Source organism: Paenibacillus sp. FSL W7-1279 (assembly GCF_037969845.1).
GTDB lineage: Bacteria > Bacillota > Bacilli > Paenibacillales > Paenibacillaceae > Paenibacillus_AQ.
Map to the genome: position 1 here is coordinate 5189329 of NZ_CP150215.1, position 56733 is coordinate 5246061.

At 47.7% G+C, this 56733-nt stretch carries 68 protein-coding genes (2 of these 68 cut by a window edge); 10 read left to right on the forward strand and 58 right to left on the reverse strand.

Annotated features, from left to right (window positions below):
• The 12 genes from MKY82_RS23370 to MKY82_RS23425 all read right to left on the reverse strand — a co-directional run.
• Window positions 1–48: the 5' end (the start) of a GCN5 family acetyltransferase gene (locus MKY82_RS23370; RefSeq protein ID WP_339294468.1), read on the reverse strand. Its footprint begins 429 nt before the window's first position; only the first 48 of its 477 coding nucleotides appear in the window; the start codon lies at window positions 46–48; its stop codon lies beyond the left edge, outside the window.
• A 161-nt stretch (window positions 49–209) separates the two neighbouring features.
• Window positions 210–476: a hypothetical protein gene (locus tag MKY82_RS23375; protein ID WP_216530045.1), complete on the reverse strand. Its 267-nt coding sequence runs from the start codon at window positions 474–476 to the stop codon at window positions 210–212.
• Between the two features lie 22 nt (window positions 477–498).
• Window positions 499–1185, reverse strand: a complete 687-nt coding sequence (locus tag MKY82_RS23380; protein WP_339294469.1) for a class I SAM-dependent methyltransferase — start codon at window positions 1183–1185, stop codon at window positions 499–501.
• Window positions 1186–1218: 33 nt separating this feature from the next.
• Complete coding sequence (locus MKY82_RS23385) at window positions 1219–1731, reverse strand: hypothetical protein (protein WP_339294470.1); 513 nt, start codon at window positions 1729–1731, stop codon at window positions 1219–1221.
• A 17-nt stretch (window positions 1732–1748) separates the two neighbouring features.
• Window positions 1749–2630 carry an alpha/beta hydrolase gene (locus MKY82_RS23390; protein WP_339294471.1) on the reverse strand — a complete coding sequence of 294 codons (882 nt, stop codon included), beginning with the start codon at window positions 2628–2630 and terminating at the stop codon, window positions 1749–1751.
• Between the two features lie 38 nt (window positions 2631–2668).
• Complete coding sequence (locus MKY82_RS23395; RefSeq protein WP_339294472.1) at window positions 2669–3355, reverse strand: HAD family hydrolase; 687 nt, start codon at window positions 3353–3355, stop codon at window positions 2669–2671.
• 17 nt (window positions 3356–3372) lie between these two features.
• Window positions 3373–3840 carry an NUDIX domain-containing protein gene (locus tag MKY82_RS23400; protein WP_216530049.1) on the reverse strand — a complete coding sequence of 156 codons (468 nt, stop codon included), beginning with the start codon at window positions 3838–3840 and terminating at the stop codon, window positions 3373–3375.
• A gap of 136 nt (window positions 3841–3976) precedes the next feature.
• On the reverse strand, window positions 3977–4516 hold the full coding sequence (locus MKY82_RS23405) for a YfiT family bacillithiol transferase (RefSeq protein WP_339218610.1): 540 nt from the start codon (window positions 4514–4516) through the stop codon (window positions 3977–3979).
• 84 nt (window positions 4517–4600) lie between these two features.
• On the reverse strand, window positions 4601–5089 hold the full coding sequence (locus MKY82_RS23410; RefSeq protein ID WP_339224552.1) for an NUDIX hydrolase: 489 nt from the start codon (window positions 5087–5089) through the stop codon (window positions 4601–4603).
• 148 nt (window positions 5090–5237) lie between these two features.
• Complete coding sequence (locus MKY82_RS23415; protein ID WP_339294473.1) at window positions 5238–5873, reverse strand: VOC family protein; 636 nt, start codon at window positions 5871–5873, stop codon at window positions 5238–5240.
• Entirely contained in the window at window positions 5773–6531 is a 759-nt protein-coding gene (locus MKY82_RS23420) for a helix-turn-helix domain-containing protein (RefSeq protein WP_339294474.1), read from the reverse strand. The genes MKY82_RS23415 and MKY82_RS23420 overlap by 101 nt, the downstream gene beginning before the upstream one ends.
• Before the next feature lie 146 nt (window positions 6532–6677).
• Window positions 6678–7082, reverse strand: a complete 405-nt coding sequence (locus MKY82_RS23425; protein ID WP_339218616.1) for a hypothetical protein — start codon at window positions 7080–7082, stop codon at window positions 6678–6680.
• A 174-nt stretch (window positions 7083–7256) separates the two neighbouring features.
• Here MKY82_RS23425 and MKY82_RS23430 point away from each other — a divergent pair, with 174 nt between their 5' ends.
• On the forward strand, window positions 7257–8741 hold the full coding sequence (locus MKY82_RS23430) for an endonuclease/exonuclease/phosphatase family protein (protein WP_339294475.1): 1485 nt from the start codon (window positions 7257–7259) through the stop codon (window positions 8739–8741).
• Between the two features lie 52 nt (window positions 8742–8793).
• On the opposite strand, the gene MKY82_RS23435 is transcribed toward MKY82_RS23430, so the two are convergent.
• The gene (locus tag MKY82_RS23435; RefSeq protein WP_194543744.1) at window positions 8794–9267 is read right to left on the reverse strand and encodes a DinB family protein; all 474 of its coding nucleotides are present in this window, start codon (window positions 9265–9267) and stop codon (window positions 8794–8796) included.
• Window positions 9268–9307: 40 nt separating this feature from the next.
• Complete coding sequence (locus tag MKY82_RS23440) at window positions 9308–9985, reverse strand: methyltransferase domain-containing protein (RefSeq protein WP_339294476.1); 678 nt, start codon at window positions 9983–9985, stop codon at window positions 9308–9310.
• A gap of 364 nt (window positions 9986–10349) precedes the next feature.
• Here MKY82_RS23440 and MKY82_RS23445 point away from each other — a divergent pair, with 364 nt between their 5' ends.
• The gene (locus MKY82_RS23445; protein ID WP_339294477.1) at window positions 10350–11558 is read left to right on the forward strand and encodes an S-layer homology domain-containing protein; all 1209 of its coding nucleotides are present in this window, start codon (window positions 10350–10352) and stop codon (window positions 11556–11558) included.
• Between the two features lie 73 nt (window positions 11559–11631).
• Here MKY82_RS23445 and MKY82_RS23450 read toward each other — a convergent pair whose 3' ends face one another.
• The 4 genes from MKY82_RS23450 to MKY82_RS23465 form a co-directional block, all read right to left on the reverse strand.
• Window positions 11632–12087: an NUDIX domain-containing protein gene (locus tag MKY82_RS23450; protein WP_220684446.1), complete on the reverse strand. Its 456-nt coding sequence runs from the start codon at window positions 12085–12087 to the stop codon at window positions 11632–11634.
• Window positions 12088–12126: 39 nt separating this feature from the next.
• Entirely contained in the window at window positions 12127–12570 is a 444-nt protein-coding gene (locus tag MKY82_RS23455; RefSeq protein WP_220684445.1) for a GNAT family N-acetyltransferase, read from the reverse strand.
• A gap of 39 nt (window positions 12571–12609) precedes the next feature.
• Window positions 12610–13035 (reverse strand): GNAT family N-acetyltransferase, encoded by a 426-nt coding sequence (locus MKY82_RS23460; RefSeq protein ID WP_339294478.1) that lies wholly within the window; start codon window positions 13033–13035, stop codon window positions 12610–12612.
• Between the two features lie 174 nt (window positions 13036–13209).
• Window positions 13210–13593, reverse strand: a complete 384-nt coding sequence (locus MKY82_RS23465) for a nuclear transport factor 2 family protein (protein WP_194543750.1) — start codon at window positions 13591–13593, stop codon at window positions 13210–13212.
• 129 nt (window positions 13594–13722) lie between these two features.
• Between MKY82_RS23465 and MKY82_RS23470 the strand changes: the two genes are divergently transcribed.
• Window positions 13723–13983: a hypothetical protein gene (locus MKY82_RS23470; protein ID WP_194543751.1), complete on the forward strand. Its 261-nt coding sequence runs from the start codon at window positions 13723–13725 to the stop codon at window positions 13981–13983.
• A gap of 157 nt (window positions 13984–14140) precedes the next feature.
• Here the strand turns inward: MKY82_RS23470 and MKY82_RS23475 are convergent, their stop codons facing one another.
• The 5 genes from MKY82_RS23475 to MKY82_RS23495 form a co-directional block, all read right to left on the reverse strand.
• A complete protein-coding gene (locus MKY82_RS23475) occupies window positions 14141–14563 on the reverse strand; it encodes an STAS/SEC14 domain-containing protein (RefSeq protein WP_339296709.1) in 423 nt (140 codons plus the stop codon).
• A 198-nt stretch (window positions 14564–14761) separates the two neighbouring features.
• On the reverse strand, window positions 14762–15451 hold the full coding sequence (locus tag MKY82_RS23480) for a hypothetical protein (RefSeq protein ID WP_339294479.1): 690 nt from the start codon (window positions 15449–15451) through the stop codon (window positions 14762–14764).
• 69 nt (window positions 15452–15520) lie between these two features.
• The gene (locus tag MKY82_RS23485; protein WP_339218633.1) at window positions 15521–16729 is read right to left on the reverse strand and encodes a WD40 repeat domain-containing protein; all 1209 of its coding nucleotides are present in this window, start codon (window positions 16727–16729) and stop codon (window positions 15521–15523) included.
• 180 nt (window positions 16730–16909) lie between these two features.
• Window positions 16910–18445, reverse strand: coding sequence for a HAMP domain-containing sensor histidine kinase (locus MKY82_RS23490; protein WP_339294480.1), 1536 nt, complete (start codon window positions 18443–18445; stop codon window positions 16910–16912).
• Entirely contained in the window at window positions 18442–19137 is a 696-nt protein-coding gene (locus tag MKY82_RS23495) for a response regulator transcription factor (RefSeq protein ID WP_339296710.1), read from the reverse strand. The genes MKY82_RS23490 and MKY82_RS23495 overlap by 4 nt, the downstream gene beginning before the upstream one ends.
• A 175-nt stretch (window positions 19138–19312) precedes the next feature.
• Between MKY82_RS23495 and MKY82_RS23500 the strand changes: the two genes are divergently transcribed.
• Genes MKY82_RS23500 through MKY82_RS23520 form a run of 5 tightly spaced genes read left to right on the forward strand, consistent with a single transcriptional unit; the run spans window position 19313 to window position 23439 of the window.
• Window positions 19313–20257 (forward strand): ABC transporter ATP-binding protein, encoded by a 945-nt coding sequence (locus MKY82_RS23500; protein WP_339294481.1) that lies wholly within the window; start codon window positions 19313–19315, stop codon window positions 20255–20257.
• 1 nt (window position 20258) lies between these two features.
• A complete protein-coding gene (locus MKY82_RS23505; RefSeq protein WP_339294482.1) occupies window positions 20259–20993 on the forward strand; it encodes an ABC transporter permease in 735 nt (244 codons plus the stop codon).
• Window positions 20990–21676, forward strand: coding sequence for an ABC transporter permease (locus tag MKY82_RS23510; RefSeq protein ID WP_339294483.1), 687 nt, complete (start codon window positions 20990–20992; stop codon window positions 21674–21676). The genes MKY82_RS23505 and MKY82_RS23510 overlap by 4 nt, the downstream gene beginning before the upstream one ends.
• A 51-nt stretch (window positions 21677–21727) precedes the next feature.
• The gene (locus MKY82_RS23515) at window positions 21728–22834 is read left to right on the forward strand and encodes a histidine kinase (RefSeq protein ID WP_339294484.1); all 1107 of its coding nucleotides are present in this window, start codon (window positions 21728–21730) and stop codon (window positions 22832–22834) included.
• Window positions 22831–23439, forward strand: a complete 609-nt coding sequence (locus tag MKY82_RS23520) for a response regulator transcription factor (protein ID WP_071219863.1) — start codon at window positions 22831–22833, stop codon at window positions 23437–23439. Before MKY82_RS23515 ends, MKY82_RS23520 begins: the two co-directional genes overlap by 4 nt.
• Window positions 23440–23502: 63 nt before the next feature.
• On the opposite strand, the gene MKY82_RS23525 is transcribed toward MKY82_RS23520, so the two are convergent.
• The 5 genes from MKY82_RS23525 to MKY82_RS23545 all read right to left on the reverse strand — a co-directional run bounded on the left by MKY82_RS23525 (window position 23503) and on the right by MKY82_RS23545 (window position 26814).
• Window positions 23503–23988, reverse strand: a complete 486-nt coding sequence (locus MKY82_RS23525) for a histidine phosphatase family protein (RefSeq protein WP_339294485.1) — start codon at window positions 23986–23988, stop codon at window positions 23503–23505.
• Window positions 23989–24063: 75 nt separating this feature from the next.
• On the reverse strand, window positions 24064–24945 hold the full coding sequence (locus tag MKY82_RS23530; RefSeq protein ID WP_339296711.1) for a class I SAM-dependent methyltransferase: 882 nt from the start codon (window positions 24943–24945) through the stop codon (window positions 24064–24066).
• A gap of 5 nt (window positions 24946–24950) precedes the next feature.
• The gene (locus tag MKY82_RS23535; protein ID WP_339294486.1) at window positions 24951–25502 is read right to left on the reverse strand and encodes a GrpB family protein; all 552 of its coding nucleotides are present in this window, start codon (window positions 25500–25502) and stop codon (window positions 24951–24953) included.
• 43 nt (window positions 25503–25545) lie between these two features.
• Window positions 25546–26025 (reverse strand): NUDIX hydrolase, encoded by a 480-nt coding sequence (locus tag MKY82_RS23540; RefSeq protein WP_194543761.1) that lies wholly within the window; start codon window positions 26023–26025, stop codon window positions 25546–25548.
• A 48-nt stretch (window positions 26026–26073) separates the two neighbouring features.
• A complete protein-coding gene (locus MKY82_RS23545) occupies window positions 26074–26814 on the reverse strand; it encodes an SDR family NAD(P)-dependent oxidoreductase (protein ID WP_339294487.1) in 741 nt (246 codons plus the stop codon).
• Between the two features lie 141 nt (window positions 26815–26955).
• On the opposite strand from MKY82_RS23545, the gene MKY82_RS23550 reads away from it, so the two are divergent.
• Window positions 26956–27459 carry a VOC family protein gene (locus MKY82_RS23550; RefSeq protein WP_220684435.1) on the forward strand — a complete coding sequence of 168 codons (504 nt, stop codon included), beginning with the start codon at window positions 26956–26958 and terminating at the stop codon, window positions 27457–27459.
• 33 nt (window positions 27460–27492) lie between these two features.
• Here the strand turns inward: MKY82_RS23550 and MKY82_RS23555 are convergent, their stop codons facing one another.
• The 19 genes from MKY82_RS23555 to MKY82_RS23645 form a co-directional block, all read right to left on the reverse strand.
• On the reverse strand, window positions 27493–27960 hold the full coding sequence (locus MKY82_RS23555; RefSeq protein ID WP_339294488.1) for a GNAT family N-acetyltransferase: 468 nt from the start codon (window positions 27958–27960) through the stop codon (window positions 27493–27495).
• A gap of 75 nt (window positions 27961–28035) precedes the next feature.
• Entirely contained in the window at window positions 28036–28848 is an 813-nt protein-coding gene (locus MKY82_RS23560; protein WP_339294489.1) for a class I SAM-dependent methyltransferase, read from the reverse strand.
• A 63-nt stretch (window positions 28849–28911) separates the two neighbouring features.
• Complete coding sequence (locus MKY82_RS23565) at window positions 28912–29310, reverse strand: DUF1801 domain-containing protein (protein WP_339294490.1); 399 nt, start codon at window positions 29308–29310, stop codon at window positions 28912–28914.
• Between the two features lie 242 nt (window positions 29311–29552).
• The gene (locus MKY82_RS23570; RefSeq protein ID WP_339294491.1) at window positions 29553–29921 is read right to left on the reverse strand and encodes a hypothetical protein; all 369 of its coding nucleotides are present in this window, start codon (window positions 29919–29921) and stop codon (window positions 29553–29555) included.
• A 30-nt stretch (window positions 29922–29951) separates the two neighbouring features.
• On the reverse strand, window positions 29952–30620 hold the full coding sequence (locus MKY82_RS23575; protein WP_339294492.1) for an ATP-binding cassette domain-containing protein: 669 nt from the start codon (window positions 30618–30620) through the stop codon (window positions 29952–29954).
• 14 nt (window positions 30621–30634) lie between these two features.
• Complete coding sequence (locus MKY82_RS23580; RefSeq protein ID WP_339294493.1) at window positions 30635–32020, reverse strand: FtsX-like permease family protein; 1386 nt, start codon at window positions 32018–32020, stop codon at window positions 30635–30637.
• A gap of 86 nt (window positions 32021–32106) precedes the next feature.
• A complete protein-coding gene (locus tag MKY82_RS23585; RefSeq protein ID WP_339294494.1) occupies window positions 32107–33195 on the reverse strand; it encodes a HAMP domain-containing sensor histidine kinase in 1089 nt (362 codons plus the stop codon).
• A 5-nt stretch (window positions 33196–33200) separates the two neighbouring features.
• Window positions 33201–33869, reverse strand: a complete 669-nt coding sequence (locus MKY82_RS23590; RefSeq protein WP_220684428.1) for a response regulator transcription factor — start codon at window positions 33867–33869, stop codon at window positions 33201–33203.
• A 218-nt stretch (window positions 33870–34087) separates the two neighbouring features.
• Complete coding sequence (locus tag MKY82_RS23595) at window positions 34088–34633, reverse strand: 8-oxo-dGTP diphosphatase (RefSeq protein ID WP_220684427.1); 546 nt, start codon at window positions 34631–34633, stop codon at window positions 34088–34090.
• Window positions 34630–35148: an 8-oxo-dGTP diphosphatase gene (locus tag MKY82_RS23600; protein WP_220684426.1), complete on the reverse strand. Its 519-nt coding sequence runs from the start codon at window positions 35146–35148 to the stop codon at window positions 34630–34632. The genes MKY82_RS23595 and MKY82_RS23600 overlap by 4 nt, the downstream gene beginning before the upstream one ends.
• 71 nt (window positions 35149–35219) lie before the next feature.
• Complete coding sequence (locus tag MKY82_RS23605) at window positions 35220–35795, reverse strand: hypothetical protein (protein ID WP_220684425.1); 576 nt, start codon at window positions 35793–35795, stop codon at window positions 35220–35222.
• 97 nt (window positions 35796–35892) lie between these two features.
• Window positions 35893–36045 carry a hypothetical protein gene (locus tag MKY82_RS23610; RefSeq protein ID WP_194543774.1) on the reverse strand — a complete coding sequence of 51 codons (153 nt, stop codon included), beginning with the start codon at window positions 36043–36045 and terminating at the stop codon, window positions 35893–35895.
• Window positions 36046–36226: 181 nt separating this feature from the next.
• Entirely contained in the window at window positions 36227–36685 is a 459-nt protein-coding gene (locus MKY82_RS23615) for a DUF4830 domain-containing protein (RefSeq protein ID WP_339218662.1), read from the reverse strand.
• A gap of 105 nt (window positions 36686–36790) precedes the next feature.
• Window positions 36791–37903: a Gfo/Idh/MocA family oxidoreductase gene (locus MKY82_RS23620; RefSeq protein WP_339294495.1), complete on the reverse strand. Its 1113-nt coding sequence runs from the start codon at window positions 37901–37903 to the stop codon at window positions 36791–36793.
• A gap of 114 nt (window positions 37904–38017) precedes the next feature.
• Window positions 38018–38908 (reverse strand): serine hydrolase domain-containing protein, encoded by an 891-nt coding sequence (locus tag MKY82_RS23625; protein WP_339294496.1) that lies wholly within the window; start codon window positions 38906–38908, stop codon window positions 38018–38020.
• Window positions 38909–38984: 76 nt separating this feature from the next.
• Window positions 38985–39785, reverse strand: a complete 801-nt coding sequence (locus MKY82_RS23630; RefSeq protein ID WP_339294497.1) for a class I SAM-dependent methyltransferase — start codon at window positions 39783–39785, stop codon at window positions 38985–38987.
• A 171-nt stretch (window positions 39786–39956) separates the two neighbouring features.
• On the reverse strand, window positions 39957–40619 hold the full coding sequence (locus MKY82_RS23635; RefSeq protein ID WP_339294498.1) for a 3'-5' exonuclease: 663 nt from the start codon (window positions 40617–40619) through the stop codon (window positions 39957–39959).
• A 70-nt stretch (window positions 40620–40689) separates the two neighbouring features.
• The gene (murI, locus tag MKY82_RS23640) at window positions 40690–41466 is read right to left on the reverse strand and encodes a glutamate racemase (protein ID WP_339294499.1); all 777 of its coding nucleotides are present in this window, start codon (window positions 41464–41466) and stop codon (window positions 40690–40692) included.
• 244 nt (window positions 41467–41710) lie between these two features.
• Entirely contained in the window at window positions 41711–43261 is a 1551-nt protein-coding gene (locus tag MKY82_RS23645; protein ID WP_220684419.1) for a tetratricopeptide repeat protein, read from the reverse strand.
• Between the two features lie 243 nt (window positions 43262–43504).
• On the opposite strand from MKY82_RS23645, the gene MKY82_RS23650 reads away from it, so the two are divergent.
• Window positions 43505–44311 (forward strand): lipase family protein, encoded by an 807-nt coding sequence (locus MKY82_RS23650; protein ID WP_194543780.1) that lies wholly within the window; start codon window positions 43505–43507, stop codon window positions 44309–44311.
• Between the two features lie 83 nt (window positions 44312–44394).
• Here the strand turns inward: MKY82_RS23650 and MKY82_RS23655 are convergent, their stop codons facing one another.
• From MKY82_RS23655 to MKY82_RS23705, 11 genes are all read right to left on the reverse strand, one after another.
• Window positions 44395–45231, reverse strand: a complete 837-nt coding sequence (locus MKY82_RS23655) for a PIG-L deacetylase family protein (RefSeq protein ID WP_339294500.1) — start codon at window positions 45229–45231, stop codon at window positions 44395–44397.
• A gap of 48 nt (window positions 45232–45279) precedes the next feature.
• Window positions 45280–45702, reverse strand: coding sequence for a VOC family protein (locus tag MKY82_RS23660; RefSeq protein ID WP_339294501.1), 423 nt, complete (start codon window positions 45700–45702; stop codon window positions 45280–45282).
• A gap of 296 nt (window positions 45703–45998) precedes the next feature.
• On the reverse strand, window positions 45999–46670 hold the full coding sequence (locus MKY82_RS23665) for an HAD family hydrolase (protein WP_339294502.1): 672 nt from the start codon (window positions 46668–46670) through the stop codon (window positions 45999–46001).
• 129 nt (window positions 46671–46799) lie between these two features.
• Window positions 46800–47567 carry a class I SAM-dependent methyltransferase gene (locus tag MKY82_RS23670; RefSeq protein WP_339294503.1) on the reverse strand — a complete coding sequence of 256 codons (768 nt, stop codon included), beginning with the start codon at window positions 47565–47567 and terminating at the stop codon, window positions 46800–46802.
• Window positions 47568–47884: 317 nt separating this feature from the next.
• Entirely contained in the window at window positions 47885–48361 is a 477-nt protein-coding gene (locus MKY82_RS23675; RefSeq protein WP_339294504.1) for a DinB family protein, read from the reverse strand.
• 152 nt (window positions 48362–48513) lie between these two features.
• Window positions 48514–49395, reverse strand: coding sequence for a carbohydrate ABC transporter permease (locus MKY82_RS23680; RefSeq protein WP_194543786.1), 882 nt, complete (start codon window positions 49393–49395; stop codon window positions 48514–48516).
• Window positions 49396–49412: 17 nt separating this feature from the next.
• Window positions 49413–50312, reverse strand: a complete 900-nt coding sequence (locus MKY82_RS23685) for an ABC transporter permease subunit (RefSeq protein ID WP_194543787.1) — start codon at window positions 50310–50312, stop codon at window positions 49413–49415.
• Between the two features lie 113 nt (window positions 50313–50425).
• Window positions 50426–52060 (reverse strand): extracellular solute-binding protein, encoded by a 1635-nt coding sequence (locus MKY82_RS23690; RefSeq protein ID WP_339294505.1) that lies wholly within the window; start codon window positions 52058–52060, stop codon window positions 50426–50428.
• A gap of 145 nt (window positions 52061–52205) precedes the next feature.
• On the reverse strand, window positions 52206–53897 hold the full coding sequence (locus MKY82_RS23695) for a response regulator (protein ID WP_339294506.1): 1692 nt from the start codon (window positions 53895–53897) through the stop codon (window positions 52206–52208).
• Complete coding sequence (locus MKY82_RS23700) at window positions 53863–55710, reverse strand: sensor histidine kinase (RefSeq protein ID WP_339294507.1); 1848 nt, start codon at window positions 55708–55710, stop codon at window positions 53863–53865. Before MKY82_RS23700 ends, MKY82_RS23695 begins: the two co-directional genes overlap by 35 nt.
• Window positions 55711–55839: 129 nt before the next feature.
• Window positions 55840–56733: the final stretch of a glycoside hydrolase family 3 N-terminal domain-containing protein gene (locus MKY82_RS23705; protein ID WP_339294508.1), read on the reverse strand. Its footprint extends 1398 nt past the window's final position; only the last 894 of its 2292 coding nucleotides appear in the window; its start codon lies beyond the right edge, outside the window — the gene reads right to left on this strand; its stop codon occupies window positions 55840–55842.

Below are 56733 nucleotides of genomic sequence, written 5' to 3' on the forward strand. Positions count from 1 at the left end.
ACATCGCTGCATTTCTTGATCAAATGACTTTGTAATTATCGTTGGCATTCTCTATTCTCCTTATATCCATTAGCAAACATCTTCAAATCAAAAAAGCAGGGCTTCACATACGTTCCCTGCTTCTCCAGTTGAATGTGTATGGGTTATTGTCCTTCGCAATTCTACCACAGATTCAGCGGTACGTAACCGTTCAACCCCTGATAGCTAATTCATTGAAAGATCACGTCGACCACCTTGGTCAATACCACGCACTCTATGACAAAGATCCCTAAACAACAAAAATAGAATACGGACAGCTTCAGCTCTCCAAATTGATCCTTCCAAAAACGTCTGCGGAACAAGGAGATGATATCCGGCGTCAACGAATACTTTACCGACTGCTTCAGATCATCCACATCATCAAAAATCCTTCTGAAAATCCACTTGTATATCGGAATGTTAAGAATAAACAAGACCACATACATTAGAAGTTCCACGAGGCCACATCACCGTCCTAGCCTAAACATGCTTCCACCAGATCCCCGCGCATTCCGGCACGGTTGACCATTGGTTCGCCTGAATCTTGTCCGTCAGCTCTTCTCCGAAAAAGAATCCCGTGTGATGCAGCGCCTCTTCCACTGTTTCAAAAACATAATCCGTTCGCATCCACTGATGGTTAAATCCATATTGATGCTCCAACTGTTCGTAATAACCCGTTAAAAAATCGGGAGGATTCGGTGTCTCCGTTCCGGTTCCCATCGTTTCCAGAATCACAATCGTCCCGCCTGGTCTCAAATCTCGCTGCAGCTCTGTCATGACAAGTTCAAGATTCTCACGCCAATCGTCATGACTCGAATCGGCCAGATAACTAATGCTCCAGCCCGATACGATCAGATCCACACTCGATGAATCAATCGGCAGGCTGCGATGATCAGCGACTACGGTCGTCCAATTACGAGAATTATAGGCTTCAGACAATTTATTATCCAAAATATCCAGCATCGGCTGCGCTATGTCAGTACATATCAAAGATCTGGCGTCTCCAGCTAGCAGCATAGATAATCGCCCTGATCCTGCCCCCAAATCAAGTACATCCAGCCCCTCGAATGGCTTTTTTTCATAAATAACCCCCGCTAAATCAGGCTGCTTGCTAATCATGGCCTCATAAGCTTCGGCCTGCTTATCGTATATCCCGTTCGTTGACATACCATGCTCCTCCTATCCACCTAGATTACTGATTTAATTCTCCGCAGAGGTTCCTTGACTTCTGTTTATGAATCCTTTAATCAACTTGTACAAAAAGCACAGCAGAAGCGAAAAGGCCATCATCATGAAGTACGTGTTTACATTAAAGAATTGATTATTCATATGTATCGATAAAATACCGGACGTAATGGATTCGATATGTGTCCAATCGACTTTACCATATTCCGATTCGAATGCCTCCGCTTGAATTTGTCTATAGACTTCGAGTCTTCGGAGCTGATATACATAACCCGCTATAATATAGCCAGCCAGGGTAAAGATCAACAAACTTAACGAGATGAGGGACATCTTTACATCCTTGAAGACACGAATCCATTGATTCACCAGAACTAGAAAAAGTATGCTCAGAGGGATGAACAGCAGGATGGCAGGATTGCCATTACCCGAACTGGTGCCGAGTTTAGGTGTCATCGCATTCCCGAATAGAACCACGAGCAGACAGAGAAGCGCACTTATAAACAGCCAGGTGAATCGTTTTATCTTCAATGTTTATCCCCCTCCCCTCAAGCTTCCCTGCAAAAGCCTATTATCTCTTCATGAACGAGCTCAGGCATCTCATGATTGATCGCATGGCCCGCGCCCGGAACGAGGCGGAACCGCATCCCATTCGCCTCCAGTCTGGCAACCGCCTTCGGATAGCAACTAAGCAGATCCTGCTCACCTATAACGAACAAGGTCTTGCTGCGTATAGTCTGAATGTCGGCAGACGAATGGATTGTAATGGCGTGTTTCATCATGGAGCGATTGTTAAAGTACTTCAGCAAGTAGACCCAGTGCTGCATAAGCTCCGGATGGTTCTCGAATGCATCTGCATTCGTACCGCACAGCTTGCGAAGCAGTTTACGCACACTCCGTTCTGAAGGAAACAGTGCTTCAGGCAGAAAAGCCCGCATCATTTTGCTCATCAGCTCAGATTGACTTCCGGCAATGCCGCCAGCCAAGCATACAATTTTTCTTACCCGATCCGGTCTGACAATGGCGTAATGATAGGCCAGATAAGCTCCATAGGATACGCCGGCAATATAGGTTGCGTCAACATTCATCGCCTCAAGGATCTCGTCCAACCATTTTGCCTGATTGAAGTCATGCGCATACCGGTCATTCGGCTCGCTTTTTCCCGAACCTCCGATATTATCCACGGCGATGATATGAAAGTTCCGGGATAACTCCGTCACATTATATATCCACATCATGGCGACGTTATCTCCCGTTCCATGCAATAACAGCAGCGGGGGAAGATCCGATGAACCTGCCGTTATTACGTGAGTCATCCCGTACGAGGTGGATATATTGTGCTGCTCGTAAGGTACCGTCCATCCTGCCATCAGGCGGTCATAGGATTCATAGACGAGCTTTTGTCCATTATCGCTTTTAAATCGCTTCAATTACTGCACCTCCAAGACACTGGACTTTACCCTTATTGCTAATTCTCATGGTATTCGGTATAAATATGAATCAATTCTTCCAGCTTATGTATCGTCCGATATGGCTTTATTTCTTCAGAGTAGTTCCAATTTCCATCTCGCGTAAACCATATGGGTTTGATTCCGCATTGCGCTGCTCCGATGATATCGTTATGCGGGTGGTCGCCGACGAACCACGTCTCTGTTGGCCGTACGTTTAGCAAATCTAAAGCCTTCCTATAGATCCTGGGATCCGGTTTTTTGACGCCAGCCTCTTCGGAAATCACGATGGAATCGAAGTACTCGCGTATACCCAATTGACGGATCTTCCCCTCTTGAACTTGGACGGTTCCATTCGAAATGATGCCAAGCCTCAGCCTCTTAGACTTCAAATGACGCAGTACGGGTAACAGCTGATCCATCGGCTGGATACAAAGCGGGATGGCTTCCCTGAAAAATGTCAGGTATTCATCGGCCGTAGGCGGATTCTCCCAGGGAAGATGCTCGACCAGCATCTTATACACTTCACGCTTATCCCGGTAGCCGTTCTGATCGGCTTCCTTAAATCGCTTGGCTATCCTTAACTGAGCATCTTCATCGGAGTCTGGGAAATACCTGGCAATCAATCGCTCAATAAACGAGTCAATCGCCGACCTTCTGTCCGTTAGTGTCTCATCCAAATCAAAGATTATCGCTTTTAACGTCATAGGGGACCTGCTTTCTATCAGAAATGTGCCCGCTCTCCATTCGCTTTGATGAAAATATGTTCCGGATATTTTAAAGCCGTGGGTGGCAGCTGATCCTCCGGAAAGAATACGAGTTCAGCAAACTCGTCATTCTCAAGATCCAACTCTCCCGAAATGATGCGGCACTCAAACACAATCGTGAGGTACTCCACTTGATGTCCGTTGCTGTACGTATATCGGCGTTCTTTTCCACCATATACTCCAATGATTCGTTCAGGTACGATATCCAGCCCAGTTTCTTCCTTCGCTTCACGAACCATCGCCTCTGCCGGGGATTCTCCCAGCTCGATGGCACCGGCTACAAGTCCCCATACATCTTCGCGATGCTTTCTTCCAAATAAAACAAAATCCTGATCATTACGGATAATGCCCGCAACGGACGGCATGAATATTAACTGGTCTCCGATCTTTTCTCTTAGATCCTTATAGTAATCTGACATTCCCATGGTTTGATAGCTCCTTTGGATTCCTAATAAAATGATAGCCGCCCCAATGGCCGCGCGGACTTCTCATGAGAACCTCTTGATTCTGATTGAACACAATGCCTCCATAAGCATACTTGGACCTCCAGCTCAATTGGGCTCACTCCTTATGTAACTTCGCGTTTTCACGGTTCAATATGGATGTAATCTGCGCGATATGATGCTGGTTGTGCCACACAAATCGCTGCAGTGCGATATCCAGGGTAATGCTGCCGAGTACTTGAGTTCTCATGGTTCTTTTGAAATCCTCGGGCCGTAAGTCCTTAAGCAGTATAAGAAAACGAAAATGAAGTGTTTCCAGAAGCGTAAGCGAGTTCTCAATGGGAACCTCCGTGTAATCACTCAGTTCAGCCCATAAATCCTCTCGGTACGAGTTTGCCACCGGCTCCTCCTCGGTCAATGCACGTTTAAATCGCAGATATGCGTTCATGTCGTTATCAGCCAGATGGTGCACGATTTGCTGAATGCTCCACCCCTCTTCACGATAAGGCATATGCAGCTGGGAAAGGGGACATTTCATTATGATTTGCCGGAGCGTCGGTACGATTGAAGGTATCTGTTGTATAAACCTCTGCCTCTCCTCCAATGTCGGCTCCACCTTTGGCTCAAAGGAACCCAGGGGAAAACGGATGCTGGCCACTTCCTTACCTCCTCGATACATCATCGTATCCTTCACATACGAAAGAACTGTGTTCCACAGCAAAAAATAATACGAAATTATCCGCTAAGCATTATGAATATGCGATGACCCCGAAGTTAGAAGCAAAGAAGGATGAAACAATTCAAGCGAGTGCTGCACGCCATTATTGAGATTCTCAACGATCTGTCTCATGACTTCGACATCCCTGATCTTCATGCTGTGATCAGCTAAGATGTCAGGCAGTGTGACCCACCGGGCATCCTTAATCTCGCCTGCTCCCAAATGAAGCGAGCCTCCCACCACTTTTCCGGTAAAATGAAACATGATCACAGGGTGATTCAAGCTGATTATGAATGGATACACGCCTGTAGTGCCTGTCAAATGCACATCATATCCTGTCTCTTCCTTCACTTCTCTTATAGCCGCCTCGAACATAACTTCCCCAGGCTCGATGCGCCCTCCCGGGAAGTTCCAGGTATCCCGTACCGAAGGTTTATTTTCTTGGATGATAAGCACTTGATCCCCTTGAACAAGGGTCACGCTGACCACGAGCACAATTCCCTTTTCCGTCATATCCACATTCCTTTGCGTATGGTCTTAAATAAACAAAACCCACCTTTGGCGTTAACCATGAGGAGGGTTCTTGGATGAAATATCAACTGCTTAACATCATTCTACCGTTAACGGACATAACGCGCAATCGCGCGACGTTGTTACAACTTCAACTCAAATGACTCCCCTTTTCGCGCATAATGATCCAAGCTTGTCCATAAGGATCCATAAAATCCAGAAACCATGCAAAGCCTTCGTCCCGAATTTGCTCAATTCTCGCACCAGCGGCAGATAAAGTAGAGCTCAGTTCTACGATATCCCGATTGGTTTTGAATATAAATGATGCCTCTTGTCCAGACTCCAGCTCCCTTGCTTTCACGCATTCCAATATCAAATTCGGGCTGTTGTACAACGTTAACATATAGAAGCCTTCTTCCTGCATCAATATGTTGAATCCTAAATTTCGGGTATACCAGTCAGCCGCTGCATCAATGGTATCTTTTGTAAAGACCATACGGATGTCGTCCAATCCCTCAAGAACCGGAATGGGCTCCTCCGCAGGCTCCACATGCGGCATTGGGGCTGGCTTATAACCACCTTCAAGATAGAGGGCTTCGATCTCACGGTCCTGCATGGCACGATTATAGATTCGCAGGTCGTCGATACGCCCTTGGAAAAAGAAATACGGTTCATCGGTTGATTTTCTACCTACAATACATCGGTTCTTTATTATAGGGTGTAAAACTGCCTGTACGCTCAGCAACGAGACGGCCATTGACAACCATTCGGTAACGGGATTTCTCATAGGTTATAACCACATGATACCAGTGCTCCTTCACGATCTTGGTGTTCATCGATAGATCCGGTTCTCTAAGGAAACCATGGAACGTAATATACTCATCCTTCGTGCTAAGCTGCATCGCCCGGTTCTGGTGATGGCCATCTTGCGAGACAATCGCGCTATGCCATCCACGGAGGATCTTGTGTGCATCATAATAACACCATACGGATACTGAAAAAGCATCATTCACAAGAATGGGCGGTTGATCGATCCGGACATAATGACTTCCGCCATCCAACACTAAAGCCCCGCCCTTCCGGCCAAAGCGGTCTTCGCCATAATTCCCGCCTTCTAGTCGCCCATGATGTCCCTCCCCGCTGGTATCTCTCACATTGCCGTCGAACAAATACTCAAGCACGAGTCCTTTTCGTAAATCGATGTTATGGACTGTCCTGCCAAAAAGCTCATCGATCGTGACCCCGAATACATCTGCCAGTATCGGAATCAGTATAATATCCGGGCAAGATTGTCCATTCTCCCATTTACTTACGGCTTGATAGCTGACACCGAGTCTGTTAGCCAATAGCTCCTGTGTGATGCCGAGCTGTTTTCGAAGCCTGCCAATATTGTTACCAATCACGCCGTTTGCCTGATTCATCAATCCAGACACCACGCTTTCCATGAGATGCCTCTACTATACACAACAACCTCACGAAAAAACATAACGCGGAAGTAGAGTAAGCTAACATGCACTCAACCTCTGGTTGAGTGCATGCTTTGTCCATCTTCACGTGAGATTAAGGGTCTTAGATCGTAACAATCGCATGATCAATATATCCTTCTTTCCCGCGTAGCCCCCTCAAGCCACGAGATAAGCCCTATTTGGCTAACGTAGATTTCGTTTTGCACCACAATATAAGGAAACGGCACCCCCTCGGAATCACCCTGCGCTCTTAGCGCATTCTCGGATGAGATGATCCTCTTCACCTGAGACTCGGTGAGGTTCAAGAATTCGGCCGTTTGTTCAAGAGTCATTAATGGGCTTTCCGTTTGCATCGAATAGGCTTCATCCGTTACAGCTGGCACAGACTTTACACCCTCAGTCCTCTGAAGTATAAAACTTGCCGTTCGATGGATATCCCGATAATCAAAGAGCAGATCAATGCGCTCTAATTCAATGGCTTCAAACCATATCACTTCGATTCCTAAATGGTATATTCCGGATACACTCATCCATTTCCTCCACGATTACCCAAAAGGAAAGCAAAAACCTAAAATATTGTAAATACGCAGCCAACTAAAAATAAGATATGATATGGGCAAATCAGGAAGGGAGGACAGAATACATCTACTTAACGTCCACTTTAGAAGGAATCAATTCTTGCACATGACAAAGGAGGAACTTTAATGAGAATCCCCAAAATCACCAGCCTGTTCATGATGCTAACATTTCTGACGACGGCGTCGCTCTCCCCTTCCGGCGAGTTGGGGAGTACCGCGGAAGCAGCGCCTGGGCCTTTGCGTGTTATGAGCTTCAACCTGCGTTATGCCGCCAATGACAGTCAACCTTGGGAGAAACGCCGCCCAGTCACCAAGAATCTCATCCTGGAGCATAAACCGGACGTCATCGGAACGCAGGAAGGGCTTCACCGGCAAATCCTCGATCTGGAGAATGATCTGCCGGGATATGGTCGGATTGGAGTCGGACGTGAAGGCGGGAGCTTAGGGGAGTATATGGCGATCTTTTATAATACGGAACGACTGAAGCCATTGGAACAGTCTCACTTCTGGCTGTCCGATACGCCCCAGACGATCAGCTCCGCCAGCTGGGGGAACCAGATTCCGCGGATGGCAACCTGGGTTCGCTTCCAGGATCTTCAGAACGGCAAAACCTTTTATATGGTCAACACGCATCTGGATCACCAATCCGAGGTTTCCCGGCAGAAGAGCGCCGAACTCATTGTCGACAAAATGAAGGCTTTTGCCTCGGATATCCCCGTTGTCGTAACCGGCGATTTCAATACCCGGCCGGGAAGCGATACGTATTCGATTTTTACAAGCTACGGGATGTCGGATGGACATGTCACCGCCAAGAAACGCACCAACGATGACCTGGGAACCTTTCATAATTACAAGGACCCTACGGGCGGCGGCAGCGGAAACCGGATCGACTGGATTCTGCACAGCCAGGGCTGGAATGTCCTGCACAGCGAGATTATTAATTACAATGAAATCGGCCAATACCCTAGCGATCATTATCCCGTCATGATGGAAGGTACCCTGCAAAGATCCGATAAAACCACCGAAGAAACGGTACCTAAGCTGCCCTTGACCACCGCCCTGCACATCACCGAGGTGGTCGCTAACTCGAACGAGCAAGGTAATTACAATTATGTGGAGATTTACAACCCCACGGATCGGGAAATCGACCTGGAAGGATATCAAATCTACTACTATTACGACCCTGCTCTTCCATTCGACAAATCCAAGTCCAACCGCTGGACCATTACGAAGGATCGCTACAGCACGGACACCATCATCCGTCCTAATGAAACCAAGGTGATCTGGATCAAGAAGCAGCCTTGCTGTTACGACCTGAGCATGGAGCAGTTCCTTGCCAACTATAATGCTGATGGCGAAGATTTCTCACCGTCTCAACTGCTGGCCGTCTTCACGCCGGGCAACAATCAGGGCCTGAACGGAACCTCCACCAGCGGACGTTCTTTGGGCATTTCAGCGCCATCCGGCACGCATCTTATCGGCGTACAGTTCAATAACGGGCAGCTGGATGCCGGGGTTAATGAATCGATCACGTATCGGGAGCCCGAGCAGCTGACGAGTATTATGCAGAAAAAAGAGACCAACCAGGTCCCTTCTCCAGGTCAACCGTAAAATAAAAGTCCCCCTTGATCGCTGGATACCCCAGCTAAGGGGGACTTGCTTATTAGATCGATGTAGCTTTATATTGAACCGCCAAACACTGCTTCGCGATATAAAAAATTTGACCCATATGCTCCGAATAATGCGTGGCGCATTGATGCAGTATGTCGAGATTGCTTCGTTCTTTACCGCGTACCTGTTGAACCTGTTCAAAGTCCGCACTCGACATGGATTTTACCGTATCGATCAGGAACTGAAACCGATTCTTTACAATCTGAATCAGATCATCCCGGCTGACAAAAACCTGCGTCAGCTCTTCCTCCCGGTTTCGCGTGATGTCTTTGTGCAGAATCCCTTTCATGACCCGCTCTTGAATGTTGCCTTCGATGTGCCTGATCAACGTCGAAATGCTCAGACTGGAATGGTTGGGCCGCCAATTGACTTGCTCATCGTTTAACTGCACCAGCACTTTTAAGGTACGGCTGCGGATGTTTTCAAATTTGTCCTCCAGCCACTTCCGGTTGAACTCATGATCCATAACGCAACACTCCTTTTTCGGTATGATAAACGACTTGACGTCACTTCTTCATGGCTTTCCAGATGTATTTGTGTTCACGGACTCCAAGCTGCCCGTCGATCTGATTCTCCCGTATCTTGGCCTCGAGTTCACCCTTCATTTCCGGCAAAGTGAAATCGGGATTACCCGGCACATCCGACAGAAACAATGCAAATTCGCGGGCATTCGGGAAGTAAGTAATCGCTTCATTATACTCCTCAATCTCGACATTCATGTAGCCATTCTCCGACAATCGCCTTCGTACGGCAGTCACATCATTATGTATGCCGATAATGGTGCCGCCTGAAGCTAATATCCTGGGATGTTCGAGGATCGAGGTGGGACCTCTGCGGTCATAGATGAGATCAAACTGGGCGTGTTGAAAGGGCAACTCGGTCTTCGTTGTGGCAAACACAAATTCCACATTACCGATTCCGCTGCTTTCGAGTAAGGATTGGGAGATTCGGATCATCTCCGCGGAGTTGTCAAAACCAATGATGTTCTTAGCATGTCTGGACATCCGGAGCGTGAACTCGCCATGCCCGCAGCCTGCATCCAGAACCGATTGAAACTGCGGCAGCATCTCCACTAACCGCTCCTCAAACACCTCTTCCGCCGACCTGCCGACGACGGTACACACCGCTCTTCCTTTGTAGCCGCCATTCCTTCGCGCGATCATATCATACCAGTCTATTCCCATACATACCTCCTCCGTCATAGGCTGCATTGCATTCACTATCCAAGATAGCAGAAATCTGTTATTACATGGCCTTGAAAGAAGCCAATAGGCACCAATTTAACCGCTATATATCTAATGACTTAAAATATTACCATTTTGTTCCGTAATGTCAACGGTTACATTAAAAAAATTCCGTCAAAATCATACCTTTCATGGTCGATATTCCGATATTCTTCTCCTCATCCGATACGTTCAAACCAGAAGTGTGCGCAGGCCAACTCCTTATTACTATGTATATATTCATAAAAACATTGCTCCTGTCATAATTTGTCGTCTACAATGGAGGAATATTAATCCAATACATAGATACATACAGGAGGATTTCATGTTTCTAAAAAGGTGGCGTCGATTATTATCTTTTACCCTCATTCTATCGTTGTGCATGACATCCATGGCAAGCGCGGCGGAAACCAGTCAAAACAAATATGCCTGGGCCAATGGATCCGTTGATTTCCTGAGATCCCATGGAGTCTTTGAGAATATGGAGTATCGGACAAAAACTTTAGGCAGGATGGTAACCAAGTCCGATCTCACGCTCATGGTTCATCGGCTGTTTACCGATTTACGGGTCGAAAGCGATAAGAACATCAAGATACCCGGGGTCCCAAATGGACATCCCTCCTACCAGATGTTTAAAGATGTATACGGCAGCATACCGTCGGCGCCGAGCGGATTAATTGCAGCCGCCGACAAAATCAATTATCATGATGAAACCTTCAAATTTATACCGGAGAAAGTGTTAACACGCTGGGACTTATTGATTACGCTGAATGCGCGGTTCGATGATATTGGATATTCTGTGGAGGTGTTGGAAAGTGAGGAGATTGCCAGGCTGCGGGAGATCAAAGATCTTCCCAAAAGGTATTTCAGTTCCTACAACCAATACGAAAAATGGAAGTACGCCTATCAACCATTGGCACCCGAAATCGGATTGATGCAAGACAAAAAATGGGGGCCTTCCTTAGCCTCCGATCTCGATTACGTTAAAGCTTATGCGCTGCTCGGCTTTGCCGAGGCCGGCATCATGAAACCTGACGCGAAAGGGTATTTTCGTCCGAATCAAAAGGTAACGTTAGCCGAAACCGCGGTCATCCTGCATCGCATATACGATTATTATGATGGCAGCGACTATGTCCGGGAACCACCGGCAGATGATCTCATCCCGAATGGCACTAGAAACTTTATCTATGCGGGATCTCCGTCTGGACACGGAGAAAGTCCGGTTGCTGACTTTGCTTTAGTAAATCCCGATTCCGTACCGGAATTCTATCTGGCCGTGAAGGCTTCAGAGAAAATCGACTTGCAGATCAACATGAACGGGGAGCCATCCTTTTATACTTACGAACAATTAAGCAACCCTAAGCAGCCTGTTCGAATTGCTTTGAATGGCGCATCCTATGCGGAGTTCATTCCCATTATCCGAAGCAAGGGTCAGAAAGCCACCGATGACAATAATAACATTAAGGTTATGTATTATTATTCTGATACATTCCAGGACTTTACCCAATTATTGGGGTATGAAGCCGATCTCTAGATAGGCTACTAAACGGGAGTGCAGAACTGTCACAAACAGTAGGCACTCCCTTTTTATCGTATGCTAGACAGATTCATGTTCTTAAAATGTTTGCCTTCCCGCTTTGCAGATCCTCAAATACCGGTCTTTGCACAGAGCTAATATCCTCTAGATCAATCTCATGCAATGCCTTGAATTCCAACTGCAACGACTCGTTGTTCACATCGTGATAAAGGATTCGGCCTTGCTCCTCCGTCTTCCCTTCCAATTCCACCGTCGCGTTAAAAATAAACATGACAAACACGACCTCGTTTCCGTCCGGGTATCGATACTGCATTCTGGGTCCGCTATAAACACCATAGAGTTCATGATCGCGGACGACCAGCCCCGTTTCTTCGAGCACTTCCCGTCTCATCGTCTCTTCCACGGATTCTCCGGCTTCCATACCGCCACCGGGAAGTCCCCAATTGCCGTAATCCGAGCGTCTCTGAAGCAATATTCGCCCATGATGATCCCGGATGATGGCGCCGCCAGTCACTACGATTTTCATATCAGCATCATCCTCTCCGCACACTTGTAGGCTGAGGGTTTACAGCATTAGCTTTGCTACCGATTCACCCTCCGACCACGGCATGACGCCGATTTCCTCAAAACCCGCTTTGACATAAAGCTGCCTGGCCTGTTCGTTCTTCGGATCAAAGCTTATCATAAGGACATCCGTCCGGTCAGGTTTGTTTCGGATTTCTTCAATTATGTCTCGCAAAGCCGCTTTACCGTAACCCTTCCCTTGAAAATTACCGTCGATCATCAAACGGTAAATCCAGTAGTTCCCGTCATCGGAGTCCAAGCCATATAACGCGAATCCGACCATCGTCTCTTCCTTATAAATGGCCATTGCTTCAAAATGTTCAAGAAATTGAGACTGGGCAATCGAATACAGATTGGAGGCGATAAAGCCTTCTTGCTCCGGCTTCGCTTTCAGTTTAATGCATTCGGTCCAATTATCCTTATCAATGGGCTGCAATCTAATCATATCAAGCTCCTTTGGATGGTTGTTGGTTTTAATACATGCCTACACCAAATGCTTTATCAAATAATAATGCTGATGCCCTCTTGGGGCATCGTCGATACGTGCAATCTCTTGAAATCCATGCTTTTGATAGAACAGTGGCGCTTGAAAGCTGAACGTATTGAGCTTGATGAAGGTGCATTTCTTTTCCCTGGCTATCTTCTCGATCTCCTGTAACAATCTTGAACCGTAGCCCCGCCCCCGGGATCGATCATCCACCCATAGAATATCGACATCAATCCAATTCCAGCAAAACACGCTATTGATCCCGCCTGCGATATCACCATTCTCATTCTTTATATGTAAGTTGATCTCCTCGTAATTCTGCTGCAAATCTTCTGCAATATGCTGTGCATTATATTGAATCAGGTTCGTCCGTACCGCAAGCGCTTCTTCCGGACTGCTTCGTTTGATGTTGATTTCTGACACTCGCTCACTCCCTTTTCTCAGTACACTAAACCAAATAATACCATGTGGAGGAACCCTATTTCCGGGATTAAACAACTATAGATAAACTCTTCCTGCCTTCCGACCAATACAAGAGGTGGTGCTAATACAGTTTGGAATGATCAACTCAGGTGCACCTGAGTTCCATCTGCTCAATCAACTATGATCCTCTATCACTGCTACCTTATCGTCTCTAAACGCAAATACGGACTTTCCCTTCAGATGAATCTTCTCGCCGGCCTTCATACCGTTGGGGAGATCTTTAGCAAGAATACCCTCGTAGTCGATCGCAACCTGAGTCTTGTCATCTTCGAACGAATAACCAATGATCGTCTGACAACGATAGGAGAATAACGACTTGGACTGTTCGGCGATCTCTCGAAATTCCTCGATTCCTTTGGTCTCCACGTCGATCGATCCGCTTGATATGTTTCTGAACTCGATCTTCTCATGCAGAAGAGCAATCATCCCCTCGATATCAAAAGAATTATAGGCTCTCACATACTCATTAATCATGTCCTTCATTTTCATAGAATTCACACCACATCTCCCCTTCCGTCAGTTTGGGTTGCAACCACGATCTTAAAAAACTCCGCCTTTACTGTGCACACTTCATAGCAGATTATCATTTAATATACTGACTCTACTATAGTAAAAGAGGTGATTCAAATGGGTCGTGTCCGTGCTGTTCCAGAGCCGGATTTAGTATTAATCAGCTGGGCAAGAAACCCTCTCGTTGCGGGTTCCCCGCGCAGAATCGTTGCTGCTCGTGTCATTGGCAATGCTTCTCCTTGCCGAGCTGATTTGACGCCGAATGCATTGCTAAGAACTGCCTTAGCTTGTTTGTTGGATCATGATGTAGGTTTCAAAATCGTATTCCGCCAAAGAACATCCAGCATTAGCGGTTACCTGTTATTACAGCGTAATTAATGGATTTTAGAAGGAGCGGCTATCATGTTGCTTCTTTTTTTTAGCTCTTTTCATAAATATTGTTAGAAGCTTGCAAGCAAGCCAATCTCGCCACAACGTAAAGCTGTGAGCATAAGAAAAACCAGTTGCTATAGAGCAACTGGTTCAACATAAATTTTTAACTTGGATAGTTGTTCAACCAATGGAGTGCTTGTTCATAATCATCAAAAAATTTAACGGATTCTTTGGTGTTGGATTGCTGCAGGTAATTCATGATCTCCCCTTCTTCAAGAAGAAACGCAATGGCCTTGCTTTGATTCAGGATAGTGTCATTAAAGAACTTTTCTTTCCATACTTTTTGAACGGAGAAGTGGTTTGGAGTATATCCTTTTCTATCCACCAACAATTTGTATTTCAGTCCCTTACCAATAAACTGCTGACATGAATTTTCAAAACCATTAAACCATTCAATAACATCATCCGTGTTTATCTTCCCTATCAGATGAGTAACAATTAAATCCCCATTAACAACCGTACTGATATCCTTTTCATTCAAAGTGGAATCATCTCCCTTAGTTTCTATTATGCGTAAAATTCCTATAAAATCAAAGTAAAACTAAAACTCATTTTTACATATACTGGAATTTTGGATTGCCCAGGAAATATCAATGCTCGTGATAGCTTTTCGAAATAAAAAAAGCTCACAGGGCATTCCTTTCACCCTGCAAGCTTCCTCGTACTAACCTCTATTCGCCTTTTTCATATCTAAGCCATATCTTTATCTCTTTTATCTCTATATTTATTTCAATTGGGCAACACTTACAGCAACCTTCTCCAGCTGTGCTCTACTTAAGGAATGCTCCGGTGAGCTGATTGTCACAAAACGATCATCGATCTGAAAGCCCAGCATGTCCGTATCATCCGGTGTATACCATTTCGCCTTAACCCCATTGGACAATGTAACCGATTTGCTGTCATATCCATGAGAATAGTCTCTTGGGGAGATATATACTGTCATGTGTTTGAATAACATGTTAACGCCATCTTCCGATGCGCCTGTCTTTTGGTACACATCGCCTTTTACCATCTGAGTTGGAGCATACGGCGTTTGAAAACCATCAAATTTGGCGAATGCGCTTTTGATTTCTTTTCGCTCGGCATCACTGTATTTCACGTTGGTCAGCTCGGTCGTCTGACCGTTTCCAGGATTACTTCCGATCAGCACCTGGTTATTCTTCGCATCGTACTGCACGGGTACATCCAGCACATCGGCCATCGCGCGAACCGGCAGGTATGTCGTATTCTTATACGTGATCGGAGTCAATGTTTTGCCTGTGTTATATACGACTCCGTCCACTTTGATACCGATGCTGTGATTCAGGTAAGCCGAGATTTTCTCCAGGTTGGCTCCCGCATAGACACCTGCTGCTCCCGTTAACGTCATTCCCAGCACGGCAACCGCCACGATTGATTTTTTCAACGGTTTCATTTCATCCATTCCCCTCGTTGTCTCACCAACCTTCCAAGTCGATGAGTCATAGTATGAAGCTCGATATCTTTATTTAAAATCGATGACATACGTCGCTATCAACGCTTCTTTATCGTCAATCGTAATTCCCAGTCTTTTTCCAGATGGACTCCAAGTCAACGGGTAGACCGGATGGGCCGCAGGATGCACCGCCGAATAATAGGGCGCCATCCAGCTTACTTTTCCTGAAGCCGTATCAAATACATACACCCCGTTCATCCCGCTTTCATTCTCCGAATATACATCAAAAGCTAGTCTGGCAGAATCCGGCGACCAAGACGGGTAAGAAATCAGATTTCCTTTTCCGATAAGGGATCCTTGCAGGCTGCCGACTGCGTCATAGATCAGTAAATTGCTGCCTGAGTTCCCTTCCGTGTTGGTCGCTGTGGAGACGGCAATGTACTCTCCATCCGGCGAGATGGTGAAGCTCCATACATTTTCAATAAGCTGTACCGGCTTCGATTGCCCCGGTTCAACGACCTTCAGCACCTGGTTTACATCGATATAATAGATCCGGCCTTTACTCGCCCCGAACTGGTTGTAGATTTCAACATCCTCATCCTCAATAGCTATGGTTGTATAAGTGCCGTCCGTCGAAATGAGACGAATATCGCCTTTGCCACTCATGGAGCCTGCTGCAAGAACATAGGTGTCTGTATCCAGCCACCCTCCGATCTCCATGTAATTGTCGCCCTTAACCGGTATGCTCTTACCTGTATTAAGATCCTTCAGGAAATTATCAGCCTTATACTTATCCCTCCATTTCTGAATAAAGCTATATTTACCGTCCGGCGAGATTTCTTCTTTGACAAGATGTTCGCCTGGATGCGACTCTTCATGATTCGTGAGCTCACGCCGCTCACCTGTACTTACGTTCACTGCTTCGGAGGAATAAGCATATTGCGGTTCTTCCGTTTCGGTCGCTTCCTTGATCAGCTTGGTTGTAAGCACCTTGACCTCATTCTCCGACAGCCATGTCTCAATGTTCGACGAGGCGATCCGGTGCGTCTGATTCACAACCACTTCCTGACTGGATGGACCACTCGCTCCTTCTACAACCGTAAGTTTGCGCTCTCCTGATGCCGTCTCTCCAGCATTCGATACAGGGGGCTGGCCGGTTTGATTGTTGCCTGGCTCCACGATCGTCAGCCGATCCTGGGATTGGCAAGCCGTCAGGGCTGCAGCAATAACAACAGCAGACATCAACTTGAACCCATACTTCCCTACTCTGTTTCTCATAACAGGTTCCTCCCAATGGCATATCCCCCAAGGCGCTTCGGCAGCAGCACAGAATGTATCTTGGCATGCCGCCTCTTTCCCTGTTGAACTCAGTATAGAATGTGAATATCTCGATACGATATCGAGCTTGTAACAAATTTGTAAACAAACAGGTACCCTCGAAAAAAGAAAGTCCAGACCTTATTCCAAGTCTGAACTTTCTTCTGTCGAAATAACCTCTGAGGATTGTGGCCGATTCATCGGCAGGGCAATCACAAACGTAGAACCGCCGGGACCCGATTCCGCAAGCTGAACGGAGCCATGCTGTTTCTCTGCCAGATTGCGTACCAGGGATAACCCTAGGCCCGTTCCTCCGTGAACCCTGGAACGGTCGCTGCTCACCGTATAAAACGGATCAAAGATCCGTTCTCTGGCATCATCCGGAATTCCGATACCGGTATCGCTTACCTTAATGATCATACGATCTTGGCCATTAGGATCCTGCTTCACTTCATTCGAGAGCGTAACCGTCCCTCCGGGCTTATTGTATTTAATTCCGTTATCCAGCAGATTCAGAACCATATGCATCAGATTCTCCGGATCAGCCCACACCTTACCATCCGTTAAAGATGATCGAATCGTAATGTCCGATTGCTCTGCCTTGACCTCTAACCGGGCTGCCGCCTCTTCCAGAATCGGCATGAGATCTACGTGTTCCGCATGGGTTTCGAATTCATAAATATCCATGGACGAGAACTGAAGCGCCTTTTCTACCAGGCGGTATAGACGCTGTGCTTCCTTGCCGATCTGTCCTCTGGCTTCCTCCAGCAGGGCGGGATCATCGCGATACATTTCAAGCAGATCCGCATAAGCCAATATGGAGGTCAGCGGCGTTTTCAACTCATGGCTGATATTCCCGATAAACTGCTTCTGCTGCTGTTCCAGCTCTTGCAGTCTTTCGATGGCATCCAGCAGCTTCTGCTTCTCCTCCGTGAGCTGGCTCACCGATGAGGAAATTCGCCCGCTCATTTCATATATGCCTTGCGCTAGCTCGCCGAGCTCATCGTTTCGCTTCACCGTCGGCTCGCTAAGGTAGACGCCTTCACCGATCCTCTGCGCAGCCTGGTTCAGCCTGCTGATGACATGCACCTGCCGCCAGACATACAGAAAACCGATCAGGAAGCCGGCGGCTAGCACCGCAAGGCCCGTCACGATAAACAGGTTCTGGATCCTGTCATAAAAAGCGTGCTGCTCAGCCAGGGAGGCGTGGAATTGAATCGTTCCGATCGGCTCCTCCATATGCCGAAGCGGAGCAAGATAGAGCAGCTGGTCATCCTCGGTTATATAGGCGGAACGTCCTTGCGCCGTATGTGCAAGCGCGTCTTGTACATCCATCTTCGGCTGGAACGGCAGGGAAGTCCCCGTGAATGTACCATCCAGCTTATACAGCGTCACCGGCATGCCGCTCTGGGTTCCAAGATCGACGGCCAGCCGTTGACCGACATTTTCCATAAATTCATCCGGCTTCATCTCAGGATTCGTCAGTAATTCCTGATGAATTCTAAGATTGGCTGCTTCGGCCTCCTGTGCGAAGGATTGCTCCAGACGCACCCGCTGATCCTCCCGTATCCCGGCAAGAACCAACGTGCTTAGAACAACCACAACGGCGATCAGCAGCAAAGCGAGAAGCAGCGCGACTTTCCACTTTAAGCCGAAACGCACCTTTCCCTTGTTCATGAGGGAATCTCCGTGCTTTTATATCCGATCCCATAAACGGTCTGGATCACTTCATGCTGGTTTCCCAGCTTCTTGCGCAATCGCTGGACGTGAATATCTACCGTACGCGTGCCGCCGGCAAAATCCATATCCCATACCTGTTCTAGCAAAGCCTCTCGCGAATATACCCGCTCCGGATTCCGTGCCAGGAGAGCCATCAGGTCAAACTCCTTCGGCGTGAGCTCAAGGGGCTTGCCTTCGGCGTGAATGGTGCGATTTAACAGATTAATGGTAAGCCCGGAGATCCGGATGACATGCTGTTCGGGGGCTTGGTTCCCGGCAGCCTCGGGAGTACTGCTTCTTCGGGACAATGCCTTTACCCTGGCGATGATCTCCCGCATGTCAAAGGGCTTTGTCATATAATCATCGGCACCAAGCTCCAGCCCGAGCACCTTATCCACAATATCGTCCTTCACCGTCAACAGCAGAATGGCCGGGCGCTGCCGGTCCCCGAGCTTGCGACAGACATCGTACCCGCTAAGCTTCGGCATCATGACATCGAGCACCATCACGTCGGGATCAAACGATTCCACACGCTCCAGCGCTTCCTGCCCATCCCCTGCCGTCTCCACCGTATGTCCTTCCCTCCGCAGCGCATAGGCAACTGCACTTGAGATACTGATCTCATCATCTACTACAAGTACCTTGGTCATCGCAGATACGACTCCTTTATTGGCCGATTCAACATGTACTAATTCCATGATGGTAACGTATCCGGCATCATATTTCAACATGCGGTTCCCTGCCGATTTCATTACAATTGTAACTATGAACGCTTTCTCCCGGTTGCCATAATAAAGCTAAACACTCAAGCTAAGGAGGATTCGGATGACAATCGCTACCATGAACCATATCATTAAGCGCTATGGGCATCAGCTTGTCCTGGACCATGTCCATTTAGAAATCAGGCAAGGCGAAATACTCGGTCTTCTTGGTCCGAATGGTGCAGGTAAAACCACATTGATCCATGCGTTATCCGGCTTAATCGGCATCGATTCCGGTAGCATCGAGCTGTTTGGTGAACGGCTAAGCGGCCCTATGCTGGAGGTTAAACGGAAAATTGGACTGGTCACGCAGGATATCACCGTTTTTGAGGATTTAACCGCCCAAGAGAATCTCGCCTTTTTTGGCGGAATATATGGGTTAAGAGGCGCAGAATTGAGAAGGCAAATCACGGAAACGCTCCAATTCGTCGGATTAACGGATCAAGCCCATAAACGTCCTTCCAAATTCTCCGGGGGAATGAAGCGGAGACTGAATATCGCCTGCTCTATTATTCACAGGCCCAGGCTCCTGATCATGGACGAACCTACGGTTGGAATCGACCCCCAATCCAGAAATCACATCCTGGAATCGGTACGTGAACTGCAAAAAAGGGGGACGACCATTCTCTATACCACCCATTACATGGAAGAGGTGCAGTCCCTCGCATCCCGCGTCGTGATTATGGATCAAGGCCACGTCATCGCGCAGGGGACGATTGATGAGTTGGTAAAGAACATCCACCATGAAGAGAAGATCAAGCTGGAAGTCGTGGAGTTGACGGAGGATCTGATCGATAACATCAAACAACTGGATGGAGTCAAGCACGTGGTTTTGAATGGAACGCAAATTCAGATCATATCACGGGCAGGTGCAGGAAATCTGGATCGTATCCTGTCGTTGGCCAAAAGCGCGGGCGGCGTCCTATCCATCCATGCGGAGAAACCTACGCTTGAAGACGTATTCCTTACGCTTACCGGTAAGCAACTACGTGACACGGAGGAAACTTAACATGCTTGTGTTCAGAATGACGTACTTCTCCTTGCTTCGCCTGATACGCGAACCCATCGGGCAGCTGCTTCTTGTGGGCCTGCCGCTGGTCGTCATTACCGTGCTGGGTGTCGTTATTGGACCCTATGAAGGCATGAAGGGTGTTCCTCCGCTGGACTTGACGATCGTTACGACCATTATGGGCGTTCAGTTTTTTGGCGGCACGTATTTGATGAGTTATTTGGATATCGATTTACTTAAAACCCGCAAATGGAGAATCTATTCGCTCCCTATTAACGTAGCGGTTTATTCAAGCTCTCTTATTCTTGCCTGCACACTCTTCAGTACTTTGCAAGGATTGGTCTTGGTGCTATTCACAACCTGGGTGTTCGGGATCGCGTGGGGATCGCTTGGCTGGGTATTGCTGGTATTTATTATTTATTCCTTATTTGCACAGTCCGTACATCTGCTGCTGACATTATCCATCCATAACGTAAAATTGGCTGAAAGAGTATCTGAAGTCCTCGGAATCGGCTTCATCATCTTGACCGGACTCATGTTTCCTCTTCCAGATCATCGTTTCTTTGAGTTCATGTCGTCTTATGGGAATCCGGTATCCCTCGGAAAGATGGCCATCCTGGAGATGCTTGTCGATGGCGGGCAAGGGAAAGCGTACCTTAGCATCTTATTGCTGTTAGCCTTAACCGTGATATGCATGATGATCAGCGCATGGCTTGGGAGGAGGAAGCTCGCTTGACGATATTTAACTTCGCGCTCATTCGGAGCGTCCGCAGCTTGTCCAATCTTATCTTGCTGTTAGGCCTTCCCGCAGCCGTCGTTGTCCTCCCGGTGGGCGGTTGGCATGGCTTACCGCTTGGGTATCACTTCTACGGAATCCTGCTGTTATTCTCTGCCTCCAAACTCGTTCATATGATCATGGAGGATCGGAAGAATAAAATTCTGACCCGAATCGGCGTTGCACCTGTGACCCACTTCAAGTATTTATCGCAGAATCTGCTTGCTTTCGCTCTGCTGCTTGTAGGACAAAGTGCCGTGATCACGTGCAGCGCCTGGTTGCTGCATGCCGATGTTTTTGGCAGTCTGATTCAACTCTTCAGCATTTTGAGTATGTTCTCGGTCACCGCGATTAGCTTCTCTCTCGCTTGGTCTTCCATGTTCCGCCAGCCTGAATCTTCTACAGCCGTTATGCTGGGAATCATCTTGATTATGGCGGTGCTCGGAGGAACCTTATTTCCCATTCAGGCTATGCCTGCATCCCTGCAGAAAATCGCCATGGTATCCCCCACCTATTGGTTCCATGAGGGAATCATGCTTGCCAAGAACGGAGGCTTGTTCGCGGAACAGCTCACTCCGCTCGGGATCCTGCTGTTGTTTGCGATCGCTTTTATGCTGATTGGCAGCCGAAGGAAACTGGCTTGAAAAATATGTTACGATATGGGGAAAAGAGAACGTATGCCATGGGAGGTTTTCATGAGAAGCTATACCGATTCGTGGTCCCCGAGCATAGCCGTCGTGATTTGGAGAATACTTGCCCTGCTGCTTCTGGCCGCTCTTTGGTTTATGGGAGATGCCGGGACCGAAGGATTCATCCTGGTCTTCGCCTTAGCGATCCTGGCGTTAGCCCGATGGCGGTTTCCCCTTCCTTCATGGACAACACTGGTCGACCAGCTTCTATGCATATCCATTATTCCATTCTGGCCGGAGGCCGGCTTCGGACTGGCTCTGCCGCTATTTGAAACCATGCTTGCCGGTACACCGCTATTTTCCCTGCCCATCCTGGCAGTGCTTGTCATCGGCTATGTCGATCCGGACCTCCCGCTTCTTCTCATGCTCGTTCAAGCTTCATTTGCGGGATGGATCGTTTTATGTTGGTCCAAACAAACCCATCAGTATCGATTGGAGGCAGATCAGGAGCGTCGCGATCGCTACGAACTGGAAATATTGAAGGGTGAGCTGCTTATGGCCAATGTGCAAACGGCTCAGCTTGCAGAGCTCAGAGAGCGTCATCGAATCTCCCAGAAGCTGCACGATGAGGTTGGCCATGAATTAACAGCCGCGTTGTTAGCCTTTCAAGCTTTTGAAACATTATGGAGGGAGAATGACCCGCAAGCGGAAGATATGTTTGCCCAAGCCCAGATGCGTTTGTCGAGCAGCGCCCTGGAGCTGCGGGAAACGGTCCATAATATGCAGCCTGTCCAAGCGACCGGCATTCGGAGCCTGGAGGGGATCTGCCGTAATTTCAAAGCGATGCCTGTCCAGCTGCAAATTTATGGAGATACATCTCGTATAGCCGCCCATCTGTGGGTCATCCTGAATGCTAGTCTCAAGGAAGCCTTGACCAATGCGGTGCGTCATTCCAAAGCCAAACACGTTGAAGTATCGTTGGACGTCAATGAACATATCGTGCGGTTAAGCGTCCAAAATGACGGCGTTTTGGATTCCTCCTCGCTGCCTGGAACCGGACTCCGCAACCTAAGGCAAAGAGCCCAGGCGGCAGGCGGGAGCATCTCCATCAATACATCCGGCGGCTTTCAATTGGTCTGCGTATTACCTATGGGAAAGGGGGGCATTCGATGAACATTCTCATTGTGGATGACGATCCATTGGTATGTCAGAGTCTCCGGCTGCTTCTATCCAGAGAACCGGATATGGAAGTAACGGCCACTGCGAATGACGGCGCTGCAGCCATTCAATGCTGTGAAGAGGTCCTGCCGGACATCGTCCTCATGGATATTCGGATGCCTGGTATGGACGGAATCCAAGCGGCGAGGCAAATCAAGCAAAAATGGCCCCAGGTGCAGATTATGATGCTGACCACATTTCAAGATGAGCATAGTATCCGCCTGGCGCTGCTAGCCGGAGCTGAGGGGTACATGCTGAAATCGACGCAGGTCTCCAGTATGGCACAACAGCTGCGTGCTTTGGCTTCCGGTACTTCCGTTGTGGATGCCAATGTGCTGAAGACCTTGATGCTGCCCGAAAAAGAGAATCGTGCCGACCTTACCCCGCGGGAAAACGATATTCTCGAGCTGGTTGCCTTAGGCTGCTCGAATCGAGAAATTGCCGAGCAATTGTTTATCAGCGAAGGAACCGTGCGCAATACCCTCTCGATCATACTGGATAAATTGGAGCTCCGAGACAGAACCCAATTGGCGATCTATTATTGGAGACGATCGTTGTAGTCCTATTCTTTTTCGTAAAGATAGATCACTCCATTTCGAAGTCTCATATAACGTTCCCCCCGCTTATTTTTCGAAAATGTACATGGCACCATTCCTGGGTTGTACAAATCCCTTTCCTCGGTAACCTCTATTGTGCAGTTCCTGAGTCAAGACTTTCATGAAAGCGCCGTGACTGACCATTAATACGTTGCGATCACGGTAATGTTCTTCAATCCAATCGATGATATGCCCAGCTCGCTTCCGTGTCTCGCTTCGCCGCTCCGCTTGCGAGCGGTGAGACAGATACCAAGCCAAGCGCCCCATCACCAACCACATGTGGTAATGAAGCTTTAGATTTCCCAAAGAATGAATCGATTGAACCTCAATCTCTCTTAACCGATTCGTTGCGATGATAGGGCCTGGATATATCGTTTCTGCCGTCTGAATGGCCCTTGGCAAATCACTGGATATGCAGACATTCCACTCCGAATAATCATAATCCAGGTCGGATTGTTCAATTTCAGCGTTGTTGTAAGCTTCCACCCAAGCATTGAACTGATCGGACGTCATTCATTTCCTATCCAATATATGTATAACTTTAAAATGTCTTACCAATCCAATTTTCATAAGGCTCCTTAAGCAAGTTTATTCTCGACCAACCGTTCCATAAGAGATCTTCATATTCGGTGCATAAGTCAACCACGAGTCGCTATTAAACACCTGGAACAACTTGAGTTCAGCGGCATATTGGGCTTGGGCTTCTTCCACTGATAAACCTCTCTGTACCATCTGCTCCACTACCTTAACCGGATCTTCCAGTTCCTGCCCAATGCCTTCTTCCTTCAAGGACTGAAAAAGCCGAACCTTCTCAGCAGCATCCATATTCTGATCTAAAAAATTCACTTTATCACTGACTCGGCATTCCACATTCCGTAATCCCAGCTGACTTAGAAGAATAGGGAGCCTCATGCCGATATTTCCGTCTTTCCCGCTATCTTTGGCACTCGCTTCATACAATTTCTGTAATATGCCTAGACGGACAACTTCAGACTGCTGGATTCCATCGAAGCCATAATTAGCCGTATTAGCAATCCAATGAGGCTCAAAACAAATGACTCGTCCGCCGTCCAGTACACTATTCATCATTTTCTGAAGAATCTCCCGAGGGCCTGCCATATGTAATAAAAATGCATGGCAGATCGCAACGTCATACTGACGTTCCACAAACATATCCTCAATATCTCCTTGAATGAACTCAGTAGAATAGGGCAGCTTATCAAACACTTCTCTTGCTTCCATAATCAAATCCTTGCCTTTATCTATCCCAGTATAGGTTGAACCTTCGGGTAATAACGGGAGAAGCTTTAATCCTAGATACCCATAACCACAACCGTAATCCACAATGTTCATGGGAGTATTCATTTTCCAGACATTCTTAACAAGAAACTCCAGATAATCATCGTTATAGTATAGCCCTCTCGTATTCCTCAGGTATTCGATTGTGGAATCCCAGTAATATTCGGACATCATCTTTAATTCCTTTCCGCATCAAGTTCCTCGACTAAATCTGTATCCTGCCTTGCCTTCCGGATCACTTCACGAATGAAATCAGCCTTGCCGCTTGTATAGGCCACGCGGTCATGTTTAAACTGGCTTTCCAGAACTTTTTTTAAGGAATAATACTGATCCCGTGTGTCCGGATGGTTCTTTAAATACTCTCTGAACAAAATCTGGTCGTTCCACTGTTGGCCTTGATACTTGTAAACATGAAGATGATGTGTCCCCGCCCGCCATTGGCCTCTTCGAAAGAAAAGCCGCTCCGGGAACGCCGGTTTAAACACATATTCATACCCGATTCTGGCCAGATTCTCTATATATAGTTCATTTTCATTTACTAACGTTAAACTCAAAACACCAGCCATCATATCAATGGTCGGTTTCGATCCTAAACCCTTAATTGCCGTACTCCCGATATGTTCGGTGTGTACGTCGAGTCCCTTCAGAGCCAACCTAATTTTATTTTGTTCCCGTTCAAACTCATTCTTCCAGTCCGGATTGTACGGGGTGACAATGACTTCTTCCATGCGAATATTCCTTTCAATCCATTATCAGACCATTTCGTAGTTCTTAGATATTCCGTCTCAACTTAATTTCAAACTCCGGCTTCGTCATATATTCCATATAGACGACCTCTCGATTAAAATCCAAATAAGCCTGAAATCGCGTACGAATGGCCGGAGCCGTAATCAATTGAAGCACTTCATCCTTAGGGATCCAACGACTGTCCGTCGTTTCGTCCGAGATCCCCAGCTCGCCGCCCGTAGGCTTACACGCAAAATCCATCATCACTTTCGTTGGAACCACGGCAACTCCGCTGTGTCCCGGATAGGTTGATGTATTGGAATAGACTCCGATCAGGTGGGAAACGATGGTATCCATGCCGCTCTCCTCTTTGATTTCTCTAATCAACGCCTCCATCAGATTCTCTCCGGCTTCCACCTGCCCACCTGGAAAAACCCAGCCGCTGCGCCCCTTCACCAATAGAATCTCATCGCGTTCATTCTCAACTATGCCACCAACAGCGACGATATGTGTTGGCATCAACATGATAACAGCCTCCGATAGATAAGATATACTTCAGCTTTCACAGGTCGCTTAGATTTCGTCATAATTCACAACACTTCCGGTTGCAAAACCCTTGTCGATGATACGTAACAGATGCGCCCCGATTTCCTCTGTAGATAGAAGCTGCCCTGACTCATACGCATGGGCGAAGGCTTTGGCCATTTCAAACTCCTGCTCATTTTTCCCTCTGGCCATTCTTTGCATATCCGTATCTACCATACCTGGATTAACCGCAATGATCTCTACCGGGTTTGGCCTGTTCCTTTGCTCGCTCCCTACACTTTGCGTAAACATATTGATTCCGGCCTTGACCGAACAATAGACACTCATCGTAGGTGCTGGGTATATGCCAGAGCCTGAAGAGATGTTGATGATTTTCTTCCGAATGGACAACCCCTCCGTTTTCTTGATGAAGCCGGATGTCAGAATTATGGGGGCAACCAGACTGATTTGCACATTCATATGTATATCTCTTGCATCACATTGTTCAATGGCTTTCAGTGGTTCAAGCATGGACGCATTATTGATAAGGCAGATCCTATCCGCGTGAACGGGATCCATCTCGTCAAACACCCTATCCACAAGCTCCTCCAGCCCCAACGTATCGCTCAGATTATATACATGGTGTCTGTATTTTGGATAGCTGCTCAATCTCTCGGACGTTCCTCTCGCGATTCCATGCACTTCATGGCCCTTCTCTAGGAGCATATAAGCCAGTTGCTCGCCGATTCCCCTTGAGGTTCCCGTAATGATGAATTGACTTCCACTCATTGTTTTAACCCTCCGTTATCCTAAAAAGTTATCTTCGTACTATAATTCCAGGAATATATCGCAATTGGAAAGAAATCGTGTTAAGAAGGATATGGTACGATTGCATTACATTCTATTACCTGTGATGAAGGAGTTGGGATTATGAAGAATAGAGTCCAAAAGATTTCGCCAAACCTGTGGTTTGATCACCAAGCCGAGGAAGCCGCCCAGCATTACGTCTCTATTTTTAAAAATTCACAGATCGAGCGTATCACGCGCTACGGTGCAGAAAAAAATGACAACCATACATTTGCCGAAGGTGCGATAATGACTGTGGAATTCCTGCTGGAAGGCCAACATTTTGTTGCCCTAAATGGCGGTCCGCATTTTACCTTCAATGAAGCCATTTCATTTATTGTGCATTGCGAAACCCAAGAAGAATTGGACTATTATTGGGAGAAGCTGTCTGAAGGCGGCGACGAGAAAGCCCAAGTATGCGGTTGGCTGAAGGACAAGTTCGGTGTATCGTGGCAGATCGTCCCCGCTAACTTAAGCGAAATGATAACTGACTCCGATCCGGCAAAATCCGAACGCGTCATGAAGGCTTTACTCCAGACGAAATCAAAAATCAATATGCAGACATTACAGCAAGCCTACGAGGGGTAGGAAGGCTGCCTTCACGGCGGTCTTTTTTTTACTCTATAGGATCGATGCATGGCAGCCGTGATTACATCCAAACTCAAGTTCATGCGTGATCCGTACATCACCCTTCACTTCTTTAAAACCCAGCTTCTTATAAAAATCAGCCGCTTTGGGGTTGTCCGTTCTTAGCACGAGTTTACTGTAATGACTGCTCGCCTTCTGAATTACCGCTTCGACCAGCCTTCTCCCGGCACCATAATGCCGAAATTCCTTTAACACATACAATCTGCGAATCCTGCCTATGCCTCCGTCAGAATACGGATCACGATTCAACCCGCAAATGCCGATGACCCTATGACCTACTCGACATTCAAACAAGGCTTCATCTTCATTCTGAAACCTATTGCTGCCCTCATTATAATCATTCACAAGCCTATGGATATTCCTGAACCCTTCTCTCTTGCTTTCAGTCAAGAGCTCGGCTATGTCTATTGCACCCAGGTCATCAACTTCTTGAACGATCATGTCTATCCCCCTGAATCATTCGACTATTACTCAAAAAAAGTATAAAGTACCCCAACCACTCGTATTTATAATCTCTTATCGTTTCTGCCCAATATACAATAAATGAGATGAGACTCCCAAAATGCTGGGGTTCTCCGCTTCCTGGTAGATCAATTTCATTACTTCCTGGAATTCCTCTTCCCCACGGGACCGCCAATAATCGAACTGCTCTGCCTTGAAGGAGCCTGCTATACTTGACGAGCCTATCAATTTAATCGTCTTGAAGCCATGTGATTCCATGAACGGCTTGATATCCTCCAGGTTGTAATAATACGCACCGGTAAATCGTCCTTCATCACTATGATTGAATATCCCGGTCCTAACAAATTCCTTAATGCTGCTGATCGTATCATTCGGTTTCCAATTTTCCGGAAATGATAAGGATGTCATCAGATGCCGAATTCGGGTCATGAATGCCACAAAGGCGTAGCCACCCGCTTGTGTAACGCGATACAATTCTTCAACTGCCGCAGACCGATCTTGTTCTGTCTGTAAATGGTATAGCGGTCCCATCATCAGTGCGGCGTCAAACAGCTCATCTTGAAATAGGCTAAGATCGTTGGCATTGGCACGGTGAAATCCTTTGAACTGGCCGGTTAACTTGAGTTCCTCAGCTTTAGCAGCCGCAATCTCGACTAATCTTGGCGTAAGATCTGTTAAGGTCACATCGTAACCGTTCTTCGCTAATTCCATCGAATACTTCCCAGGTCCCGCTCCGTTATCCAGCACGTGACCTTTCTCAGGCAGCATACTCAAGATATGATGCAGATTGACGATAAATTCAATGGGCTCCCTATCCAAACGCCCCCATTCATCGAAGGCATTATAATAATCGATCACTTTGTTCAACTAAGTCACTCTCCATTTACAAGCATCTTATAGCGCTAAAACGACAACCATGTTACTCCCCGTCTACTCCTTACTCGTTGCTTCAATCCATCGAACGATAACTTCTCTTAATTGTTCTTTCTTCTCCTCCAGATCGTTTAAATTCAATATTTTCACAATTGCCCGATCATTAGAAGCCCATTCCAATAGCGTATCCTCAGGCAGGGCTCCCTTGATGTCATGCGTTTGAACTTTTGCCCCACGATGAAAAATGATGCGAAAGAAGCCCTTCCCTTGTAAATTCAATGTGATCCGGTCTTCCCCCTGAACGCAGAAGCTGGGTGCATTCCATTTGATCTGCTCGGTTATTTGATCATCGACGCTTAATATGAAGCTTCTTACTTCCTCAATTTCAGCCTTTAGTGGATGCTCAAGTTGTTGAAGATACTCCACGACTTGTTCGTGACCTGATAATTTGGCCATCCATAGCTCCTCCTCATGTGAGTCTTCCATGACCCGTCAATCTCTTGCACGCCCAAACAAGAATATCGCCTCAATTCCAAATAGAAGAATTTTCCTTCCCTCTATAATAGATGATTTGTGCTCGGGAAGGAACCAAAAAGAACCTCCAATTAGGGAGGTTCTTTTTGGTTCCTTTTATTCCGGATTCACGATTGACCCAGGATCCATCCTTGGTCCTCTACTTCTCAATTTCCACACTTCTACTAATTTTGATTATTCCGGAACCACTCCTCGAAATCTTCCCCGTCCGATTCAACGGATCGATTATTGGAGGGAATAGAGCCCGCCTGCTGCCGTGCGAAGGTAACATGGCTTGCTGGACCTGAAGCATTCCGCTGCAGCATCCAACCGAGAGTTCCCAGGATCACGGCAAACAACACATACTGTGCACTGTTCGCCATATAAAAGTTGACAATATCATACTCGCTTCCGCTTACACTGATCTGATTCTGTTCCATCATGCTGGAAATGTAACCGTGCGACTCCACCGCTGCCCAAGCCGCATACAGCGTTAACAATCCGGCAAGAACGTACAGAACGATGCTGAGGACATGTATTTTCTTTTTGTTCATGATATGTTCAGCCTTTCTATATAAACTTAATTAAGATTTGATATAGAGTAGTTTCCCTTCCGAGAGCCCCCACACCTCGTCTGCTACCGATGTGACTTTTTTGGAATGGGTAACGATAATGACGCATTTACCATGATCATGTGCAAGGGACATTAGAATATTCAACACTTCGGCTTCCGTATCCCGATCCAAATTCCCGGTCGGCTCATCGGCAATGAGAACATCCGGATTGTGCGACAAGGCTCGTGCAATCCCAACGCGCTGCTGCTCTCCCCCCGACAGCTTCAATATTCGACGATCTGCCGTATCCCGGTTGATCCCCACCTTTTCCAGAAGCGAATAGGCAAACGCCTTTTTGTCCTTTTCCTTACTGCCGCTTATATTCATGGACAGCACAATGTTCTCGACGGCCGTCGCCGTAGTGAGCAGATTAAAGCTTTGAAAAATAACGCCGATGCTCTTCGCTCGATAATAGTCGCGGTCGAGCGACTTCAGACTATCTCCTTTATACAAAATCTCCCCGTTCGCACATACGTCCAGGCCAGACAGGAGAGACAGCAAGGTAGATTTGCCAGAACCGGATTTTCCTACAATGGTATACACTTTACTGCTCTCAAACGCCACATTGACGTTTTTCAGTACAAGCTGCTTTGCACCTTCATAGCGATACGATACATTTTGCAAGGCCAATACACTCATATTTCATGCGCCCCCTAGTTCCGTTCCATCAAAATTTTGATGGGTTCGTATTTCGTAATTCGGCTGATGCTCATCATGCTGGAGACCGCTGCTAACAGCAGCGCTATAAGTGCAATTTGTAAAAGGGTATCCATCCCCAACCCGACATCGATTTGGCTGATCGGCGGGGCTGTAACGTTACTCATATTGCTCTGTCCCCCGACCATCAGAAATTTACCGGGTCCGCTTGCGGATTTTGCCTGTTCCGCTGCTTCGATCTGATTCTGCAGAATGGTGTTGGCCGTAGGCTGCGACAGCGCACTTCCAATGACCAGCCCGACAACAAGGCAGACGGCCGTGATCATAAGTGCCTCGCTTATGAGTCCTGCAGCGACTTTGCCTTTTTTCATCCCCATCGCCCGTAGAACCCCGATCTCATATTTCCGCTCCCTGATCGTGATGGAAGACAACAGCGCAAGTATAATCGAACCCAGAATAATCACAACAATCATAAATGTTAAGAAGATTCCCTTCATTGCTTCGACCGGGCCAACAACCTTGGCATAACTCTCCTCATCGGTGCTTACCGTATAGGAACCAGGAAGCCCTTTGTCACGCAGCTCCTTTTCGAAATCAGGCAATAGATCCGGACTTTTCATGTAATAAGTAGCCTGAATGTTGACTGCACTTGCTGACGTTGGATCATCCCCCATCACCGTATCAAAACTCGTCAAAATTTCGTTGCGGCGGTTCATAAAACTCATCTCCATGGGCATGTCCCCGTATTCTGCAGTAGAGTCCAGATAGATTCCGGTAACGGTCAATGTATATGGATTGCCTTCGCCCATCACGCTGATCACCTCAATCGTATCCCCGACCGAGATATCGTTCAGCTCTGCAAACTCCTTGCTTACGATACTTTCATTGAGCTCCTTATAGATTTCGCCTTCCGTGATGGATCTCTGTCCGTCCGCGAATTCGGCAAGGGTCTCCAGGTTAGAGTTTCCCACAAGTTTCATCGTAGGATTGCCTTTGGACGCTCCCCCCGGCCCTTGAAGCTTGATATTTCCACCCTTTAGATCCTTATCCTGGTCCACCGCTTTGACGGTATTACTGACACTCGGCACAATGGCAGAGAAGGTGCTCTGGCGCAAATATGCTGAATTGGCAAACTCCAAATATTGCTCCGACGTGACTTTTTCATAATCCGCTCCCTTGCTGTACATTTGTTCCAGATCGGGAGCTATGCTGACTTTGGAGCCAAACTGCGTTTTATAGTCGTCAATGATCCTGCCTGACGTGTTGTTGATAATCAGCGAAATGACGGTCGCAACGATGATGACCAGGACGATGATTCCCATCAGCAGGTTTCGTCCTTTGTTTCGGCCGATGTTTTTCATGGCATGTTGAAAGATGTACATGGTTATCCTCCCTTTTGTTATTGGCCTAAGATGCAGCGAAGCGGTTCACTGCCACCCTGGACAATCCCATTCTAATGAATGCCATGTTAATCTAATGTTAAGGCCTCCGGAAAAATCATATAGAATGTAGTGCCCCTAGCGCCTCTATTCTCTACCCAGCACAATCCGTCGCAGAGCTCGCACACATGGCGTACCAGACTCAGCCCGATGCCGTAGCCGTCTTTCTTGAGTTTGCCGACCCGATACTGGTAATCGAACAGCTTATCCTGCTCCGCTTCGTCAATGCCTTCTCCTCCATCGGAGACCGCTATAATCACGCTGCCCTTCCTGTTGCTTACAGACACATGGATTTCACTGTTCCCGCCATACTTCACCGCATTGGACACCAGATTGGTGACAGCCCGGCTTATCCAGAGCTCCCGCCCGATTATGGTGTTGTTGGCATCGTCATCAAAATCAAAATGGATGTTCGGGTGCAGCCTCCGATATTCGTCACATACATTAGCGCACAGAAGTGCTGTATCGACTAATTCCATGGTCGTATTTTCTTTGGAGGCACTCAATGTCAAAATATCGTCTAGACTATCCGTCACCTTATCCACCTCTTCCGTCAGCTCCCCATGGTCTGAAAGCTGCAATTTGGCTCGGAGCAAGGAAAGAATATTCTTCTGCTCATGCGTCACGTAAGCGCTAAGCCGGACGTAATCCAGGGTGTACGCTTCGAATTTACTCTTAATCTCCTGATATGCTTTAACAATGGCAGGATGCTGCTCCATGATGATATGTTCCTCGTCCATGCTGCTTAGTTGCTTGGCTAATAGGAGGGCCTGTTTCTCATGCTGGACCTTCAGAATTTTGGACAATACCCAGGTCCCTGTTACGAGTATGCCTACAAGACATAGAATCAAGATAGGAATATGCTGAAGCAGCGCTCCCACATAATAATCCTCCAGGTTTCTCTTGTTGATGATGGACGGCTTCAGATCGAGGAAGGACATGCCGCCAAAATCCCCGTTTTGTATGAGCATTGTCACTTTGTTCATGTTCATCATAAATAAATATGTGGGCAGATTGGACTCGGGGACCGTAATGGAGCTAATGAATAAAATGAATGCAAGAATCAGGCAAGCCGTCACCGTAAGGGAATAATACAGAAGAACTCGGCTGACTTTCATCGAGGTTATCCGCATAACTGATACCCGTTCCCTTTTATAGTGACCAGCAGCCCCTGTCCACCTTGCAGCGTTAATTTCTTGCGCAAATTCGCAATATGCACCCTTAGCACTGACGAGAACGGGTCAAAAAACTCATCGTACACATGCTCCGCAATATCCTCGCTGGATACGATATCCGGGCTTCGGCTAGCCAAATACTCCAATATATCAAATTCCTTGGCGGACAATGAGATCTCCATTCCATCTATGTAAGCCTTCCGTGTACGGGGACAGATTCGAATGCGGCCGATATCAATCTCATTCTTCGTTCGCCCATAATAGCGGCGGATGACGGCTTGAATCCGGGCTTCAAGCTCGACAAAATCAAAAGGCTTGATGATATAATCATCGGCCCCCGTGTTTAATCCCAGTGCCCTCTGAACGACTTCATCCCGTGCCGTAACTATAACGATTGGCGTGTCGATATGCTGTTCACGTAGAAAGGAAAGGATCTCCATCCCGTCTTTGTCAGGCAAATTCAAATCAAGCAAAATAGCATCATACCGGTTGGCAAACCCTTTATCTTCACCTTCAAGCCCTTGGTTGGCAACATCAACATGAAACCCGCTTTTTTCAAGCCCGGCTTTCATGACATAGGATAATTCCCGATCATCTTCGATTATTAACAGACGCATCTCTTCTACCACCTCCCCACCATTATACGGTTGCCAATGTTAAATCTACGTTAAGAGGACCTTAAGATAAACTTACTGCTGTCATAAAAAAAGACCCTGGAGCATCGGCGCTCCAGGGTCTATGAGATGGCTTGGTATTATTCGAAAATAATAGGAATAAGTACCGTAATCAACAGGGTCAGAACCAAAAATGAAACAGAGTATTTTTTCTAACGTGATTAAATTGCAATTTCCTCTCCCCGATACTGATTTAACCACGCCCCCCTCATCGCTTCATCCGTTTCAATCGAGGAACTGATCGGAAGCGGCGTTTGTTCGACCAGTTTACCATCCTCATATGTACATCGATGATCATAGCAATTCGAATCATGTAGGATGAGTTCGAGCGAACCCGGTATATTAGCTGCAATTCCAGCATTTGCATCGTCGGTTATCCAGCTCACTGGTTTCCAATCCAATATTCCTTCAGCTGTCGCGATCGGTGTAGGATAACTGTAATCCTCAGGCACCTCTGCTAGGTATAAATACATACCACCCGTAATCGAGCCGTTGATGGACCAGGTCACTACGCCTTTAAAGGTTAGACTGTAATCTTGTATATGTGTCTCTTCCTCCAGCTCACGTACCATCGAGTCTCGCGGGTTTTCGTTCGCCTCCAGCTTGCCCCCCACGCCATTCCAGCACCCCATCCAGGGCGGGGAGTTACGATTCAACAATAAAACCTCATTACCGCGCCGAACAAAACAAATATTGTATTTGATCATCTGATAATGGTCCCTCCTCTGGATCGTTGCCCTTGTCTTAAGCTTCTAATTTTCTCTTCAATCGGCTTCTGTCCATCCTCATCCCAGACAATAGAGATTTCAAAAGTCCCTTCTTCAAAGAATAGGGGAAATCTTCGTTTAAACCAGGGCTGCATTGGTAGATCCATTGCTTCATCAATCGGTACCCACACGAGCTCACCTTCCGGCGGATCCGCTAACAGCTTGCCTTCAAAAGAGTCCGCCAAATAATTAAACACCATGTAACGATAGTTTGTCTGAGGAACCACATACTCATCTAATCCTTTGTACACCAGATTTTTTACGATCAGTCCTGTCTCCTCAAAAACCTCACGCACAGCACCTTCTGAAATGCTCTCAGGAAACTCCACTTTCCCCCCAGGACCAAGATATCCGGGAAAACCCAGCTTGTCTGGGCGATTGATTAATAACACTTTATCATCTTTTTGGATCAGGCACATAGTATACATGCCATAGGTTATTTGGGGCCTAGACATTCTATCTCTCCTCCGTCCTGGCACATGTCAGCTTGCTTAAATATAACGAACTCACTTATGTAGGTAGATATCTACTGCTCCCTCGAATACAAGATTGCTCCACCAGACCCCAGAATGACGAAATGTCGACCAGACGGCGAAAACCCGCACTTTATTCTTCCATCCAGCCGGTTCAAATCGATCACCGCGGCTTGTTTAAGATATTCATAGTTAGGGACAAATATCTGATCCAATATAACGGAAGCCCTTGGCCACCAAGGGTGAATGACTTCAAGCATCCAACCATCGTGCGTGATGTGAATCCCATCGCCAGACTCAAACCCAAAAATAGAAATGTCCTGTCCGCTCTTAGGAATATGAAAACTCAAGTAATTCTCGCTAATATGATCTTCGGTTACATCAGAATCCCGCTCTCTGTGAATCAAGGTTCCTGACTTAGCTTGTGTAATACTGTATCCATTGCTGCTGATCAGAACAAGGTTCTCATCGGCATCCCACCCGCACGCAATACACCCCGCAGCTGGAATGATAACCTCATGAATCCAAGGATGTGGTGGTTTCGTAGGTTCTTTGGCTTGTGCCTGGTGCAGCAAATCGATCTCAAACTTCGTTCTGATTTCTTTATTTGAATGTCTAAAAGGGTTCATATCATACTCCCACATTAATTGTATTAAGGCGAATACGCTCCCAAATTCCTTGTCTGCTCGTTAAGGAAGACTAACCTCGCTCCACTAATAAACAATTTCACGGTTTAGGATGATGGTTCATCTCTTGCATTCTTGTGTTAAGTTCATCCAGTGAACGCTGCATGCGTTCCATTCTTCTCAGAGCAGAATACTGATTGCTGATGATCCCGGCCAAGCCAACTATCATAACGATAATAATCAAACCGATCATATTTAGAATGCATCCTTTCGTTCTTAGATTGATCTCCAATAATATTAGTTATCAGGCAGCATTGAATCGCGAACCCACTCATCAAAACCACTAAACATCAAAGTCTTCGGCCATTCCGCCGACTCCTCATGTTTCCAGGTTAAATGCACCTGCGCATAGATCCTGCAATACATCTCAACATTTACGAAGACGGACTACTACCTAACTCCTTGCGATGAAGAATAGGATTCATAACATTATGATCGATGTGCAATGTTCCATCAGCTTGTTCTGCCTCATAATTAAATACCAAATACCCTCCAATAATTTCATTGCCTGACTCCAGTATAAATCTTACAATCTGATTGTACGTCGCTGTTTTCTCTTGCAGGAAGTACCCTGTTTCTGTAACTTCTTGATCCAAAAATCGGGTCAAATCCACATGACCCCATTCTTTAATATCTTCAACATGCGACTTAAAGGATTGTAACGTATGGGCAGCGTATTTTGTTTCGGACGCAAATCTATCAATGCTCCATCCGTAATTCTCCAAGTAGTTAACATGCTGTTCTTTATGGATTTCTATGACGATCTCATCATTCTCTTTATTACAACCAACAAGGATAGCTAACATAAGAATGAAAAATAATTTTAATTTCAATTCCCCAGTCCTCTCCTACACCAGGATTATAAGTAACCGAATGAGAACCCTTTATCATGCTTGGGCCGGACAAACACCCATTTTTCATCCTTTTCTTAATTCCTCCTAAATAAAACGACTACGAGTATCCCATATGTGTGGGTCCAATTTTACCGCTGGCGTAAAGGTTGTCGTCAATGCGTACCGCCCACCGGTTTCCGCAGATTGATAGGCGCCGAACAGAATCTCATGCACATGCAGCTGCTGTTGCGCAGACTGGACGGGCTGTTCACCTGTGCGAAGGCAGCGAACAAAATGGGCAATAACAGTCTCATCACGTTGTTCCGTAATTCGACGAAACGGCACATAACAGTTGTCATTTCCCCGCCAATGGACTGGCTCCGCATCTGTAATGGCATCTCCCAATGTGTGAATAACCAAAGGAAATCCACCGTCATTCAGAGCTACTGTGCCTTTTCGTCCGTAGATTAACGTATTGTTCTGCTTGAAGGACATCCCCCATAACGAGCGAACAACGGCATGTTGCCCACCTGCAAATTGAAGGATGAGAGTCGCATTATCATCCACATCGCTATTCACTTTCTTACCACCGCCAACGATGCGATTAGGAATCAGCGTGTTGACTTCGGCCATCACACTTGTAGCGGGACCTAACAAACCGATAATACGGCTAACAGGATAAACCAGACAATCCAGTACCGCACCCCCATGCGCTACAGATTTATCATAATACCAGTTATTGCGCCATGGGCCGGGAAGGGAGAGTTGTGCTTCCGCGCCTGTGATTTTTCCAATGTATCGCTCGTCAATGAAATCGGCAGCAGCTAGAAAGACGGGATTCAAATCGAAAGGCAGGCTCATGAAAATGAGCCCCTTCTCCTCCGCCAGAGTAACCATACGTTTACAATCTTCGAATGTGGTCGCCATCGGTTTCTCGTTCAGAACAGGCAATCCCCGCTCCAACGCAGCCAACACGGGCTCAGCATGCATGGAATGAGGAGTCGTAACCACTACACCATCCAAATCTTCTCGGTCCAGCATGAGTCGATAATCGTCATACCATCCGGGAATTCCATATGCCGATGCCTTCTTCTCCGCATTCTCCAAATGTCTGGAGTATGTTGCTACAATCTGCACGCCTTCAAGGATTGCCGCCTGTTCAAAATAACGATTGCTGACATGACCGCTGCCGATCATGCCAAGCTTAATCTTTTTCATGGACATCACCTGCATCTATGATTTGGACGATCGGGAGCAGCAAGTGCAACTTCGCTAGTTTCTGTCATTGAGATATGACCGGTTTGTAGTTTCATTCACTATCAGCTCTACCTTTTATAACCCCAAACACTCGTATAATGTTTCATTAAACATGGTCTGATCTTCACTATAATTCTCCGTATATTTGTTCAACATCCGAACCCCTACCGCATTGAACTCAGGGATAACTGCGCAATGACAGCCGGCGGCTCCGGAAGCATAAAACCATTTTTCTTGATAATACCATCCAAAAACCCGGTGTTGATCTTGAGTTTCAGCTCTTAATTGGTTAATTAAGCGAAATACTTCACTGGATAGGAGTTGTCGGTTATGAACGGTTCCCTGATGTAGATGGAGATATCCCCACATCGCCAAGTCCTTAGCGCTGGCATACAAATTCCGGTCGCAGCCTTCATCGGATTCTATTCGAATGGATGCATACCCATCCGCAGCTTGAAAATCACATACCAATCGAGCTTCCGGCACAGACACCCACTCCGAATGGTTCAAATCCAGTGGTTTAAATACCCGGTCTCTTATTATTTGAGCGATTGTCTTGCCTGTGATCGCTTTTATTAGTTTTCCTGCGACTTCTTCGCGTTCGATTCGCTGGGGACCAAAGTACTTCGCATTGGTTTTGGTAGCTAATTCTCGGATCGTCACGCCCTTTAAATCGCTAATTGCCATATCCTTAACGATATCAGATACAACCGTATCGATGGAGATGTTCCCTTCTGTAACCGCTATGGCTGTTGCCATGCCAACGTATGACTTTCTGATTGAATATAGATTAAACATCGAATCCCTGGTTACCGGCAATGCACCACGCTTAAAATGATGCTGACCAGAATACCATTCCGTTACGACTTGACCATCTTGAATGATGAACAAAGCGGAGGCAGAAGCACCATACTTCTCCTGAGAAGTTTGTGTATATGATATTAGTTTCTCGAAAGGATTGCTCATTAAAGTCCCCTTCTAACATCATAACCCGGCCTTTAGAACGTAGGTCGGGTCATATGTTGTCTGTTATTCTGTTATATTATTTCGTTGCATAGATCGATAACCATTGAGGAAGCGCTGCAAGCGGGTTCAATTGCCAGTTACGGAAATCTTCCAGATCTTGATCAGACAAACGGCTAGCCTCGCCTTTGGATTCATCCACCCAGAACCTACCGTCTACTGCGAACGTTTCTTCCATATGTTTAACGGTAAAACCGGATGACATCATGGCGTTCAACATATCTTGAATACGCCACTTATACGTTGGTATTTCTCCAAAAGGCCCCGTGGAGTCATATGGATTCACAACTTGGATCTTATCTGTAGAGCTGGTTCCGAATGGGCGCATAAATGGATGAATATCATACATGATGTAAGCCCCATTAGGTTTAAGAACTCGATGGATCTGGGTATACATCGAATTCAAATCATGAATCCATACATGGACCCCATTCGATGTGTAGACAAAATCATAGTCATTGCTCTTGATGCTGCTCAGCTTCATGGTATCGTCACAGATGAACTCAATATCCCATCCATACCTCTGTGCTATAACTGAACTGTTCTCGAGCTGCCGTTCCGAAATGTCACATGAAGTGACGTGAGCCCCCATGAGATGAAAAGCAAACACGGCATGATTATCTCCGCTTGAAGGAACACATATCCGTTTGCCCCGAAGGTCTGGGAATGCCTTCATGATCATCGAGAATGTAGCAGGGTGAAACACGGAAGCAGGTAGTTTTATGATGTTGGAAATGACCTCTTCGGTTCGATATCCTACGTACCACGAGTCTGACCATTCGTCCCAGGATCTTTTAACGATATCCGTTTGTCCCTCCATCTTGCCCCCCCCCCTGCCTGCCAAACGCAAGCGTATTCATAATTAAACATTTATATCGGCTATTATGCTACAACCTACGCCTGACAGGATATGGATAATTTATATGTAATTGAACTCTACCACACATTATAAATACGCTTAGACTATGCTGCTCCTTACCTCAATAATCCCTCAAACCAAGGGCGTTATCTGGAACCTTTTGACCACAACCTCTTCTTTGAAATGAATGTCATGTAAATTCCTCGCTTGAAACTCCTCTAATATGCTTAAAAAGATTCGCCCGATCAAAATACTGTCACCTAGCGCATCATGTCGCTTTAGGTCCCGATCATTTACCTTATAGTACTTTATCAAATAATCAGTTGATATGATGCAGTCGATCTCTGGATGCAAGTAAGAGAATAGGGCTTTGGTATCCAAGCAGCGTATGTTCATCATGGGAAGGCCAAATCTGTTGCATTCGGCCCGCAATAAAGGCAAATCAAATTCATAGCCTGCATGTGTCACCAACACGCAATCCTTGATAAATTCGATAAAACGGCTGTAAACCTCGTTGAATCTCGGGGCACGCTCTACATTTGTATTAGATATGCCGGTAAAACGCTCAACGGCTTCAGGAATGGGCTTTAGGGGCTGAACATACGAGTTGAAGGTTTGGGATTTCTGAACGATACCGTTCTCAATGATAACGGCACCCACCTGCGTAATATGTTCCGTTTCATGGTGGATGCCCGTTGATTCCAAATCAAATACACAGTACCTTTGTTTCAAAATTTCGTTGACTGCCAAGCCTGAAACGGCATATTCTACATCGGATAAAAAGCGAATTTCCACCCCTTATCCCCTCCAATTTATTGTGAAGTAATCTGATATGCCGCACAAAGCCATACAGACTCCTGTTACCCTATCCCTCTATTTCTCCATAAAGACTCAACGCTTTCTTCATCTTCTCTGTGTACTCCATGGATTGTCTCGAATTGAATAGCGTAACATCCCGATTACCACTGGAGCTGAGCAGATCATTGTCACTTAAAACCTGAATGAGTCTGTTCACGGTTCCTTTACTGCCATCTATCATGCGAATGTGATCCGGCAGCAGATCCGATAAGATGCTTTTGTAAAATGGATAGTGGGTACAGCCCAAGACAATAGTTCCGTACTCATTCATATCGAAGGATTCGAATTGCTTGGTAAAGTAATCCTTCATGACCTTTCGATCGAAATTCAAAGCCTCACAGTGCTCTACCAGCTCCGGAAGGGGCAGGGAGTCCACGATATGCATGCTGTCGACTCGTCGAACCAGATCCCTGTACTTCGATTCCTTTATGGTCAGCGGTGTGGCAAGCACCAGGATTCGCTTCCCGCTGGAACGATTAATTTCGACGGCCGGCTTTACGGCCGGTTCCATCCCGATAACCGGGATCGGATAAGCCTTCCTCAGATCGGAAATCGCCATGCTTGTAGCCGTGTTGCATGCAACGACGATGGCTTTGACTTCTTCCTTCATGATCGTTTCCATCGCATGATGGATGTAAGATTTCACGTCTTCCTTGGCTTTGGTACCATAAGGCACATGGAGAGTGTCCGCATAAAACAAAAAATCTTCCTGCGGCAGCTCCTTCATTGCCTCCGATAACACGGTTAAACCGCCTAAACCTGAATCAAAAAAAGCTATTCTCATGTTTTTCACCTATCGTTGTATGTTTTTCTGTCAGCATCATTACGTAAATGTCCTTATACATTATACTCCACTCCAACAATCCTCGCAGGGCCATCTGTATGAATGGAATCGTAAATGGGATCTAGTTCAAAATACAGAACGACCCAGCCTTATTGTAATCTCAGAGGCCGGGTCGCGTGCGTCGTTCTATGCAATTCCGAGAAAAATACGCAATTTCCTTCGCGAAGATTAAGTAATCCGCGTATTACTCAAAACATTTCAACAGTGCCAAAGCCTCTTCATGATCGGGTTCCAGAACGAGCGCCTCACGCGTGTATTCCAGAGCCTCTTCGTCGAGACCAAGCTCATAGCAGCAGATCGCCAAGCAATATATAACCGTTGGCACCGGCTCGTCTTCGTCCGTTTCCACGGATTCCTTCAGGAAGAACCTTGCATCCTCGTACATATCCATCTCGAACAGCACCAGCCCCGCGTCCAATGCCAGATCATAACGCTGCTCCATCACATAGTACGACGACCACATTTTATAGATGCCTGTTCGAATATCCAGCATTTCTTCGTCATTGGCATCCGGCAGCAGATTCGAGATGCGCTTCGCGCTCTGAATGAAGAACTCGGCGTCATACCCACCCAATCGCCAAAAAGACAATATTTGCTGCATGCCCATGCTTTCAATATTCCGGTCGATCCATTCCTTCATACTGAAAAATTCATCAGGCCCGAAGCGTTCGATAAATTGGCGGTAAGCGATCCGAGTATTCGCATAACTCATCGGTGCTTCCAGCATGAGGATACAGCCGACGTTAATATTTTTATAATGCTGCGTGGGGAAAATCGCATGTGCGCCCCTTTGCTCAAACACATGCTGAAGCGCATGATAATTAGCCGTTAATGAGAAGCTGCCATGGTAAATTAATTGCGGCGGTTCGGCGAACTTCCAATTATCGATATGATGATCTCCTTTATCCGCCGTGAGAAGCATGAAACCCGACGTTGATAACTGATTCAGACGCTCCATGCAGGTCAGTCCTACCTCCGGAAACAGGATATGCGAATCCTCCAGCTCTTGCTGGTAGTAGGCAATGACATCACGGTACGGATAGTTGTCCTCCTCGTATCTGGGCGCACGGCGGTGCTCATAGGCCAGTTTCATTCGTTCCAGTGCTTCAGCCGGCTTGAGCTTGTCGTGCTGCTCCGGAAACTCGATGACAACATCGCTCTCGTAAATCTTTCCTTCCCCCACATAGATCAGTTCTTGCGGAATACCGTCAAAGAAATAGTTCGCGACAACCAGCAGCGGCTGCTTCAAATCTCCAGGACGTATCGTTGTCTTCGATACCACCAGGTTCACTTCCGTGTCATGCACGGCATCGAACCTCGCGAAGTCCAGGAGCCCCTGTTCAATATAGGATTGCATGGCGGGGTGGTGACGCCATGCCGTAACATTTTTAATCGGCAAATCGGTCATAACATAGCGGAAAGGGGGCAGCGCTATACCCGCAAAATCTCTCAGCTCGCACAGCTTGTGCAGCACGTGATAACCGAGGCGCCCGGCTCCGGCTCCCAGTTCCAGAATCGTCACCGTTTCGGTTAGCTCGCCTTGATCGGCACGGTCCCGAAGGAATCCGAATATAATTTCGGCGTAAGCCGTAGCAATCATGGGATTGCTTGTAATATACTGCGGAACCTGATCATTATTCCAGGCTTTCATCCCCAGTTCTTCGTAATAATTCCGCTGTAGTTCCCAGATGGGTGCCTCACTGTAACGGAAGCGTTGTTGAATATTGTCCGTCATTCTAGATAACCCTGCTCTCTATGTATCATTAAAGTACAATCTGATGATGTGCATGCTTATGCACCGATCGACCAAGAACGTCTATTGAATCGTACCATATTTCTTAATTCTACCCAAACCTTCTCATGATAAAATCCCGTGTATGCGCCTGGGCAAGATGGCGAATTCGCCATTCTTAGGCGTATAGGCACCTTTCCTTCCACACCCTAATATAGTGTAGGAGAACAGAAGGGCGGGATGTGCATGGGTACGAGCATGGAACGAGAACAATGGGCCATTTTCTTGGCAGCGATCTGCGGACAGACCTATACACAATTCAGCAACACGGACGGCTCATTTGTCCTTCCGCTAAATTATTCGCTCTATGACACCATTGAGGCCAACTCCTTAATCAGCGTGTCCGAGCGCTTTGGGTTTATTCTGGAATCACCGGATGAAATCATTATCGCCTTTCGGGGCACCAGTTCAACAACAAACTGGATCTCTGATGCCATCGCCTCCCAAAAAAACTTCAAATATATTAAGGACTCTTCTCTCACACACCGCGGTTTCACGAACATCTACGCCTCTGCTCGGGGCCAGGTCATGTCGGCACTTAACCGACTTCCTGCACACAAAACACTGTTCATTACCGGCCACAGCCTTGGAGGAGCGCTCGCAACCTTATGTGCAGTCGATGCGGCCGCCAACACGGACCACCCATCCCCTTATGTTTTTACCTACGGGTCCCCTCGTGTGGGAGATCTCGATTTTACCAAGGCCTTCGCCAAGTATGTTCGAAACAGCTGCCGCATCGCCAACCTGTTCGACGTCGTAACGCATGCCCCGCCTCACATCTACAAGATGCCTAAACGGGAGAAGAAGTACTATTACAGCCATGTCCATACCCAATGGCCGTTGACCTTCCAGAATGGATCGGTGAGCGGCAATCATGTAATCGGAAGTTATTATGCGGAGCTTGCCAAGCTTCAGCCGGAATTTGCCGAACGCTTAAGTACAACGAATCCCGAATTCTGTCCAGTTGGTGAATCCCCCTTAGAGAAGGTATAAGCTTATTTTTCGGATCATAAAAGAAAGCGGATTTCCCTGAGAAGGGAATCCGCTCTTTTATTTCTGATCTAACCAAAAATTGATTACACATGAGTACCCGTTAACATCGGGAACAAAATCTCCATTTCAGCTTCATTCGGTCTTCTGCCATAATCCGCGATTTCGAAAGGCTCTGCATATTGTAAGCTGGCTGCAAGGTCTTGGCCATATTGCTTCGCAAGCGAAGGCAGCATTTCGTCCGAGACGCTAATAAACCGATCCCAATGCTTTAGAATAAATTCCCGCTTCTCTTCCCAGGTATCCGGTACGGCATCCAAGAAACCGCCCTGCCAAGGCGCAAACTCATAGAATTGGGAAGCATGGGCATCGCAGGCCAGCAATTTCTTCTCGATCACGCCCCCAGCATCGATAACAATATCCGGTTGGTACGTCGCCCGTGCCGCATAATCCGGCATCAGCAGGAATATCGGGGATTTCTTCAATGACGGCACTTCAGGGACGGCATTCGGTACGTTCGCAACAAAATCTGCCGCATCCCGCACGACCTTCCCGACATTGCGGTTATCCACATGACCGGGACCGTCCGGATGGAACGTAATGACGATTTCCGCCTCCCAGCCGCGAATTTGACGGATCACTTCCTTGCGTACTTCGAGCGTTGGCATCAATTCGCCATCGGGAATGGGCAGAACGACGTATTCCAGCACCCCAAGACGCTTTGCAGCCTCATGAGCTTCCTGAATCCGACGTTCGACCAGCTGCTGCCCGCTCATTTCATGATGACCGCAGCATCCATCGGTTAGCGTTACGAACTTCACCCGATGACCCATCTCTGCGTAAGATGCCGAGATCGCACCTGCATAGATTTCGGGTTCATCCGGGTGCGCTGCAATGACAATCACATTGAGAATTTTAGACATCTGTTGCTTTCTCCTTGTAGGCTCTTGGATATACGATCGATATACCGTTTACTTCATCCGTTTCATCAATGGATGATCTTCCTTCAACTCCAGCAAATCCCACAGATTGCCGTATAAATCCTTAAATACCGCCACCATGCCGTAATCCGCTTCTTTGGGCTCTCTTACAAACTCAATCCCCCGCGATACCATTTCACGATAATCTCTCCAGAAATCATCCGTATTCAAGAACAGGAACACTCTGCCTCCCGACTGGTTGCCTATAAATGGCTCTTGCTCCGGCTTGGACGCCTTGGCAAGCAATATCGTCGTGCCGACCGAGCCGGGAGGTGCTACGACCACCCAACGTTTATCTTGTTCAGGCTGGTATGTATCTTCAATCAAGGTGAAATTCAGCTTCTCGGTATAAAATGCGATGGCCTCATCATAGTCCTTCACGACTAATGCAATATGGACAATGGATTGTATCATGTCTTCTCCCCCACCCCATGTGATATTTCAATTCAGTTTCTTATAAATCTTCTTGTATGATTGGTACGCCCAGGAACCTTGTATACCATTCTACTGCTTTTCCATATCGTTGACATGAAAAAAACATAAAACGAAAAGACACCAAGTGTAAATTAACTGGTTCCATTAGGTTTCAGCTGTTCAGCGGAGTTGGCGGACTGAATGATTTTTCTTATTCATACGATATGTTCTACTCTACCTTCCATTGTGGTTACGCACAAGCGTTCCTATTCATTATCGTTCTTAAATATTTCGCGCTAGATGATCCCTTCTAATTCCGTCAGCTTCTTTATGATGTAATCGGGCTGTATATGATCTGGCCTTATTTTGTTCAAGCGATTGATCCAAACGGCTCGGATTCCCAATGCTTGAGCCCCCTCAACATCACTTGTTAATGAATCCCCGACATGCAGGACCTCCGCATTCTTTAACTCATACCTTCTAAGTGCTTCTGCAAATATTTCCGATCTAGGCTTATATGACCTAACATCTTCGCTAGTGATCACGCCAGTGACCTTTAAATCATGAAAACTTATCGCTGCCATCACATCCGATGTATCAATATTAGAAATAATATATATGGGCAATTCACACGACTTCAGAAAAGAGAGCGCATCTTCATAAATACCTGGCTTTTGCCAATGCTCAAATTGCTCCTGAATGATCTCCTCTGCAATGCAATCCGATTTGAAGTAGTCTATCGTCGCGCGTAAAGATGTTCTTCCCAGATTTCTTTGATTATCGAAGCTTTTCCCATAGCTTTCATGAAACATGTTTGAAAAGGACTTCCACCAGTATTGTCCTATTTCCTGAATGGTACAGTCCTCAGAGGAAGTCGCCTTGATTTTTTGGCATATTAACGGAATGATCTCATCATCTTCATGAACCACAGTCCCATAAAAGTCGAGGAAAATCGCTTTGGTTATCACTGTTATTCCTCCCTCACGTTCTAATTCCATCACTTCATATGACTGTACTAACACCTCACTGAATCTAATTAATCCCTGCACAGGCTTTCCCCGCCACGTATGGATAAACACCCGAGGGCACTAGTTCTACTAGCGCCCTATCGGAGCTTTCCTCGCCTCGAATGTAATCATCTGATCCGCTTTAACAGGTTTATTCAACCATGTATAGTCAGCCGACTTCGTGATTTCTTCATATCCCTGCTTCTCTAGCATGAGTTCAAATTCGTGGTATCCATACCAGCTAAGAGGAAACCGCTGCAGCTCGGTCTGAACCAGAACGCCTTCCTTCCACTTTTCATACTTCAGAATCGAGACGATGCGCTGGTCAAGCAGATTGCATTCCGTACGTCTATCCTCCAGAACGATGACTGCGTTATCGGAGGTTTCCCAGCTCCTAGTCGAGGTGTGATTCGCGTCAAAATTAGTAGGAATAAACAAATCCACAATTAATCTGCCGCCCGGTCTCAAATGAGAATAAAAATGACGCAGTGCCGAGACAGCCTGCTCCCGACCCTCTATTAATTGGAAAGATCCGGCGGGAATGATAATGGCCTCATACGAATCCGTCAACGAAAAGTTATGCATTTCATCCTCATACAGTTTAGTTGTTAGGCCTAATTTCTCGACTCGTCTTCTACAAGAATCCAGCATAGCCGTTGAATTATCCATGCCTTCCATATCGATCCCCGCTTGAAGCAGCGGAATTAACACCCTGCCTGATCCACAGCCGACTTCCAGCACCTTTCCTTGTACGTCCTTCAGACGTTCTAAATAATACTCCACGTCACCAAACGAGAAACCTAATGGTTTACTCAAATCATACACTTCCGTACACAGCTCTCCGTACAAACTATACATAGAATAAAACTCCCCATTCTATATGTATTTTTCCCGTTATTGCCTTCTACGCAATTAGACTTCTCTTTTCTCATCCGGTCGATAGAGGATTCTTTGATAATCCCAATCTTTAGTATCCATATCGCCTACATCATATAAGAGAGTCGCAGGAAGAACTATACCCATTATATTTATAAATATTCTCTACTTAAAACGATTCCCAAGGCATATATTCTATTTTACATCCTAATTTCTATTTGGTAAAAAACAGAAAAAAGACTTCCCGGCTCATGAGATATCATGACAGCAGGAAGTCACCTATGTGTGGTGCATTTAAGCTACGCTCTTAAAAAGGCAATGTAATCCGTTATTAACCCTTTGTGTCCCAAATGCCGAAGCATTGTCGTGATATTGCCTCTATGATAGGTTCCATGATTTACGACCTGCTGGAGAATCTCCGAAATCGAATTCTGAAATGCCTCACCCGCTGTGTTGTGGTAAGTCACAACCTTCCCCATATCGCCAACCGACGCTAAATATTCATGGTGCTCGGTTTGGAGCCGGCTCATGTATTGATAAGCTGCTTCCAAATTCGCGAACGGTCTCGCGGCAAGCGACGGGGGGCTTTCCTCCTTGATCCGGGCAAACCAAACTTCCTCCGCAGCTGCAAGGTGACCGAAAACTTCGGCGATGGATTTGAAGCCCAGATTCACTTCCTGGAGAAACACGCCTTCCGGCAAGGATTGCAGATGGTTCCATAGTCTTTCGTTCGCCCAAATGTGATAATCGTACAATTGAAGATACGCTTCGTTCATTCTGCTCTCTCCTCTCTTGATCGCTTTATCGGAAAGTCTGAGTTTACGATGCTGGCCATAGCACCTATCCCCTAGCACCTCGATAGAAAATTATACCATATATAACGAAAAAGCAGGCACGGAGATCAAACGAACATAACGCATATTCGAGATTACTCTTTAACGCTGCCAAGCACGATGCCTTTGACGAAAAAACGCTGGAGAAAGGGATACAGCAGCAGAATCGGCAGTGAGCCGATAAATATTTGAGCGGCTTTAAACGTTCGATTGGATACTTCGGAAAGGGCCGCGGCATCGTCTGCATTGATCGACGTCAGGTTGGTCTGTACGATAACGGTCTGAAGATAACTCGACAACGGGTATTTTTCCGGAGAATTCATCAGTAACAGTCCGTCAAACCATTCGTTCCATTGGCCGACGATCGTAAACAGCGTAACGGTAGCCATGGCCGGCAGCGACAACGGCGCGTATATTTTCCACAGGCTGGTGATGTAGCTCCCGCCGTCAATGAAGCAGGATTCCTCCAGTTCCTTGGGCAGGCCGCGAAAAAAATTGAGCAGCAAAATCACGTTGAACACTGCTACAGCACCCGGGACGACCAATGCCCATATCGTGTCGATCAGACCTGTATCCCTGATTGTCATATACCTCGGTATCAACCCTCCGGAGAACAGGGTGGTGAACACGAAGAACCAGGCATATTGCGTGCGAAATTTAAAATCCCGTGGTTCCTTCGACAAGGGATAAGCGATGAGCAGGGTTAGCAGCATACTGATCCCGGTCCCGAGAACGACACGCTGCACGGTGACCCACATCGCTACCATAAATTGCGGTTTGTTCAGCACGTACTGATAGGAGCTAAGCGTAAAATCAACGGGCCACAGCTTCACGATCCCCGCCGTCGCCGCGCCTTTGGAGCTGAGGGAAACCGCCAGAATATGAACGATGGGAAGAAAGCAGAGCAGCCCCAGACCGATCAGAAAAGCGTAGTTGAAGCCAAGAAAAAATTTGCGGCTGAGTGACGGTTTATGCATACGGGACACCTTCCTTCCTAAAATATTCTGTAATTGGCGAACTTGGATGCCAGGGCGTAGGACGTCACGATAAAGACGAACGAGATCAAGGATTTGAACAAGCCGATCGCCGTGGCCACCCCATACTGGGCACCCTGCATGCCGATCCGGTAAATAAACGTATCCAGAATGTCCCCGCTCTCATAGACCTGCGGGCTGTACAAGTTGAACACCTGGTCAAAACCGGCATTCAGCACATTCCCAAGCGAGAGGGTCGCCAGCAAAATGATGATCGGCATCATGCCGGGAAGCGTGATGTGCCAGGTCTGTTTCCAGCGGTTGGCGCCATCCACCGTAGCCGCCTCATACAGGGAAGGATTGATGGAGGTTAACGCAGCCAAATAGACGATGGTGCTAAAGCCGAATTCCTTCCAGATGTCCGTTATGACGAGGGTATAAGGAAACCATTGGTTGCTGCCAAGGAAAAAAATCGGCTCGACGCCGAACCAGCCCAAAATCTGGTTCACGATCCCGTTCGTCGGCGACAAGATGTCGATAAAGATTCCCCCAAGGATGACCCACGATAAAAAATGTGGCAAATATACAAGCGTCTGCACGCCGCGTTTGATCAGCTCGTTCCTCAGCTCATTCAGCAGCAGGGCTACCAGGATCGGCACGACCAATCCTCCGATGATTTTCATGAAGGCGATAAACACCGTATTCCAAATGATTTGGCCGGTTTCCGGCAGATCGAACACATAGCGGAAATTGTCCAGCCCGATCCAATCGGAGCCGAAAAGGCCTTTGAACGGAACGAATTTCTGAAAGGCCATGGCGATGCCGATCATCGGCCAATAGCTGTAAATCAGCACGATGACGATGCCGGGCAAGATCATCAGATGAAGCGGCCACTGCCGTCGAAATTTTTTGCTTAACATGGCGATCCTCCTGTCTGTCAATGTGTATCCCATTCGCCTTCAGCAGGTGGTGAATGAGAACAGGGGCGGGTGTCAGAAACCTCCCTCCCCTGTTCCCGTTAGCCGGACCCCTTTTATCTGGCGGCCTTCCATGCATTAACTTCTTCCGTAATCTTGTCGCCGCCGAGCTTCTTCCAATTGGCCACGAACTCATCAAAGGCGTCGATGCTTGCCTCGCCCAAAATGATTTTGATGAACGTTTCCTGCTCCAGCCGGTCGAGCGTCGCTTTTTTGTCCGCCATGGTCTCGGTCGGAGCGCCGACATAACCGTTCGAAATGACTTTGCCCGCATCGTTCAAATCGCGAAGCTGCTTCATGGAGCCTTCCGGCCCATTGGCAGCATAGCCGGACCAGCCCATCGGGTTGTTGCCCGCGAGATATTCCTGAAATTCCTTGAACATGATTTTCGTTTCGGCGCTGGTGATGTCCGCGTCGCTTTCGGATTCCAGCGCTTGGGCCAGCTCCTCCTGCCGTATCAGGTCTTTGTTCGGATTGACGACCTCAACCAGTGAATATTTGTTGACCCCGATGGATACGCCGTCTTCGATGATTTGACCGTACTTGTCAAATTCCGCATTGTCGCTGTACAGCTTCTCATAATACTGGTTCGCCAACTTGACGATGACCTCGGGATGCTCGTACCCCTTTTTGACCACGTAATATTGGGATACGGCAAAAGGCATCTGCACCGTCGCCGGACCGCCTTCCAATGACGGGATCGGGTAGGACTTCCAATTCACCGATTCATCTTCTTTCACCATGTCCCAGAAAGGCCATGCCGGATACCAGCTGGGTCCGATCAGCATGCCGATTTTGTGGGTGGTCACGGTTTCAAAGACCTTGACGGTATCCTTTACGCCGAACTCCGGGTCGATCAGTTTGTTCTTGAACATGTCCTGCAGCTTGGCCAGCGCTTCCTTCATCTCCGGCTGAATGCTGCCGAACTGCAATTGCCCCTCTGCGTCTTCGATCCAAATTTGCGGGAAACCGCCGAAGCCGTTAAAGAAACCTACCGAAGAGCTGTTTAATCCGATATCCTTGGTCAGCGCAAGTCCGTAGGTATCGGCCTTGCCGTTCCCGTCCGGATCCTGCTTGGCAAACGCCTCCGCAATGGCCACAAGGTCATCCATCGTGTTCGGTTCAGGCAGATTCAGCTTCTCCATCCAATCCTCCCGGACCCACAGCAGCGGAGCCGAGCCGCCGATGACCGGCTGGGTGGACGGGATCGCCAACAGCTTGCCGTCAAACGTCGCGGAAGGGAGTGCGTTTTTCTCGATCTCCATGACCTGCTTCAGGTCATCGCTGGCGTAATTCTCGAAAGCGGGCGTCAAGTCCGCCAATTGCCCGGCGTCCGCAAGCTGGCGCAGCTGCTCCGGCGTCACCTGCATGATATCCGGGAGGTCGTTCGAAGCAATCGCGATATTCATTTTGGATTCATACTGCTCCTGGCCCGTCACCACCCATTTATAATTGAGGTTGATGCCCATTTCCTTATATAGGTCGGTCCACACGTTGTTTTTAATATCCTGTCCGGACGGGAACTTCACTTCTTCTCCCACGAACCGGACGGCATCCAGCTGAATGGGGGGATCATACTTGCCGAACGGGTCGCCCGGCTCCAAGGCCGTGGCTTCGCTATCGGTGGATGAACCAGCCGCGCTGCCTCCGCCTCCTTCCCCTTTGCTGCTGCAAGCGCTTAAAATAAACACGAAAGCCAGCATACTGATCTACAATACGGACAAGATCTTATTTCTCTTCATGTTTGCGACCTCCTTGAATTCGATGTTTGTTTAGAGTATAAGGGAACAAAAAAAGAGCTATCTACTTTAAGCTCTTTACTTTGATATCTTCTCTTTACATGTTGTGCAGTTCTCTGTATTCCTGCGGCGTCAAATGGGTCGTTTTTTTGAAAAAGCGGTAAAAATACGGCGGAGAACTGAAACCCACCGCAGCGGCGATGACATGGATTTTGTCCGTTGTCTCCTTCAGCAGCTGCTTCGCTTTGGCCAGCCGTGCCGCATTAATCGACTCGGACAGGCCCTCACCGGTCACTTGTTTGTACAATCTGGACAAATACGAAGGGTTGTGTCCCACGGCCTCCCCGATTTGCGTCAAGGACAGGTCGCCGCTTAAGTGATCCTCGATATACCGTTGAACTTTGGCAATCACCTCATGCTGCTGATCCTGCTTCCCCTGCTCTTTCCGGTTGAAGATAATGTCCGCCAGCCTTTCGAAATATTCGGCCGCCTCCGTCCAGGAGTCATGCTCCTCCAGATGAGTCAATGTGATATAATCCACCGCCCCTTCTCCTTCCACGTTCTGGCAGAGAGCTTCCATATCCACCAGAGACGGCATCATCACGGACACCAGGCCGTAATACACTTCCATCTTCAGCAAATATTCAACCTCCGGCGGGAAGGAAGAGGTATCGGTCACCTCATGCAACAGCTGCATGAACTCCTCCCGGTCCCCATTGTCTAGACAGCCGCGCAGCAGCTCCATCCGCTTCAGATGCGAGCGAGAGCGCCCCAGAAAATTCCCCATGCGATCCGGGCGGTTACGCTCACCGGCTTCGGTCAACAGAGATTCGTGGCCGATCCCGAGGCCGCTGTCCAGCAGCTGCTTCAGTGATTCGAATTTGTCAGGCAGCCGTTCCCAATCAACCCACTCGCCAGCCATGGCAAACGAAGTCTTCAATTTCAAAAGCGTTTTGCAAACGTCCTGAATTTGTTCCAGCATCCCGTGGACAAAACGCTGGACCCGTTCCGCCGCCGCTCCTCCAACCTCCTCCGGATTCTCCTCCCCCTCCTCTTTGTGCTGCAAAATCCAGATCATCTTGGCCCTGCCGAACTCCACGGCCATGCCGTCGGTCATCGGGCCGAGCAGCTCGCCGATGATGTTCTGGACCGCGTACAGCATCAGCGATTGGGCCGATGGACCGTCTTGCCTTTGCCAGCCGTCTAGCCTGCATAACAGCAGCAGGCAAGACTTGCCGGGATCCAGCTTCATCTCCAGCTCCGCAAAGCGCTGCTCCAGCTCCTCCCGCCGAATAGGACAAGGTGCTTTTTGCATCAGCTCCAGCACGTACTGCTGCTGTAAAAACGGCAGCGCCATGCGCATATTCTCCCTCGCTTTGGCAATCAGACTGCCCTCTTTCATCTCCTGGTCAAGCAGCTCCACGGTCTTCTCGATCGCGCTCAGCACAGCATCGTTTCCCTCTGCCTTAAGAACGTAATCGACGCTTCCTTGCCGTGTGGCCTCCTGGATATAAGAAAAGTCGTCGTATCCGGTCAAAAAAATCACTTTGCAACGGGGCCACTGTCTGGATATTTCCTTTTGCAGGGCAAGACCGTTTAACCCCGGCATTTTGATATCCGACAAAACGATGTCCATTTTCGCCCGTTTTAGCCAGCTCAAGGCTTCCGATGAGGAATAAGCCTTATACACCTCAAGCTCTAGAAATTCCGCGCCAAGGCACAATTCCGCAAGCCCGTTTACGATAAAAGGTTCGTCATCCACGATCAGTATTCTGTACCTGCTCTTCATCCATCCCGCTCCTTTCTTGCTTTGGCAGTGCCATATCGATTCTCAAACCGCCTAACCGGCTTCTCGAAAAGGCCAATCCACCCGCAGGCCCGAATTTTAAACGAAGGCGTCGATGCACGTTGGATAAACCGGTGATCTCTCCTTTTACGTCCGAATTCGCGATCATGAATTGCAGGTTCCGCAGCTTTTCGTCCGTCAACGTCTCCCCGTTATCCTCCACGATGATATGCAGGACATGCCGTTCAGCGGCCATGGTCACTTGGATTTGCCCATCCGCTTCCTTCTCCTCAAGTCCGTGCTCGTATGCATTTTCGATTAAGGGCTGCAGAATGAGCAGCGGAACGTCCAATTGCTCCCAATCACCGGGGATGTCATCCCAATAAGCGGATATCCGGTTATGGAAACGGATGGACTGAATGTCCACATAAGCCTTGGCATGCCCCACTTCCGCCTTCAACGAAACTTCGTCGGCTGCGTTGCGGGTGATGAACCTGAAATATTCCCCCAAATGCCTCGTAAAACGAACGATATTCTCATAATCCTGCATCTCTCCCATCTGATGAAGCGTAAAGAAACTGTTATATAAAAAATGAGGGTTGATCTGGGATTGGAGCTGCTTCAGCTCGGAACGCTGCGAGCGGATTTTCTGCTCAAACACTTCGTGGATCAGCACCTGCAGGCGCTTCACCATATGGTTAAACTGCTCGTACAGATAGTGGAACTCGTCATGATGCTTATGGCGCAGCTCCACCCGGGGACTGTCGAAATCGATGTTGCGGAATGCCCTCACCATCCGCTGAAGCGGCTGATGAATCCGGCTGTAGATCCAGCCCGAGAACAGAATAACCACCAGCAGGGAGAAGCCCGACAGCCCGAAAAAGATCATGCGGTATTTTCCGAGCGGGCCCAGAAATTCGGCTTCGGGCACATAAACCACCAGGTCGGCATTCAAAAAGGCGGAGCGCTCCACGCTAACCCAATAGTTGGCCCCATCCGCCTTTACCTTCGTGTTGTAGGGAAGCTTCGAAAATTCGGTGGTTGTTAGCGCTTCCAAATCAATGTGCTCGGCCAACCGCGGACCGATTCCGCCTCCATCCTCCTGAGTCAGGACCCAGCTGTTGTCCACGCCGATGAGAACGGCCCCCCCGTCCCCCGTGGCCAGCTGTAGGAGCGCCGTTTGCATTTTCGGAACGGAGAGCTCCGCCGCAATCGCAAAAATAGGCGGATTGCCGTTTCGCAATCGTTCCGGGTATACCATCCCCAACAGAAGCTTGTTCTTCCATTCGAAAATGACCCGATCGGGATGCTCCTCAAGCGCCTTCATCTGCTCCGGCGGCATGGCTCCTTCGTATGACACCTGTTCAACCGTTTTCTCAATCAGCGGAATATACGTTTTGGCCTCCTGAACGTATTGATTGGAGCTTTGCAGCAGCCGCATTTTGCCCTGGAGGCGGTTGATCGCCTGAAAATATTCGGAACGGCTCATGGCGGGCGCAATGGTGCTTAGCTTTTGCAGGTCGGAGTCCTGCGACAAATCGTTCATCAGCAGCACCGTCGATTGCAGCTCCTGTTCCAGCGTACGCATGAAAAAATTAGTCCTCGCATTCAAGGATTGGGTAATTTCCTGCTCCACGCTCGCAAGCCCGGACTCGTTCATGTACAGGGCAGCGGCGTAAACCGGCATAATGGCCAACAAAAAGCCGGCCACGATTTTGGGATAAATCGATTTGAACCACAGCAGCTTCATCGTTTGCCTCCACTTCGTTACCATGATCGCTTCGCCTAACCGATGAACAGGATGAAAACGGACCATAACGGTTATGCCCTTTTTTACGACCGGTTGCCCGGCTTAAGCAGGACGGCCAACAACTTCCGCATATCCACTCTCGCCGGGTTGAACCTGTATCGTTAAGTCTTTATGTTTTGGAGGGGGACGAACCGGTTAGCCTTCCACCATCAAGCTTGCGATCTCTCCTCTCGTCGAGTCGGGACCGACCTGGATGCGGAACTCGCCGGGCTCCACCACCGGCTTCAGGTCTAGGTCGATCATTTCCAGCTGCTCGCTGCCGATGGTGAACTTCACTTCCTGCGTTTCCCCCGCCTTCAGGAACACCTTGCAGAACCCTTTCAGCGCCTTCTCGGGACGGGTAACGGAAGCGGCCAGATCCGAGACGTACAGCTGAACGACTTCCGCGCCGTCCCGTACTCCCGCGTTGGTCACGTCGATCCGGACCGTGGCTTCGCCGCCTATGGGAACGACGGCCGGCTCAACCGTCAGACGGCCGTAACGGAATTCCGTATAGCTTAAGCCGAAGCCGAATGGATACCGCGGCGCAAGATCCGTCTCCAGGTAACGCTTGCCCCGAGTCCGTCTGGCATTGTAATTGACCGGCAGCTGGCCAACCTCCTTCGGAATGGACAGCGGCAGACGGCCGGACGGGTTGATATCGCCAAACAGCATGTCCGCAATGGCGCTGCCTCCCTCTTGGCCGGGATACCAGGCTTCCACGATGGAAGGGATGTGCTCGTCGATCCACGGCTCTGTAATCGGCCGTCCGTTGATATAGACAACAATCACGGGCTTTCCGAGCTTATGGAGTTCCTGCAGCAGCTCCAGTTGCACGCCCATCAGCGTCAGGGTCGAGCGGTCAATGCCTTCCCCGCATTCCATATCGCTCTTTGCATGCCCGGTCACGACCGAGGCACCAGTTCTCAGATCGATGGTACCCTCCCCGAAATCCCGTGCGCTGGAGCCGCCAAGCACCATTACGATGACATCGGCTTGTTCCGCGCACGCCAGCGCGTGAGGGAACCCTTCCCTTGAATCGCCTTGAAT

What these genes read in the sequence shown, in the direction of transcription:
- MKY82_RS23380 (WP_339294469.1), bottom strand. Translation starts at nt 1,185, where the DNA reads ATGTCAACGAACGGGATATACGATAAGCAGGCCGAAGCTTATGAGGCC.
- MKY82_RS23395 (WP_339294472.1), bottom strand. Translation starts at nt 3,355, where the DNA reads ATGACGTTAAAAGCGATAATCTTTGATTTGGATGAGACACTAACGGAC.
- MKY82_RS23400 (WP_216530049.1), bottom strand. Translation starts at nt 3,840, where the DNA reads ATGGGAATGTCAGATTACTATAAGGATCTAAGAGAAAAGATCGGAGAC.
- MKY82_RS23410 (WP_339224552.1), bottom strand. Translation starts at nt 5,089, where the DNA reads ATGACGGAAAAGGGAATTGTGCTCGTGGTCAGCGTGACCCTTGTTCAA.
- MKY82_RS23415 (WP_339294473.1), bottom strand. Translation starts at nt 5,873, where the DNA reads ATGAGAAATCCCGTTACCGAATGGTTGTCAATGGCCGTCTCGTTGCTG.
- MKY82_RS23420 (WP_339294474.1), bottom strand. Translation starts at nt 6,531, where the DNA reads ATGGAAAGCGTGGTGTCTGGATTGATGAATCAGGCAAACGGCGTGATT.
- MKY82_RS23425 (WP_339218616.1), bottom strand. Translation starts at nt 7,082, where the DNA reads ATGAGTGTATCCGGAATATACCATTTAGGAATCGAAGTGATATGGTTT.
- MKY82_RS23430 (WP_339294475.1), top strand. Translation starts at nt 7,257, where the DNA reads ATGAGAATCCCCAAAATCACCAGCCTGTTCATGATGCTAACATTTCTG.
- MKY82_RS23435 (WP_194543744.1), bottom strand. Translation starts at nt 9,267, where the DNA reads ATGGATCATGAGTTCAACCGGAAGTGGCTGGAGGACAAATTTGAAAAC.
- MKY82_RS23440 (WP_339294476.1), bottom strand. Translation starts at nt 9,985, where the DNA reads ATGGGAATAGACTGGTATGATATGATCGCGCGAAGGAATGGCGGCTAC.
- MKY82_RS23445 (WP_339294477.1), top strand. Translation starts at nt 10,350, where the DNA reads ATGTTTCTAAAAAGGTGGCGTCGATTATTATCTTTTACCCTCATTCTA.
- MKY82_RS23450 (WP_220684446.1), bottom strand. Translation starts at nt 12,087, where the DNA reads ATGAAAATCGTAGTGACTGGCGGCGCCATCATCCGGGATCATCATGGG.
- MKY82_RS23455 (WP_220684445.1), bottom strand. Translation starts at nt 12,570, where the DNA reads ATGATTAGATTGCAGCCCATTGATAAGGATAATTGGACCGAATGCATT.
- MKY82_RS23470 (WP_194543751.1), top strand. Translation starts at nt 13,723, where the DNA reads ATGGGTCGTGTCCGTGCTGTTCCAGAGCCGGATTTAGTATTAATCAGC.
- MKY82_RS23480 (WP_339294479.1), bottom strand. Translation starts at nt 15,451, where the DNA reads ATGAAACCGTTGAAAAAATCAATCGTGGCGGTTGCCGTGCTGGGAATG.
- MKY82_RS23485 (WP_339218633.1), bottom strand. Translation starts at nt 16,729, where the DNA reads ATGAGAAACAGAGTAGGGAAGTATGGGTTCAAGTTGATGTCTGCTGTT.
- MKY82_RS23490 (WP_339294480.1), bottom strand. Translation starts at nt 18,445, where the DNA reads ATGAACAAGGGAAAGGTGCGTTTCGGCTTAAAGTGGAAAGTCGCGCTG.
- MKY82_RS23495 (WP_339296710.1), bottom strand. Translation starts at nt 19,137, where the DNA reads ATGACCAAGGTACTTGTAGTAGATGATGAGATCAGTATCTCAAGTGCA.
- MKY82_RS23500 (WP_339294481.1), top strand. Translation starts at nt 19,313, where the DNA reads ATGACAATCGCTACCATGAACCATATCATTAAGCGCTATGGGCATCAG.
- MKY82_RS23505 (WP_339294482.1), top strand. Translation starts at nt 20,259, where the DNA reads ATGCTTGTGTTCAGAATGACGTACTTCTCCTTGCTTCGCCTGATACGC.
- MKY82_RS23515 (WP_339294484.1), top strand. Translation starts at nt 21,728, where the DNA reads ATGAGAAGCTATACCGATTCGTGGTCCCCGAGCATAGCCGTCGTGATT.
- MKY82_RS23520 (WP_071219863.1), top strand. Translation starts at nt 22,831, where the DNA reads ATGAACATTCTCATTGTGGATGACGATCCATTGGTATGTCAGAGTCTC.
- MKY82_RS23525 (WP_339294485.1), bottom strand. Translation starts at nt 23,988, where the DNA reads ATGACGTCCGATCAGTTCAATGCTTGGGTGGAAGCTTACAACAACGCT.
- MKY82_RS23530 (WP_339296711.1), bottom strand. Translation starts at nt 24,945, where the DNA reads ATGTCCGAATATTACTGGGATTCCACAATCGAATACCTGAGGAATACG.
- MKY82_RS23535 (WP_339294486.1), bottom strand. Translation starts at nt 25,502, where the DNA reads ATGGAAGAAGTCATTGTCACCCCGTACAATCCGGACTGGAAGAATGAG.
- MKY82_RS23540 (WP_194543761.1), bottom strand. Translation starts at nt 26,025, where the DNA reads ATGTTGATGCCAACACATATCGTCGCTGTTGGTGGCATAGTTGAGAAT.
- MKY82_RS23545 (WP_339294487.1), bottom strand. Translation starts at nt 26,814, where the DNA reads ATGAGTGGAAGTCAATTCATCATTACGGGAACCTCAAGGGGAATCGGC.
- MKY82_RS23550 (WP_220684435.1), top strand. Translation starts at nt 26,956, where the DNA reads ATGAAGAATAGAGTCCAAAAGATTTCGCCAAACCTGTGGTTTGATCAC.
- MKY82_RS23555 (WP_339294488.1), bottom strand. Translation starts at nt 27,960, where the DNA reads ATGATCGTTCAAGAAGTTGATGACCTGGGTGCAATAGACATAGCCGAG.
- MKY82_RS23565 (WP_339294490.1), bottom strand. Translation starts at nt 29,310, where the DNA reads ATGGCCAAATTATCAGGTCACGAACAAGTCGTGGAGTATCTTCAACAA.
- MKY82_RS23570 (WP_339294491.1), bottom strand. Translation starts at nt 29,921, where the DNA reads ATGAACAAAAAGAAAATACATGTCCTCAGCATCGTTCTGTACGTTCTT.
- MKY82_RS23575 (WP_339294492.1), bottom strand. Translation starts at nt 30,620, where the DNA reads ATGAGTGTATTGGCCTTGCAAAATGTATCGTATCGCTATGAAGGTGCA.
- MKY82_RS23580 (WP_339294493.1), bottom strand. Translation starts at nt 32,020, where the DNA reads ATGTACATCTTTCAACATGCCATGAAAAACATCGGCCGAAACAAAGGA.
- MKY82_RS23585 (WP_339294494.1), bottom strand. Translation starts at nt 33,195, where the DNA reads ATGAAAGTCAGCCGAGTTCTTCTGTATTATTCCCTTACGGTGACGGCT.
- MKY82_RS23590 (WP_220684428.1), bottom strand. Translation starts at nt 33,869, where the DNA reads ATGCGTCTGTTAATAATCGAAGATGATCGGGAATTATCCTATGTCATG.
- MKY82_RS23595 (WP_220684427.1), bottom strand. Translation starts at nt 34,633, where the DNA reads ATGATCAAATACAATATTTGTTTTGTTCGGCGCGGTAATGAGGTTTTA.
- MKY82_RS23600 (WP_220684426.1), bottom strand. Translation starts at nt 35,148, where the DNA reads ATGTCTAGGCCCCAAATAACCTATGGCATGTATACTATGTGCCTGATC.
- MKY82_RS23605 (WP_220684425.1), bottom strand. Translation starts at nt 35,795, where the DNA reads ATGAACCCTTTTAGACATTCAAATAAAGAAATCAGAACGAAGTTTGAG.
- MKY82_RS23610 (WP_194543774.1), bottom strand. Translation starts at nt 36,045, where the DNA reads ATGATCGGTTTGATTATTATCGTTATGATAGTTGGCTTGGCCGGGATC.
- MKY82_RS23620 (WP_339294495.1), bottom strand. Translation starts at nt 37,903, where the DNA reads ATGAAAAAGATTAAGCTTGGCATGATCGGCAGCGGTCATGTCAGCAAT.
- MKY82_RS23625 (WP_339294496.1), bottom strand. Translation starts at nt 38,908, where the DNA reads ATGAGCAATCCTTTCGAGAAACTAATATCATATACACAAACTTCTCAG.
- MKY82_RS23630 (WP_339294497.1), bottom strand. Translation starts at nt 39,785, where the DNA reads ATGGAGGGACAAACGGATATCGTTAAAAGATCCTGGGACGAATGGTCA.
- murI (WP_339294499.1), bottom strand. Translation starts at nt 41,466, where the DNA reads ATGAGAATAGCTTTTTTTGATTCAGGTTTAGGCGGTTTAACCGTGTTA.
- MKY82_RS23645 (WP_220684419.1), bottom strand. Translation starts at nt 43,261, where the DNA reads ATGACGGACAATATTCAACAACGCTTCCGTTACAGTGAGGCACCCATC.
- MKY82_RS23650 (WP_194543780.1), top strand. Translation starts at nt 43,505, where the DNA reads ATGGGTACGAGCATGGAACGAGAACAATGGGCCATTTTCTTGGCAGCG.
- MKY82_RS23655 (WP_339294500.1), bottom strand. Translation starts at nt 45,231, where the DNA reads ATGTCTAAAATTCTCAATGTGATTGTCATTGCAGCGCACCCGGATGAA.
- MKY82_RS23660 (WP_339294501.1), bottom strand. Translation starts at nt 45,702, where the DNA reads ATGATACAATCCATTGTCCATATTGCATTAGTCGTGAAGGACTATGAT.
- MKY82_RS23670 (WP_339294503.1), bottom strand. Translation starts at nt 47,567, where the DNA reads ATGTATAGTTTGTACGGAGAGCTGTGTACGGAAGTGTATGATTTGAGT.
- MKY82_RS23675 (WP_339294504.1), bottom strand. Translation starts at nt 48,361, where the DNA reads ATGAACGAAGCGTATCTTCAATTGTACGATTATCACATTTGGGCGAAC.
- MKY82_RS23680 (WP_194543786.1), bottom strand. Translation starts at nt 49,395, where the DNA reads ATGCATAAACCGTCACTCAGCCGCAAATTTTTTCTTGGCTTCAACTAC.
- MKY82_RS23685 (WP_194543787.1), bottom strand. Translation starts at nt 50,312, where the DNA reads ATGTTAAGCAAAAAATTTCGACGGCAGTGGCCGCTTCATCTGATGATC.
- MKY82_RS23695 (WP_339294506.1), bottom strand. Translation starts at nt 53,897, where the DNA reads ATGAAGAGCAGGTACAGAATACTGATCGTGGATGACGAACCTTTTATC.
- MKY82_RS23700 (WP_339294507.1), bottom strand. Translation starts at nt 55,710, where the DNA reads ATGGTCCGTTTTCATCCTGTTCATCGGTTAGGCGAAGCGATCATGGTA.